General features: G+C 63.3%; 46 protein-coding genes, 2 tRNA genes and 1 pseudogene (1 of these 49 only partly in view). 26 read left to right on the top strand and 23 right to left on the bottom strand.

All coding sequences use genetic code 11. The annotated features are described in order from the left end of the window. Positions 1-1,473 carry the 3' portion of a cobaltochelatase CobT-related protein gene (locus tag ACWGXF_RS16800; RefSeq protein WP_256628463.1) on the top strand. 228 nt of this gene lie to the left of the window's left edge, so the window shows 1,473 of its 1,701 coding nt (coding positions 229-1,701); the start codon falls outside the window, past its left edge; its stop codon occupies positions 1,471-1,473. Between the two features lie 147 nt (positions 1,474-1,620). Here the strand turns inward: ACWGXF_RS16800 and ACWGXF_RS16795 are convergent, their stop codons facing one another. The 4 genes from ACWGXF_RS16795 to ACWGXF_RS16780 form a co-directional block, all read right to left on the bottom strand. Then, complete coding sequence (locus ACWGXF_RS16795; RefSeq protein ID WP_256628462.1) at positions 1,621-2,502, bottom strand: ABC transporter permease subunit; 882 nt, start codon at positions 2,500-2,502, stop codon at positions 1,621-1,623. Further along, on the bottom strand, positions 2,495-3,283 hold the full coding sequence (locus ACWGXF_RS16790; protein WP_034355629.1) for a taurine ABC transporter ATP-binding protein: 789 nt from the start codon (positions 3,281-3,283) through the stop codon (positions 2,495-2,497). Before ACWGXF_RS16790 ends, ACWGXF_RS16795 begins: the two co-directional genes overlap by 8 nt. 66 nt (positions 3,284-3,349) lie before the next feature. After that, positions 3,350-4,357 carry a taurine ABC transporter substrate-binding protein gene (gene tauA, locus ACWGXF_RS16785; protein ID WP_039049715.1) on the bottom strand — a complete coding sequence of 336 codons (1,008 nt, stop codon included), beginning with the start codon at positions 4,355-4,357 and terminating at the stop codon, positions 3,350-3,352. A gap of 565 nt (positions 4,358-4,922) precedes the next feature. After that, a complete protein-coding gene (locus tag ACWGXF_RS16780; protein ID WP_452102142.1) occupies positions 4,923-6,344 on the bottom strand; it encodes an NAD(P)/FAD-dependent oxidoreductase in 1,422 nt (473 codons plus the stop codon). A gap of 755 nt (positions 6,345-7,099) precedes the next feature. Between ACWGXF_RS16780 and ACWGXF_RS16775 the strand changes: the two genes are divergently transcribed. Beyond that, the gene (locus tag ACWGXF_RS16775; protein WP_012839588.1) at positions 7,100-7,498 is read left to right on the top strand and encodes a nuclear transport factor 2 family protein; all 399 of its coding nucleotides are present in this window, start codon (positions 7,100-7,102) and stop codon (positions 7,496-7,498) included. Positions 7,499-7,687: 189 nt separating this feature from the next. Beyond that, a complete protein-coding gene (locus ACWGXF_RS16770) occupies positions 7,688-9,124 on the top strand; it encodes an amino acid permease (protein WP_452102141.1) in 1,437 nt (478 codons plus the stop codon). Between the two features lie 55 nt (positions 9,125-9,179). Here the strand turns inward: ACWGXF_RS16770 and pdxR are convergent, their stop codons facing one another. Beyond that, positions 9,180-10,703 carry a MocR-like pyridoxine biosynthesis transcription factor PdxR gene (gene pdxR / locus ACWGXF_RS16765; protein ID WP_012839586.1) on the bottom strand — a complete coding sequence of 508 codons (1,524 nt, stop codon included), beginning with the start codon at positions 10,701-10,703 and terminating at the stop codon, positions 9,180-9,182. A gap of 277 nt (positions 10,704-10,980) precedes the next feature. Here pdxR and ACWGXF_RS16760 point away from each other — a divergent pair. The 3 genes from ACWGXF_RS16760 to greB all read left to right on the top strand — a co-directional run bounded on the left by ACWGXF_RS16760 (position 10,981) and on the right by greB (position 11,949). Then, positions 10,981-11,057: transfer RNA gene (locus ACWGXF_RS16760), tRNA-Arg, on the top strand. A gap of 147 nt (positions 11,058-11,204) precedes the next feature. Beyond that, positions 11,205-11,281 (top strand) — tRNA-Arg (locus tag ACWGXF_RS16755). Between the two features lie 101 nt (positions 11,282-11,382). Next, positions 11,383-11,949: a transcription elongation factor GreB gene (gene greB / locus ACWGXF_RS16750; protein WP_041744644.1), complete on the top strand. Its 567-nt coding sequence runs from the start codon at positions 11,383-11,385 to the stop codon at positions 11,947-11,949. A 131-nt stretch (positions 11,950-12,080) separates the two neighbouring features. On the opposite strand, the gene ACWGXF_RS16745 is transcribed toward greB, so the two are convergent. From ACWGXF_RS16745 to ACWGXF_RS16725, 5 genes are all read right to left on the bottom strand, one after another. Next, the gene (locus tag ACWGXF_RS16745; protein WP_452102140.1) at positions 12,081-13,415 is read right to left on the bottom strand and encodes a lytic murein transglycosylase; all 1,335 of its coding nucleotides are present in this window, start codon (positions 13,413-13,415) and stop codon (positions 12,081-12,083) included. Between the two features lie 120 nt (positions 13,416-13,535). After that, the gene (locus tag ACWGXF_RS16740; RefSeq protein ID WP_034377764.1) at positions 13,536-15,791 is read right to left on the bottom strand and encodes a RelA/SpoT family protein; all 2,256 of its coding nucleotides are present in this window, start codon (positions 15,789-15,791) and stop codon (positions 13,536-13,538) included. Between the two features lie 104 nt (positions 15,792-15,895). Next, the gene (rpoZ, locus tag ACWGXF_RS16735) at positions 15,896-16,099 is read right to left on the bottom strand and encodes a DNA-directed RNA polymerase subunit omega (protein WP_003052081.1); all 204 of its coding nucleotides are present in this window, start codon (positions 16,097-16,099) and stop codon (positions 15,896-15,898) included. 18 nt (positions 16,100-16,117) lie between these two features. Further along, positions 16,118-16,747 carry a guanylate kinase gene (gene gmk, locus ACWGXF_RS16730; RefSeq protein WP_003062692.1) on the bottom strand — a complete coding sequence of 210 codons (630 nt, stop codon included), beginning with the start codon at positions 16,745-16,747 and terminating at the stop codon, positions 16,118-16,120. Positions 16,748-16,808: 61 nt separating this feature from the next. Continuing rightward, complete coding sequence (locus ACWGXF_RS16725; RefSeq protein WP_087866216.1) at positions 16,809-17,702, bottom strand: YicC/YloC family endoribonuclease; 894 nt, start codon at positions 17,700-17,702, stop codon at positions 16,809-16,811. 89 nt (positions 17,703-17,791) lie between these two features. Between ACWGXF_RS16725 and ACWGXF_RS16720 the strand changes: the two genes are divergently transcribed. From ACWGXF_RS16720 to hemW, 4 genes are all read left to right on the top strand, one after another. Beyond that, positions 17,792-18,823, top strand: coding sequence for a serine/threonine protein kinase (locus ACWGXF_RS16720; RefSeq protein WP_034358139.1), 1,032 nt, complete (start codon positions 17,792-17,794; stop codon positions 18,821-18,823). Then, positions 18,820-19,725 carry a PP2C family protein-serine/threonine phosphatase gene (locus ACWGXF_RS16715; protein WP_012839581.1) on the top strand — a complete coding sequence of 302 codons (906 nt, stop codon included), beginning with the start codon at positions 18,820-18,822 and terminating at the stop codon, positions 19,723-19,725. The genes ACWGXF_RS16720 and ACWGXF_RS16715 overlap by 4 nt, the downstream gene beginning before the upstream one ends. 93 nt (positions 19,726-19,818) lie before the next feature. Continuing rightward, positions 19,819-20,418, top strand: a complete 600-nt coding sequence (locus tag ACWGXF_RS16710; protein ID WP_039049721.1) for a non-canonical purine NTP pyrophosphatase — start codon at positions 19,819-19,821, stop codon at positions 20,416-20,418. Positions 20,419-20,608: 190 nt separating this feature from the next. Then, positions 20,609-21,838: a radical SAM family heme chaperone HemW gene (gene hemW / locus ACWGXF_RS16705; RefSeq protein ID WP_012839580.1), complete on the top strand. Its 1,230-nt coding sequence runs from the start codon at positions 20,609-20,611 to the stop codon at positions 21,836-21,838. Between the two features lie 14 nt (positions 21,839-21,852). Here hemW and ACWGXF_RS16700 read toward each other — a convergent pair whose 3' ends face one another. From ACWGXF_RS16700 to ACWGXF_RS16680, 5 genes are all read right to left on the bottom strand, one after another. Beyond that, positions 21,853-22,200 (bottom strand): I78 family peptidase inhibitor, encoded by a 348-nt coding sequence (locus ACWGXF_RS16700; RefSeq protein ID WP_224648727.1) that lies wholly within the window; start codon positions 22,198-22,200, stop codon positions 21,853-21,855. Between the two features lie 156 nt (positions 22,201-22,356). Beyond that, positions 22,357-23,640 (bottom strand): SPOR domain-containing protein, encoded by a 1,284-nt coding sequence (locus ACWGXF_RS16695; protein WP_452102139.1) that lies wholly within the window; start codon positions 23,638-23,640, stop codon positions 22,357-22,359. A 98-nt stretch (positions 23,641-23,738) separates the two neighbouring features. Beyond that, positions 23,739-25,052, bottom strand: a complete 1,314-nt coding sequence (gene fahA, locus ACWGXF_RS16690; protein WP_003062676.1) for a fumarylacetoacetase — start codon at positions 25,050-25,052, stop codon at positions 23,739-23,741. A 118-nt stretch (positions 25,053-25,170) separates the two neighbouring features. Continuing rightward, on the bottom strand, positions 25,171-25,992 hold the full coding sequence (locus tag ACWGXF_RS16685; RefSeq protein ID WP_452102138.1) for a 3-hydroxybutyrate dehydrogenase: 822 nt from the start codon (positions 25,990-25,992) through the stop codon (positions 25,171-25,173). Then, a complete protein-coding gene (locus ACWGXF_RS16680) occupies positions 25,989-26,723 on the bottom strand; it encodes a GntR family transcriptional regulator (RefSeq protein ID WP_003062672.1) in 735 nt (244 codons plus the stop codon). The genes ACWGXF_RS16685 and ACWGXF_RS16680 overlap by 4 nt, the downstream gene beginning before the upstream one ends. 267 nt (positions 26,724-26,990) lie before the next feature. Between ACWGXF_RS16680 and ACWGXF_RS16675 the strand changes: the two genes are divergently transcribed. Both ACWGXF_RS16675 and ACWGXF_RS16670 read left to right on the top strand, forming a co-directional pair. Beyond that, positions 26,991-29,201: a hypothetical protein gene (locus ACWGXF_RS16675; RefSeq protein ID WP_452102137.1), complete on the top strand. Its 2,211-nt coding sequence runs from the start codon at positions 26,991-26,993 to the stop codon at positions 29,199-29,201. 199 nt (positions 29,202-29,400) lie between these two features. Then, on the top strand, positions 29,401-29,700 hold the full coding sequence (locus tag ACWGXF_RS16670; protein WP_003062668.1) for a hypothetical protein: 300 nt from the start codon (positions 29,401-29,403) through the stop codon (positions 29,698-29,700). Between the two features lie 125 nt (positions 29,701-29,825). On the opposite strand, the gene ACWGXF_RS16665 is transcribed toward ACWGXF_RS16670, so the two are convergent. Both ACWGXF_RS16665 and ACWGXF_RS16660 read right to left on the bottom strand, forming a co-directional pair. Next, positions 29,826-30,863 carry a DNA/RNA non-specific endonuclease gene (locus tag ACWGXF_RS16665; RefSeq protein ID WP_452102136.1) on the bottom strand — a complete coding sequence of 346 codons (1,038 nt, stop codon included), beginning with the start codon at positions 30,861-30,863 and terminating at the stop codon, positions 29,826-29,828. 118 nt (positions 30,864-30,981) lie between these two features. Further along, complete coding sequence (locus tag ACWGXF_RS16660) at positions 30,982-31,782, bottom strand: AraC family transcriptional regulator (protein ID WP_063665032.1); 801 nt, start codon at positions 31,780-31,782, stop codon at positions 30,982-30,984. A gap of 57 nt (positions 31,783-31,839) precedes the next feature. On the opposite strand from ACWGXF_RS16660, the gene ACWGXF_RS16655 reads away from it, so the two are divergent. Further along, positions 31,840-32,568 carry an aspartate/glutamate racemase family protein gene (locus tag ACWGXF_RS16655; RefSeq protein WP_039049751.1) on the top strand — a complete coding sequence of 243 codons (729 nt, stop codon included), beginning with the start codon at positions 31,840-31,842 and terminating at the stop codon, positions 32,566-32,568. An 11-nt stretch (positions 32,569-32,579) separates the two neighbouring features. On the opposite strand, the gene ACWGXF_RS16650 is transcribed toward ACWGXF_RS16655, so the two are convergent. The 4 genes from ACWGXF_RS16650 to ACWGXF_RS16635 form a co-directional block, all read right to left on the bottom strand. Next, the gene (locus ACWGXF_RS16650; protein WP_256628456.1) at positions 32,580-33,653 is read right to left on the bottom strand and encodes an XdhC family protein; all 1,074 of its coding nucleotides are present in this window, start codon (positions 33,651-33,653) and stop codon (positions 32,580-32,582) included. A 168-nt stretch (positions 33,654-33,821) separates the two neighbouring features. After that, positions 33,822-35,117, bottom strand: a complete 1,296-nt coding sequence (locus ACWGXF_RS16645) for a c-type cytochrome (protein WP_452102135.1) — start codon at positions 35,115-35,117, stop codon at positions 33,822-33,824. Between the two features lie 23 nt (positions 35,118-35,140). Beyond that, entirely contained in the window at positions 35,141-37,435 is a 2,295-nt protein-coding gene (locus ACWGXF_RS16640; RefSeq protein WP_256628454.1) for a xanthine dehydrogenase family protein molybdopterin-binding subunit, read from the bottom strand. 2 nt (positions 37,436-37,437) lie between these two features. After that, positions 37,438-38,046: a (2Fe-2S)-binding protein gene (locus tag ACWGXF_RS16635; RefSeq protein ID WP_054075551.1), complete on the bottom strand. Its 609-nt coding sequence runs from the start codon at positions 38,044-38,046 to the stop codon at positions 37,438-37,440. Between the two features lie 463 nt (positions 38,047-38,509). On the opposite strand from ACWGXF_RS16635, the gene ACWGXF_RS16630 reads away from it, so the two are divergent. Next, positions 38,510-38,989 (top strand): VOC family protein, encoded by a 480-nt coding sequence (locus ACWGXF_RS16630; RefSeq protein ID WP_003062636.1) that lies wholly within the window; start codon positions 38,510-38,512, stop codon positions 38,987-38,989. A 317-nt stretch (positions 38,990-39,306) separates the two neighbouring features. Then, the gene (locus ACWGXF_RS16625; RefSeq protein ID WP_034356064.1) at positions 39,307-40,365 is read left to right on the top strand and encodes a BKACE family enzyme; all 1,059 of its coding nucleotides are present in this window, start codon (positions 39,307-39,309) and stop codon (positions 40,363-40,365) included. Between the two features lie 706 nt (positions 40,366-41,071). Here the strand turns inward: ACWGXF_RS16625 and ACWGXF_RS16620 are convergent. Then, positions 41,072-41,914 (bottom strand): TauD/TfdA dioxygenase family protein, encoded by an 843-nt coding sequence (locus tag ACWGXF_RS16620; protein ID WP_003062631.1) that lies wholly within the window; start codon positions 41,912-41,914, stop codon positions 41,072-41,074. Positions 41,915-42,263: 349 nt separating this feature from the next. Between ACWGXF_RS16620 and ACWGXF_RS16615 the strand changes: the two genes are divergently transcribed. Continuing rightward, positions 42,264-43,280, top strand: a complete 1,017-nt coding sequence (locus ACWGXF_RS16615; protein ID WP_039049733.1) for an AraC family transcriptional regulator — start codon at positions 42,264-42,266, stop codon at positions 43,278-43,280. A gap of 54 nt (positions 43,281-43,334) precedes the next feature. Here ACWGXF_RS16615 and ACWGXF_RS16610 read toward each other — a convergent pair whose 3' ends face one another. Further along, positions 43,335-44,252: a LysR family transcriptional regulator gene (locus ACWGXF_RS16610; protein ID WP_041744300.1), complete on the bottom strand. Its 918-nt coding sequence runs from the start codon at positions 44,250-44,252 to the stop codon at positions 43,335-43,337. 112 nt (positions 44,253-44,364) lie between these two features. On the opposite strand from ACWGXF_RS16610, the gene ACWGXF_RS16605 reads away from it, so the two are divergent. The 10 genes and pseudogenes from ACWGXF_RS16605 to ACWGXF_RS16560 all read left to right on the top strand — a co-directional run. Next, entirely contained in the window at positions 44,365-46,482 is a 2,118-nt protein-coding gene (locus ACWGXF_RS16605) for a 3-hydroxyacyl-CoA dehydrogenase NAD-binding domain-containing protein (protein ID WP_452102134.1), read from the top strand. 260 nt (positions 46,483-46,742) lie between these two features. Beyond that, positions 46,743-47,939, top strand: coding sequence for an acetyl-CoA C-acyltransferase (locus ACWGXF_RS16600; protein ID WP_256631204.1), 1,197 nt, complete (start codon positions 46,743-46,745; stop codon positions 47,937-47,939). Positions 47,940-48,097: 158 nt separating this feature from the next. Further along, positions 48,098-49,297, top strand: coding sequence for an acyl-CoA dehydrogenase family protein (locus ACWGXF_RS16595; RefSeq protein ID WP_256631203.1), 1,200 nt, complete (start codon positions 48,098-48,100; stop codon positions 49,295-49,297). A gap of 138 nt (positions 49,298-49,435) precedes the next feature. Further along, on the top strand, positions 49,436-50,563 hold the full coding sequence (locus ACWGXF_RS16590) for an acyl-CoA dehydrogenase family protein (protein ID WP_256631202.1): 1,128 nt from the start codon (positions 49,436-49,438) through the stop codon (positions 50,561-50,563). Between the two features lie 164 nt (positions 50,564-50,727). After that, positions 50,728-51,519 (top strand): oxepin-CoA hydrolase, alternative type, encoded by a 792-nt coding sequence (locus tag ACWGXF_RS16585; RefSeq protein ID WP_003062619.1) that lies wholly within the window; start codon positions 50,728-50,730, stop codon positions 51,517-51,519. A 39-nt stretch (positions 51,520-51,558) separates the two neighbouring features. After that, the gene (locus ACWGXF_RS16580; protein WP_256631201.1) at positions 51,559-52,809 is read left to right on the top strand and encodes a CaiB/BaiF CoA transferase family protein; all 1,251 of its coding nucleotides are present in this window, start codon (positions 51,559-51,561) and stop codon (positions 52,807-52,809) included. 202 nt (positions 52,810-53,011) lie between these two features. Continuing rightward, complete coding sequence (locus tag ACWGXF_RS16575; RefSeq protein WP_256631200.1) at positions 53,012-54,028, top strand: Bug family tripartite tricarboxylate transporter substrate binding protein; 1,017 nt, start codon at positions 53,012-53,014, stop codon at positions 54,026-54,028. A gap of 269 nt (positions 54,029-54,297) precedes the next feature. After that, the gene (locus ACWGXF_RS16570) at positions 54,298-55,311 is read left to right on the top strand and encodes a Bug family tripartite tricarboxylate transporter substrate binding protein (RefSeq protein WP_256631199.1); all 1,014 of its coding nucleotides are present in this window, start codon (positions 54,298-54,300) and stop codon (positions 55,309-55,311) included. Positions 55,312-55,318: 7 nt separating this feature from the next. Then, positions 55,319-56,293, top strand: coding sequence for an NAD(P)H-dependent flavin oxidoreductase (locus ACWGXF_RS16565; protein ID WP_034405007.1), 975 nt, complete (start codon positions 55,319-55,321; stop codon positions 56,291-56,293). A gap of 36 nt (positions 56,294-56,329) precedes the next feature. Further along, a pseudogene (locus tag ACWGXF_RS16560) lies at positions 56,330-56,436 on the top strand (electron transfer flavoprotein subunit beta/FixA family protein); the annotation flags it as partial.

The following is a 56,436-nucleotide window of genomic DNA, read 5'->3' as shown; positions in this document are numbered from 1 at the left end:
GACCAGGCACTGTTCCAGGCCCACCTGCCCCAGGACCCGGTGGAGCGCATGGTGTTCGAGCTGCTGGAGCAGTTGCGCGTGGAGAGCCTGGTTCCCGAGGCCTGGCCCGGAGCGCGCAAGAACATGCGCCAGCGCTTTGTGAACTGGTGCCAGGCCTTCATGGATTCCGGCCTGACGGAGAGCAGTCTGGGAATTTTGCTGTTTACGGTGGCCATCACGGCCTGGAGCCGGTTGACCGGGCATGAGATACCGGAACGCATGGCCGATCTGGTGGAGTCCACGCGGATGTCCATGGCTTCTCCGCTGGGCCGGCACTGGGATCGGCTGCGGCGCTTCAGAGACCGGCAGCTGGAGTTTATCGAGCCTGCCCTGGCCGTCAGCCGCTGGGTCGGCATGGCGGTGCGTGCGGCGCAGGAGGATGCGCCGCGCGGTGCCGGCGGCCCCAGGCGGCGCAGCAGTTTTGCCCTGCCTCTGCACTTTGAATCCCAGAGTCAGGACGGCATGCCCGTGGCGCAAAGCGGCGATAGCCGGGCCTGGGCCGGCACCGCGCAAAGCTACCGGGTTTTCACGCGTGAGTTCGATAGGGAGGTGCAGGCCGCTGAGCTGATCCGTGCGTTGCAGCTGGCCCAGTTCCGGGAGCAGATGGATGAGGAGTTGGCGCGTTCGGGATTGCTGCAGGCCGGGCGGCTGGCACGTTATCTGCAGCAGTGCTTGGCCAGCACGCAGCGCAATGGCTGGAGCTTCGGGCTGGAGGAAGGCCATCTGGACGGCAGCCGCCTGTCCCAGCTGGTAACGGACCCGCAGCAGCGCGCGATCTTCAAGGACGAGATGCAGCGTCCCGTCAACGAGACCGCTGTCACCATTCTCATGGACTGCTCGGGTTCGATGAAAACCTTTGCCAGGCCCCTGTCGCTATTGCTCGACGTGCTGGGGCGGGCGCTGGAGATGGCTGGAGCGAGCGTGGAGATACTGGGCTTTTCCACGCAGGCCTGGAATGGCGGCAGAGCACGCCGCCGCTGGCAGCGCGCCGGCCAGCCGCAGTTTCCGGGGCGTCTCAACGAGCGCCTGCACATTGTCTTCAAGGACGGGGCCAAGCCCTGGCGTCATGCCCGGCGCGGCATTGCGGCACTGCGCAAGCCCGACATCTTTCGTGAAGGCATTGACGGCGAGGCCGTGGAATGGGCGTGCCAGAGGCTGCGTGCAAAGACCGCGCAGCGTCGCATCCTGCTGGTCATCTCCGATGGCTGTCCCATGGATACGGCCACCCATCAGGCCAATGACGAGCATTATCTGGATCAGCATTTGAGGCAGGTTCTTGCCGCCCAGGAACGCATGGGAGGCGTGAAGGTCTGCGCCCTGGGCGTCGGGCTGGACCTGGGGGTCTTCTACCGTCAAAGGCTTGCCGTCGATCTGCAGCAAGATCTCGACGAGGCCTTGCTGTTTTCGGTGGCCGAGATGCTGTGCAAACGATGACGGGAATGGCGCGTGCGACAGGTATCGCACAAGGCCGGGCAAGCTCAGGCGACCAGCCGAAACAACGGAACACAGAAAAGCGGGAAGGCGCAATGCCTGCCCGCTGTCTGCTTGCCGGAGCCATCCCCGCGGGGGAATCGGCAGCACTTACATGCGTCCCTTCCAGGGAACCAGGCGCTTTTCGACCCAGCGCATGAACAGGTCGAAGACATAGGCGATCACACCGATGACGATGATGCCCATGATCACGATGTCCGTGCGCAGGAAGTTCGAGGCGTTGAGCACCATCTGACCCAGACCCACGTTCGCCGCCACCATTTCGGCGGCAACCAGAGTCGTCCAGCCAAAGCCGATGGCAATGCGCATGCCCACCAGAATGTCGGGCAGGGCCGCCGGCAAGATCACATGGCGAATCACCTGGAAGTAGCTCGCTCCCATCGAATAGGCGGCGTTGATCTGCTCCTGTGCTGCGCTGCGCATGCCCGAGCGGGCTGCCAGAGCCAGGGGCGCAAAACAGCTCAGGAAGATCAGCAGGATCTTCGGCGTTTCATCGATGCCGAACCAGATGATGATCAGCGGCAGGTAGGCCAGCGGCGGCAGGGGACGGTAGAACTCGATGGGGGGGTCGAAGATGCCGCGTGCAACGCGTGACATTCCCATCGCGATGCCCAGCGGAACGGCAATCATGAAGGCCAGCCAGAACGCCACGGTCACGCGCAGCAGACTTGCCGAGAAATGCTGCCACAGCGGTTTGTCGTTGGCCTGCCCGGTCAGGTATTCATAGAACTGCTGGAACACCGCTTGCGGGCTGGGCAGGAACAAGGGCTTGATCCAGCCGAGATTGGTGGCGGCGAACCACAGTGCCAGCAGCAAGGCCACGGTGACGATGCTGATGCCGAGGCTGGAGCCTTCGCCGGGGGTCTTGAAGCGACTGGTCTTCACCGGTCCCGACGCCTGCGGGACAGTGGTCTTGGGCTGCACGCGCGCTGTCGTGGCGGGCAGATGGTTGATTTGGACTGCTTCAGACATTGGCAGGCTCCCGGTGGTGAATCAGACTCAGAACTTCTTCGCGCATCCTGATGAAGTCGGGGCGCGACTTGACGGCACGCGCATCGCCGGTGCGCAGAAACTCATGGCAGAACGGCATGTCGTCGTAGACATGGGAGATGCGGCCCGGGCTGGGGCTCATGACGATCAGCCGGCTGGCGAGAAACAGCGCCTCCTCCACCGAATGGGTGATGAAGAACACCATCTTGTGGGTGGCATGCCAGACACGCAGCAGGATTTCCTGAACCTGCTCGCGCGTGAAGGCGTCCAGCGCACCCATGGGTTCATCCATCAGCAGCAGTGCAGGATCGTTGGCCAGTGCACGGGCAATGCCGACACGCTGCTGCATGCCACCCGAGAGTTCATAGACGGCACGCCTGGCGTAGTTCTGCAAGCCCACGAGGCCCAGTTTTTCTTCCGCGATCTGTGTGCGCTGCTTCAGATCCATGCCGCGCATGCGCAGTCCCAGCGCGACGTTGTCGATCACATTGAGCCAAGGCATCAGCGCATGCTTTTGAAACACCACCCCTTGGTTGGCTCCGGGGCCCTGAATGGGTTTGCCGTCCAGCAGGATCTGGCCGCTGGAAGGCGCCAGAAAGCCAGCCATGCAGTTGAGCAGTGTTGTCTTGCCGCAGCCCGATGCACCCAGAGCGACCACGAAGTCGCCTTCGTTCATGGTCAGGTTGACGGGCGCCAGGGCTTGCAAGTGTCCGCCCTTGACCTCGTAATTGACGGTCAGGTCACGTATATCCAGAGTCGGCATGACATTGCCCTCCTATGTGAAACAAAGCTGGGAGCCACGACGGGGCTGGCCGTCGTGGGCGGGCAGTCAGCGGCCGAGAGCCTGCTTGACATAGCTGCTGGTCACGTACGCGGCGTAGTCGGGCCTGACCTCCTGGATTCGTCCCTGGGACTTCAGAAACGTTGCGGTATTGGTCATTGCCTTGGCCGCACCGCCTTCCAGCCACTGCACGCCGAGCTGCTCTTCGGCACTGGGGAAGCGGTAAAGCGCCATGGCTGCGGGCACGTCCTTGGGGTCGGCCTTGCTCCATTTGGCAATCGCCTTGATCTCGGGCGAGTCGGGAGTCCACCTGGCCAGGTTGTCGCGCACCTGGGCGCTGGCCCGATTCAGGGCCTTGATGAACGCCACCATGAACTGGGGATTTTCCTGGGCGAACTTGCTGCTCACGGCAATGCCCTCGAAGGTGGGATAGCCCATCTGCGCAATGGAGCCGGAGGTGGCAATCACCTTGCCCTTTTGTTTGACCTTGGCCAGTACCGGATCCCAGACAAAGGTGGCATCGATATCGCCGCGCTCCCATGCCGCAGCAATCTCTGGCGGGCGCATGTTCATGATGTTGACCTTGCGCGCGTCGACGCCTTCCTTGCCCAGGGCAGCGACCAGCTGGTAGTGCGCGGTGGAGACGAACGGCACGCCTATGCGCTTGCCTTCCATGCTCTTGAAATTGCTGATGCCGCCGCCATCGCGTGCCACCAGGGCTTCGGCACCGGCGATATCCGCGGAGATCCAGAGCAGCTTGATGTCCTGCCCCTGGCTGGCCGCAGCGGTCAGCGGGCTGGATCCCACCTCTCCCATCTGCACGTCGCCCGAGGCCATGGCCCGTATCACGTCGCCGCCGCCCGAGAACATGCGCCAGTTGATCTTGTAGCCCGTCTCCTTTTCTACTTCGCCCGACTCCATGACCAGGCGCAGAGGCACCAGCATGTCCTGGTTGGCGAAGGTCACGGTTTTCTGCTGCGCCAGCGCGAAGCCGGTCATGGCCAGTGCTGCTGTTGCGGCACCCGCTTTCAGCACCCATCGTTTTTGCATTTTCATTGCCAATTTCTCCATGGTTAGAGCGATATCGGTTGAAGACTTAGACCAGAGAACCCTTGCTGTGCTCACTCTTGCTGACTTGCTTTCCCATTCCCGCTTCTGGCTGAACCGGTTGAAAGCCGCATCGCGAGGCTCAAAGAGCTTTCTGAGCGGATCGTAGTGAGCAACCTTGCGCAGCCAGTAGGGCCAGTTGATGTGAATCGTTAGGTCCAGTCGCACACGGTCCCGGATGGTGCGCGCAGCATGGGTTGGCGTGCACCGCGACCGTGCATTGCAAAGCCTTGCAGGGCGCGGCTTGCGCGGTATATCTCGGTCCTGGTGAAGGGCGTTTTTGCGGCATCTGCTTGGGCTTAGGTGGTTTCACTGATCGCAGACAGATGAGGGAGGATTGGGCTGTCCGAGAGGCATGAATGCTTGCGCAATATGCGTGCCAGAGAGGCGGTTTTTCCTGTGGCCGGGGCGCCGGGATGTGCGCCGCACCGCATCCGTAGATAGCATGAAAAAAAGCACCTTCCTGGCGGAAGGTGCTCTTCGTTGCGTGAAGCCCGAACGGCTGCTGGCAGGGTCAGTTCTTCTCGTCGTTCATGTGATACCAGTGGTAGAGAAAGCGCTGCCCCATGCGGCGAAATGGTGCAAATGCCTCCGAGCGCACCATATTGAACACATTCGGATATTCGAGCGATGAGTTGTAGATTGGCAACTCGAAGGCCTTGAGGTTCTGGCCTACGATGCGCTGGGCCATGCGCCGGCCCGCATGCGCAGAGAACGACACGCCGTTGCCGCCATAGCCGACCGCATAGAAGACGCTTTCCCTTGGATCGGGCTGGGTGATACGCGGCATCATGTCGTGGCTCACATCGACCCAGCCCCACCAGGAGTAGTCCACCTGGATTCCCTTGAGGGCCGGGAACTTGTGGTGCAGGCCCTCGACCAGCTTGGCCATATGGACCGGATTGGGCGCATCGGCGCCGGTGACGGCGCTGCGGCTGCCGATCTGCACGCGGTTGTCGGGCAGCTTGCGGTAGTAAAAGCGCAGCGTGCGCGTGTCGGTGATGACTTGCGTGGTCTTGAAATTGGTGGCGGCCAGCTCTTCTTCCGTCAAGGGTCTGGTGACCAGCGAGTTCGAGAGAATCGGCATGATCTTGGAGCGCAGACTGCGGTGAAGGCCGTTGCTGGTATAGCCGCCGGTGGCAAAGCCGACGGCGCGTGCCTTGACCGTGCCGCCCGGTGTCTGGAGGTAATGCACGCCGTTGCGTGTCTCCATGCCCAGCACGGGACTGGCGGGATGCACCTTCACTCCCAGCTCGCGGGCCTTGCGCAGATAGCCGAATGCCAGCTTGAGCGGATGCACGCCAATGCCGTCGGGCTCATGCATTGCGCCACGGCAGTCGGCGTCATCGACATAGTCGCGGCGCACCGCATCGACGCTGAGTATGCGGGCGTCGTAGCCGAAGACTTCGCGCATGACGCGGGTCTCGTTGCGCAGAAAATCCATTTTTCTGTCGCGGTGGGCAATATACAAATGCCCTCCCGGTTGCGGCTCGCATTCTGGAAACTCCGCAACCAGTTTCTTGAACGTGTCGAATCCTTCGCGGATCTCCGCATCCAGCTTCAGGGCTGTGTCCTTGCCCCAGCGCTCTATCCACTGCGAGCGATAGAGGCGGCCGCTGGCATTCTGGCCCTGGCCGCCGTTGCGGCTGGTGCAGCCCCAGGCGCTCTGGTTGGCCTCGAGAACCACGGCGCGAATGCCGTGTTCGCGGGCCAGAAACAGCGCAGTGGACAGGCCCGTGAAGCCCGAGCCCACGATGACCACATCGGCTTCCATGTCGCCGCAGACCGGACCATCGTCCTCGGGGGGGCGGCCTGCCGTTCCTACCCAGTAGGTCGGAGCGTAGCCGGCGCCATGTCCGGGGTTTCTTGCCACCAGGGGGTCGTACTGCGGGTCGTATGGATTCAGATGGCTGGGGCGGATGTCCTCGGCTTTCATGGCGGTCGTCTCCTGGTGTGGCTGCGTTTGAAGCGGCGCTCTATTGCTATGGAATTGATGGACGCAAAGTCAATGCAGATGCACTGCTTGCGATGTCCAGAGCAGCATAGCCAGCCCCTTGTGCAGCTGGTTAGGGCCACGGCACAGGTTTTGATGGAGCCAGCGCGCAAGCCTGGCCATCCGAATCTCGGGATTGCCGCAGACGGGCGGCAGCGAGTCTCCTGCAAACCGGGCGACCCACCGAGTCGCGCTCGCCGGGCGGGGCTGCGCGCCGGCCTGCTTCAGATCGGCATGACACAGGCTGTGTCAGCCGCAACCTCAGGGGGATGCATTGGAGTCCACTGCCACCTGTGCAGACAGCGGGCGTGGCCGTGAACTGCCCCTGCGCCTGTGGCGGCGATGACCGCATTGAGCGTGTTGATGTTCTCCTATCGTTTTCACCTAAATGAAGCGGCAGAAGAGGCATTTGCCGGCGGGCTTCGGTCTGCATCCGCAAGAGCCGGGGCAGAGCGTCGCGCTCAGAGGAGAAGCGGACTTTCTCAAGGCATCTTTCGGTGCGCGCCGCCGTCATCTCGCGAGGGATCACTGTCTTGCGCGGCAAGGCCTTGGACTTAACGATTGCCGGCAACTGGCCCTACGAAATAGAGCCAGTGCTACCTACCATGAGCCATCGGAATTTCAGGCATTTTTCGATAGAAAGGGGGGCGCTTTTGCAATGGTCGCCCCCCATGACATGACAGCAATCTGGAGAGCATATGAGCAAGCAAGAATCCCAACCCGATGTCCAGTTTCTGGCGCGTTTCTCCGACGCGTGGAATCGCCATGACATTGACGCATTGATGGACTTCATGGCCGACGAGTGCGAGTTTCATGCCGTTGCCGGCCCTGATCTGATGGGACGCAGCTTCGTGGGGCGTGAAGCCGTGCGTGAGGGCTTTCAGCTGGCCTGGCAGGCATTCCCCGATGCGGCCTGGGTGGATGGAGAGCATTTTGTGCAAGGCACGCGCGGTGTTTCGGAGAGCACCTTCAAGGGCACCAAGGCCGACGGCCTGCGTGTAGAGGCACGCATGGTCGATGTGTTCACCTTCCGCGACGGCAAGATCGCCGTCAAGAACGCCTACCGCAAGGATCGCCCGCCTGTGGCGATTTCCTGACACGAGCCTGGTTTGCGTGCGCGCATTCTTGTCTCGCGGCAAGGGGCGCTGCACGCATGGCTTCGCGCAACAATTTTCAAGCAGATAACTGAACGACCACGGCAACGGCCTGCATGGGCAGCAAGGCACAGCCAGATACATAAAGCCGTGGCGACCGGCATTTCCAGGCCGGCAAGACAGGAGACAAAAATGATTGGAAATCCGCATTCGTCGCCGGACGGGCTGTCGCACAGTCTCAAGCAGCGGCACATGACCATGATTGCCCTGGGCGGCGTCATCGGTGCCGGGCTCTTCGTCGGCAGTGGCGTGGTCATCAAGTCGGCCGGGCCGGCGGCCGTCATCTCTTTTCTGATCACCGGCCTGCTGGTGGTGCTGGTCATGCGCATGCTGGGCGAGATGGCCTGCTCCATGACGGGAGGCTCGTTTTACGAGTACGCCCGGGAAGCCTGGCGCGACCGGCCCGCCGTGGGCCAGCTGGCGGGATTTCTCACGGGCTGGATGTACTGGTATTTCTGGGTCATCGTCGTGGCGATCGAAGCGGTGGCGGGGGCCGAGCTGGTGCGCTACTGGCTGCCCGACGTGCCGGCCTGGAGCATCAGCCTGGTCCTGCTGATCATGATGACGCTGACCAATCTGGTCTCGGTCAAATCCTTTGGCGAGTGCGAGTTCTGGCTGGCATCCGTGAAGGTGGCCGCCATCGTGGTGTTTCTGTTCATCGCCGGCGTCTATGTGCTGGGCCTGACACCAGGCGGCAGCGGAATGCATGTCGCCAATCTGAGCCAGAACGGCGGCTTCATGCCCAACGGCATTGTTCCGGTGCTCACGGGCGCCGTGGCTGCAACCGGCTTCTATTTCGGCGCGGAGATCGTGACGATTGCGGCCGCCGAAACCGCCGAGCCCCAGAAGGCCGTGGCCAAGGCCACGAATTCGGTCATCCTGCGCGTGCTGGTGTTCTATGTGGGATCGGTGCTGCTGGTGGCATGCCTGGTGCCATGGAACTCCACCGGCATGTCCACGCCCTATGTCAGTGCTCTCGATGCCATGGGCGTGCCGGCCGCTGCCCAGATCATGAATGCCGTGGTGCTGACCGCCGTGCTGTCGGCGCTCAACTCCGGGCTTTATGCCTCTTCGCGCATGCTGTTTGCGCTGACGCGACGCGGCGATGCACCCAAGGTGCTGGCCCAGGTCAGCCGCAACGGCGTGCCCGTGTACGCGATTCTGGTGGCCACCTTGTTCGGCTACGGTGCCATCGTCATGTCCTATCTGTCTCCCGACAAGGTGTTCGCCTTTCTCGTGAACTCCTATGGCACCGTGGCCATCTTCGTCTACATCCTGATTGCGATATCCCAGCTGCGCCTGCGCTATCGATTGGAGAACGAGGCTCCGCATCTGCTCAAGGTGCGCATGTGGTTCTTTCCTTATCTGACTTGGCTGGCGATTGCGGGCATGCTGTCCATCGTGGTGGCCATGGGCTTCATTCCCGAACAGCGCACTCCGCTGGCCCTGGGTGTGGCCAGCCTGTGCATCTTGCTGATTGCCTATCGCGTGCGTCAGACGTTGCGGCGCGGAATCAGTCCCGAGGGGCTGCTCGACGAGCTGGCTCCACCCAAGCTGCGCAAGAATTGATGAGAACGACAAAAAAGCCCCGGACCCTGAGTCCGGGGCTTTTTGTTTTGCGCCTTTACATGCAGTGCATGGCTTCTGCCAGGGCCTTGATGCCGTGGGCGATTTGTCCCGCGGGAATGGACTGATAGCCCAGGCGTATGAAGTTGCCCGTGTTGCGAGGGGAGGTGAAGAACACATCGCCGGGCTCGATCAGCACTCCATGCTCGGCGGCCTGGCGTGCCAGTGCCTGCGCGGGCACATGGTCGGGCAGTTGCACCCAGCACGAGCCGCCGCCGCGTACCGGCGTGATGCGGCATTGGGGCAGGTAGCGAGCCATGGCTGCCGTCAGCTCGGCATGACGCTCTTTCTGGGCCTGGCCGAGGCGGCGCAGCTGGGCCTCGTAGTGGCCCAGCGAGATGAACATGGCCAATGTGCGCTGGATGAAGGTGGAAGGATGGCGGATCATCAGACGGCGCAGCGCGCGCAGCTCCTTGATCAGCTCGGGCGGAGCCACGATATAGCCCACGCGAAGGCCGGGTGCCAGGCTCTTGGAGAGGCTGCCGATATAGATCACGCGGTTGTTGCGGTCCAGGCTTTTGAGTGCCGGGATGGGCTGTTCGTCGAAGCTGCTTTCGCTTTCGTAGTCGTCCTCGATGATGATGAGGTCGTGCTTCTGTGCGGCCTCGAGCAAGGCTTCGCGCCGCTCCAGCGGCATGGTGACGCCCGTGGGGCACTGATGGCTGGGCGTGACGTAGAGGTACTCGAGCTTGCGCATGGCATTGACGATAGGCAGTCCATCGCCATCCACGCCAATGGGGATGACCTGCGAGGTGCGGCTGCTGAAGATATTGCGCGCATCGGGGTAGCAGGGGTTTTCGATGCCGATGGAGGTGCCCTCGCGCATCAGCAAATCGGCCACCATGTACAGCGCATGCTGGGCGCCGACCGTGATGATGATTTCGTCGGGTGACGCCCAGACGCCGCGGCGCGGCAGGATCTTGGTCTGCACCTGCTGGATGAGGCTGTCGTCGTCGCGGGTGATGTGATCGGGCGCCCACATGCGGATGTCCACCACGCCCAGGGACTTGAGGCAGCATTCGCGCCAGGCGGCCGTGGGAAACAGCTCCTTGTCGAACTGGCCGTAGAGAAACGGATAGGGGAACCGCTGCCAGTCGTCTTCCTTCACGATGCTGCGCTGCAGGCTGGGGCGCAGCCACAGGCGGCGCGACCAGTCCGTGTGCGCCTCGGCGTCCGTGCTCCTGCCGCTGCCCGGCGTGCGCTCGGCCGTGCGGCCCTGCAGCACATCGGGGTGTATGAAATGGCCTTTTCTCTCGCGGCTCAGCAAGAAGGCCTCTTCGGTCAGCTGCTGGTAGGCCATGACCACGGTGATGCGACCCACGCCGAGCAGCTTGGCCAGTTCCCGGCTCGAGGGGATAGCGTCGCCGGGCGCGAGAATGCCGCTGAGGATGGCATCGACCAGCATTTCGCGAATCTGACCCTGAAGGCTTAGAGAGGGCCTGGCGCTGCGGCGAAACAGCTGCTCCCACATGGCCACGGATGGAGGAATCGAAGGCGAGGCCTGTTGTCTGTCTGTCGTCATTGATGGTTCTGAATGCACTGCCGCAGCGTGCGGCGGCCTGGAGCGACCGGCTGCCCTGACGCGCGGGGGCCTGGCTCTTTGGGGTCCATGAACGCGGCATTGCAGAGGCCGCCAGCAGCTTGCTGGCGGACCGGTTTCAACGCTCAAGATTAGCGCATATGCATGTGCTTGGAATCAGGCTTTTCATGTGGTCGCAAGCCTGAAGCAGCGCGCGGGATCTGAAATTCCTGGAGACCTTTTCTGCAGGCTCCAAAAACTGTATATAATTTGAGGCTTAGCGGCTGTAGCTCAGCTGGATAGAGTACTTGGCTACGAACCAAGGGGTCGTGGGTTCGATTCCTGCCAGCCGCACCAAACGACAAGCCTCAGAACTGAAAAGTTCTGAGGCTTTTTCGTTTCTGCCTTGCCTGTGGCGGCAGGACTGCCGGTGCTGGATGTCTTTGAAGAAAAATCCGGGTTTTCACCGAGCGGCTCCAAAATCTGTATATAATTCGAGGCTTAGCGGCTGTAGCTCAGCTGGATAGAGTACTTGGCTACGAACCAAGGGGTCGTGGGTTCGATTCCTGCCAGCCGCACCAAACGACAAGCCTCAGAACTGCAAGGTTCTGAGGTTTTTTCGTTTCCGGGCTTTGACGAGCCATGCTCTGATCAGGCCCGGATCTGTGTGAAGATCGGCCTCATGAGCAAGGCTTTCACCAAAGAATCGGATGGCGACGACGATGACGACGTCGGCGCTCTGCCGCCACTGCCCGTCGGCGGCAAGAACTACATCACGCCCCAGGGCTACCAGCGCATCAAGGACGAGCTGCTGGATCTGATCGACAACGAGCGCCCCAAGATCGTGGAGATCGTGCACTGGGCGGCCAGCAACGGCGACCGTTCCGAGAACGGCGACTATCTCTACGGCAAAAAGCGTCTGCGCGAGATCGACCGCCGCATCCGCTTTCTCACCAAGAGACTGGAGATTGCCGAGGTGGTCGACCCTGCCGTGCATGCGGGCAGCGACCAGGTCTTCTTTGGCGCCACGGTCAGCTATGTCGATGACGAGGGCGTGGAGCGCACCATCACCATCATGGGCATTGACGAGGCGGACAGCGCGCAGAATCAGGTCAGCTGGATTGCCCCGGTTTCGCGTGCGCTGCTCAAGGCGCGCGTGGGCGACGAGGTGGCCTTGCCCACGCCGGCCGGTGTGCGCATGCTGGAGATTCTGGACGTCAGCTATCCTCAGCCCACAACTCGATCCTGATTTCAGGGGCAACAAAAAAGCGCGGCTTCCGTGTGGAAGCCGCGCTTTTATTTTGTGAGCTTCACTCGCTTGATGTTCAATGATTTCAGATAATTTTGGTATTGAAATCGTTGATCAACAAGCGCTAAAAGCTATTGTTTTTGAGATGGGTTGCCAGCCTGCAGGCGTTGCAGCAGCTCCAGCGTGGGGTAGCCGTCTGCCACCAGGCCCTCGCTTTGCTGGTATTGGCGCAGCCCGGCCCGGGTGGCCGGACCCATCACGCCGTCGGCCGCTCCGGTGGCAAAGCCGCGCTGGCTGAGTGCGGTCTGCAGCGCCCGTGTCTGCTCACGTGTGAGTGCGCTGAGATCGCGCGGCCATTCGGCGCTGACACCGCCATTGCCTGCCAGCTGCGATGCGAGCAGGCTCACGGCCAGTGCATAGTTGGTGGAGTTGTTGTAGCGCAGGATGGCGCGGAAGTTGCTGCCCACCATGAAGGCCGGACCACGGGCACCGGCCGGTGCAATGATGCTGGCTCCGGCTATCGCAGGCAAGGCCTGAGCGTTCATGCTTTGCACGCCTTCTGCAGCCCAGGCATTGCTGTTCTGGCGCGTGGAAAGCTCGGTGCGCGCGTAATCGAAATTGGCTGGCAGGCGCACTTCAGCGCCCCAGGGCTCGCCGGGGTTCCAGCCCGAGCTTGCAAGATAGTTGGCCGTGGAAGCGGCCACATCGGCCATGGAGCCCCAGATGTCGCGGCGGCCGTCTCCATCGGCATCCACTGCATATTGCAGGAAGACCGAGGGCAGAAACTGGGTGTTGCCCATGGCACCGGCCCACGAGCTGATCATATGGGCGGCGTCGATGTCGCCGTTGTCGATGATGCGCAGCGCGGCAATCAGCTCCTTCTGCGCCCATTCGGCACGGCGGCCGTCGAAGGCCAGAGTGGCTAGAGCATCCACGGCCGAGAAGCTGCCGAAGTTGCTGCCGTAATTGCTCTCCATGCCCCAGATGGCTGCAATCACGGGCGCCGGCACGCCATATCGCTGGCTGGCCGCTTGCAGACTGGCTGCGTATTCCTGCATCTTGAGCTTGCCGGTCCTGATGCGTTGTGCGGAGACGGCGCTGTCCAGATACTGCCAGGGCGTGCGCGTGAACTCGGGCTGGGAGCGGTCGAGCTTGACGATGCTGGGCTGGAGTCTGGCGCCGGCCAATGCGCTGCGCAGTGTGCGCTCCGAAATGCCTGCTGCGCGTGCGCGTGGGGCGAATTCCTGCTTCCAGTGTGCGAAGTTGCTGGCCTGTATAGGACTTTCCATCGCTGCTTCGTCAGTGCCTTGCTCTGTTTTGGCAGGCTGTGCCGGTTCGGGCACCGCCGCCGCAGGAGGCTCGGACCGGGTGGCGCAGCCTGCGAGCAGGGCTGCTGCGATGGCGGTGATCAGCAACGGCTGACGGACATTCAGAAGCGAAGGTGCGGTTTGGAGCATGAATGCCATTGTCGCTTGCTGCCGTGGCCTGGGGACTGTTGCATGGCGGGATAGCTCTCGCAGAATGCAACAAAATCTTTCGCCCATGAAAAAGGCCGCCCGAGGCGGCCTTGTGGAGCATGGAAGAGGTCAGGCCATGACGCGGCTGGCGCGAATGACCGAGTGCAGGCGGCGCAGATTGCGCAGCGCATTCTCCAGCTGAACGCTGTTCTGCACGGAGATGACAAAGCGCAGGTCGGTGGTGCCGATCGCGGCTTCATCGGTCATCTCGACGCGCACGATATCGGCTTCGGCATTCGATAGCTCGGCCGCCACACGGGCCAGCACGCCCTTGTTGTTTTGCACGGTGACCACGATGCCTGCCTCGAACAGGCGCGTGATGTCGTCGGACCAGTCCACGGTGATGAAACGGTCGGCATCCTTTTCACGCAGCTTGATGGCATTGTTGCAATGGGCGTGGTGCACGACCAGGCCCTGACCGCCCAGGTAACCCAGAATCGGGTCGCCAGGCACGGGGCGGCAGCAGTGCGAGTAATAGACCGAGCTGCTCTCGTCGCCGTTGAGCGTGACCGCACCCTGGAAGGGGCGGTTGTGCGTATTGAAGCGCTCCTGCGTGATGAGCAGGGCATCCGGGCGCACCCCCTGCTTGGTCATGAAGGCGGTCATGCGCGCCGCCACCAGCGAGGCGATGCGGCGGCCCATGCCGATATCGACCATGAGGTCTGCGGGCGTGCGGTTGCCCGTGATGCGCAAGATTTCGTCCCAGACGTTCTTGTTGGCATCGTCCTGAGACGGTACGCTGTCAATGCCTTCGGCACGCAGAGCCTGGGCCAGCAGCGTTTCTCCGAGCTGACCGGCTTCGGTCTGGGCCGCATTCTTGAGGTAGGAGCGAATCTTGGAGCGCGCGCGACCGGTTTTCACAAAACTCAGCCAGGCCGGATTGGGCGTGGAGGTTTCGGAGGTGATGATCTGCACCACATCGCCGCTCTTGAGTTCGGTGCGCAGCGGCACTTCCTCGTCATTGATCTTGGCCGCCGTGGTGCGATGCCCGATCTTGCTGTGGATGGCGTAGGCAAAGTCCACTACCGTGGCACCGCGCGGCATGGCCATGATCTCGCTCTTGGGCGTGAACACGTACACGGCATCGGGGAAGAGATCGACCTTGACGTGATCCCAGAACTCCGCCGCGTCGCGGGTCTCGTTCTGGATGTCGAGCAGGGACTGCAGCCACTGGGTGGACAGATGCTCGGAGTCATGACCTTGCTGCGCCTTGTACAGCCAGTGGGCCGCGACGCCGGCCTCGGCCACGATGTTCATCTCTTCCGTTCTAATCTGGAATTCGATGCTGACGCTGGAGGGACCGACCAGCGTGGTGTGCAGCGACTGGTAGCCATTGCTCTTGGCAATGGCGATGTAGTCCTTGAAGCGGCCCGGCATGGGCTTGTACTTCTGGTGCAGCACGCCCAGGGCGGTGTAGCAGTCCAGCGTCTTGGGGACGATGATGCGAAAGCCGTAGATGTCGGTGACCTTGGCAAAGCTCAGCTGGTTCTTCTGCATGCGCTGGTACAGCGAATACAGCGTGCTCTCGCGGCCCAGCAGGCGAACCGACAGGCTGTGCGTGGCAAAAGCGGTGCTGACTTCATCCTGCACGCGATGGACCAGGTCACGGCGGCGTGTACGCGAGCGACCGATGGCTTTTTCCAGCGTGGCATAGCGCCAGGGGTGCAGATGCTTGAACGACAGGTCCTGCAGCTCGCGATAGGTCTGGTTCAGACCCAGGCGGTGAGCGATGGGGGCGTAGATCTCCAGCGTTTCGGACGAGATGCGGCCCCACTTGCTGCGCGGCATGTCGCTCATGGTGCGCATATTGTGGGTGCGGTCGGCCAGCTTGATCAGGATGACGCGCACATCGCGCGCCATGGCCAGCAGCATCTTGCGAAAGGACTCGGCCTGGTTTTCCTCGCGGGTATTGAACTGCAGCTTGTCCAGCTTGGTCAGCCCGTCCACCAGTTCGGCCACATCCTCGCCAAAGCGTTCCTTCAGGTCCAGCTTGGTGATGCCGCAATCCTCCATGGAGTCATGCAGCAGGGCCGCCATCAGGGCAGGGGCATCGAGCTTCCAGTTGGCGCAGATTCCCGTGACCGCGATGGGGTGGGTGATATAGGGGTCTCCACTGCTGCGCCACTGATCGGTATGTGCTTGATCTGCGTAGATATACGCTTGGCGCACGCGCTCGGCGCTGTCGGCATCCAGATAGCCGAGATGCTCCATCAAGCCCTCAAAAGCAGCAGCCGACACACGTGCAGCCTGATCAGCGGGCATGCGCTGAGGCTTGGCCGGTGCCGTAGAGGAAGGAGCAATCGTCGAGTTCTGGGCCGCTGTCATATTCCTTAAATGTAGCCTGCAAGTATGGAGTGCAAGCTGCTAGGCACAAAAAAGCACCGACGAGCGGTGCTTAATTGTCTATTTTGGTGCTGCGATGCAACAGCTCAACCCGGCACCTTCTTCAGCATTTCCAGGCCTACCTTGCCGTCTGCGATTTCACGCAGGGCTGTGACGCTGGCCTTATTCTTGGTTTCAATCTTGGGGGTATGGCCTTGATTGAGCATGCGGGCGCGATAAGTCGCGGCCAAAACGAGCTGGAAGCGGTTGGGGATCTGCTCCAGGCTATCTTCAACAGTAATGCGTGCCATCAGGAACTCCGGGAACGGTCAGTTGGATTCAGGGATATTGAGCGACTCGAAGGTGTCGGCGCGAAGGCGCCGCTGGGCCGCATATTTGAGGCGTTGCGCGTGAATGATCGCCTTGAGATCAAAGAGCGCACTCTCAAACAGTTCGTTGATTATAACGAAGTCGAATTTTGCGACCTGCGCCATTTCCTCTTCGGCGTTCTTCAGGCGCAACTCGATGACTTCGGGAGCGTCCTCGCCACGGTTTTCCAGGCGGGCCCGCAACTCGTCCCAGCTGGGCGGCAGGATGAAGATCAGCACGGCATTGGGAAATGCCCGTTTGACCTGCAATGCGCCCTGGTAGTCGATTTCGAGGAGCACATCGGTGCCGCTCTGGATGCGCTCTTCCAGAGACCTCTTGGCCGTGCCGTAGCGGCGGCTGTGCACATTGGCCCATTCCACAAAGCCGTTGTTGGCGACCATTGCGTCGAATTCGGCGTCCGAGACGAAGTAATACTCACGGCCATGTTTTTCCTGGCCGCGCGGCGCGCGCGTGGTGTGAGAGACGGAGGGGTAGACGCGTGCGTCGAATTCACGCAGGGCGCGTACCAGAGAGGATTTGCCGGCACCGCTGGGTGCCGACACGACAAATAGATTTCCGGGATGGTCCATGACTTTGGGCATGACTTTGGGCATGAATCGAGCGTACGGGGTAGGTACGCCCAGGGCTTGCTTACTCGATGTTCTGCACTTGTTCGCGCATTTGCTCGATCAGCACCTTCATGTCGACGCTGATGCGGGTCAGCTCCAGCGTGGCTGATTTGGAGCCGAGGGTGTTGGCTTCACGGTGCAATTCCTGGATCAGGAAGTCCAGACGCTTGCCGATGTCGCCACCCTTTTTGAGCAGGCGCTCGATTTCGTCGAGGTGAGAGCCCAGGCGCGTGACTTCTTCAGCCACGTCGATGCGGATGGCAAAGGCCGTGGCTTCGGCCAGGGCGCGGTCCTGGGCGGCTTCGGGTGCAACCGAGCCTTCGCCGAGGGCCATGGCCTCCTTCCAGCGCTCCAGGAACTTCTGGCGCTGCTGCTCCACCAACTGCGGCACCAGCGGCGTGGCGGTCTTGGCCAGTTCGCGCAGTTGCTTGATGCGGTCGAGCAGCATGTCGGCCAGGCGCTCGCCCTCACGGGCGCGAGCCGCGAGCAGCTCGGTGACGGCCTGTTCGGCCAGGGCCGGAGCGATTTCGCTCCAGTCCGTGGTGGCGGTGGCGGTGCCGCTGCACAGGCGCAGCACATCGGCCATGGAAAGGTCGCGTGCCTTGGGCAGCCAGGCCTGAACCGAGTCCTGCAGGGTCACCAGGCGTTGCAGCTGGGTGGCTGAGGGAATGGGCAGGGATTGGTTGCTGGAGACGTCGATGGCGGCTCGTACTTCCACCTTGCCGCGCTTGAGGCGCGCGGTGAGCAAGGTGCGCAGGGCCGGTTCAAGGGCGCGCAGTTCGTCGGGAAGGCGGAAGGACAAATCCAGAAAGCGGCTATTGACCGCGCGGATCTCAAGGCCCAGACGGCTGTTGGACTGGGACTCTTGACCACCCTCAACGGATGCGCTGTGCTGGGCACTGGCGTATCCGGTCATGCTGTAAACTGGCATTGGACTTTTGATGGATGCTTGCAATTTCCCGATTATCCGGGTTTCGTATCATCCTTGAGGTTTACCGGTAAAAAATGTCTACAAAAACCAAGCCAGCCCCCCTACCGTCGGGCAGCACAATAGGCGGATACCGGGTGGTGCGCAGGATTTCCTCGGGGGGGTTCGGGATTGTCTACCTGGCTCTGGACGCCGATGGCCAGCAGGTAGCGATCAAGGAGTACCTGCCGGCTTCGCTTGCCACTCGGGCGCCTGCCGAACTGCAGCCCATGGTGGCGCCAGAAAAACTGTCCCTCTATCGCCTCGGGCTCAAGAGCTTTTTCGAGGAAGGGCGCTCGCTGGCGCAGATTTCCCACGCCTCCGTGGTAAGCGTGCTGAATTTCTTTCGCGAAAACGAAACCGTCTACATGGTGATGAACTACCTGGAAGGGGCGACCCTGCAGGAGTTCATCGTCACGGCGCGCGAGCTCAAGGCCGACAAGGTGTTCAGGGAGTCGACCATCCGCTCTCTGTTTGACGAGGTGCTGCGCGGCCTGCGCATCGTGCATCAGCACAAGATGCTGCATCTGGACATCAAGCCCGCCAATATCTTCATCACCAATGACGACAAGGCCGTGTTGATCGATTTCGGCGCCGCGCGCGAAGTGCTGTCCAAGGAGGGCAACTTCATTCGTCCCATGTACACGCCGGGCTTTGCTGCCCCTGAGATGTACCGGCGCGATTCCCAGCTGGGTCCTTGGACCGATATTTACGCCATTGGCGCCTGCATCTATGCCTGCATGCAGGGCATACCGCCCAATGAAGCTCCGCAGCGTCAGGACAAGGACCGACTGGCCCTTGCCTTGAACAAGCTGCGCGGCGTGTATTCGGACAATCTGATCGAGGTGGTGGAGTGGTGCATGGCCATGGATCCGCTCTCGCGCCCGCAGTCGGTGTTTGCCCTGCAAAAAGAGCTGAGCCGCGAAGGCGAGCGTCGCTATACCAAGCTCAGCATGCAGGAGCGCATGCGCATGCAGTTTGACAACATGGTGCATGACGCCAGGAAGAATCTTCAGAAACTCGGCGGCTCCGAACGTGGAGCGGTGACCGACAGCAATCGCAAACCATGAAATTTTCCGTCTTCCAGCTCAGCCGCCGTGGAGGCCGTGCCCTCAACGAAGACCGCATGGGCTACTGCTACACGCGAGAGGCGGCATTGTTCGTGCTGGCGGACGGCATGGGTGGGCATCCGGACGGCGAAGTGGCCGCACAGATAGCATTGCAGGTGGTTTCCACGCTTTTTCAGCAAAAGGCCAAGCCCATGCTGGAAGAGCCTGCCCTGTTTCTGGAAGAGGCGTTGCTGCAGGCCCATCGCCAGATACTGCGTTATGCCAGCACCAAGGGCATGATGGACACGCCGCGCACCACGCTGGTGGCGGCCGTGCTGCAGGACGGCAAGGTGACCTGGATACACTGCGGCGACTCGCGTCTGTACTGGGTGCGCGACGGGCAGCTCGTGGAGCGAACACGTGATCATTCGTACAGCGAGATGCGCAAGGTCTCCGGTGCGCTGGCGCCGGCCAACCGCAATGTGCTGTTCACCTGCCTGGGCTCGCCTTCCAAGCCCATCTTCGATGTGAGCGAGACAAGGCGGCTTGAGGAGGGCGATCAGCTGATGCTGTGCTCCGATGGCCTCTGGGGGGCGGTGCCGACGCCGGAAATTCTCCAGATCATGAACGGCAAGGCCGTGGCCCACTTTGTGCCCATGCTGGTCGATACGGCGCTCAAGCGAGCCGGGGACGGCAGCGACAATGTCACCGTGCTGGCACTGGTATGGGAAACACCGAATAATTTCGAGCCGTCTTCCATTTCCACACAGGAAATCGAGGATCAGGGCTTCGAGTCCACGATACAGGTGGGGCCGATCGAAGACTGCGAGGATGAGCTCGACGACGAGGCCATCGAGCGATCGATTGCCGAAATCAACGAGGCCATACGCCGTTCGGCACAGCGCCAGAAAGCCAAGACCTGAACACGGTTGCACGCTGCAATAGGCGCTGGCTTGAAACTACTGAATCAATAGCTGATTGCGTAAGCGCCATAAGCGCTTCCATGGATTTTTATTATGAAAATTGTGCTGGCATCCAACAACCGCGGAAAGCTCGCCGAGTTGCAAGCCATGTTTGCCCCGCTGGGCGTGGAGCTGATTCGTCAGGGCGAGCTGTTCGAGGGAGAAGCTCCCGAGCCCTATGGCACCTTTGTAGAGAATGCGCTGTCCAAGGCGCGCTTTGCGGCCGAGAAGACCGGCTTGCCCGCCATTGCCGATGATGCCGGCATGTGTGTGGATCATTTTGGCGGTCTGCCCGGTGTGGACACGGCCTACTATTGCACTCAGTTCGGCTACGAGAAAAGCGACGACAACAATGTGCGCGCGCTGCTCGAGCAGATGCAGGGTGTGACCAACCGCCGTGCCGCCATGGTCAGCACCCTGGTGGGCGTGCGCTCGCCCAAGGACCCCGAGCCGCTGATTGCCGTAGGACGCGTGCAGGCTCTGCTCACGACCGAGCGCCGTGGCAGCAATGGCTTTGGCTTTGACCCGGTACTGCTTATTCCCGAGCTGGGCCTGACCTTTGCCGAGATGGAGCCCGAGCTCAAGCATGCGCACAGCCATCGTGGACTTTCTTCGCGCACCATGATCGAGATGGTGAAAGAGCGCTGGTTATAACCAGCGGTTCCCCCTGAGGCGCTTTGCCTAGGCGGCCCCGCGCCTTCCCCCTCTCTCGCTTCGCGGGATGGGGACGACGGCCTTGCTGCGGGGCGGCGGGGCCGCCTGGGCCCTTGCTTGCTGTCCCATGGTTGGGGTGTGCTAGTTTTAGTGGCGTCGGTTTTGTTTGCGCTAGAAAAGCATATTTCCCATGATTCCCATTCAGCATCAAACAGAGACCGCCGAAGCGGCGGTGCAGCGCGATATTCAGCATTACATGCGGCCCGGTACGCTGCAGCTGGGTAGCCTGCCGCCGCTGTCTCTGTATGTGCACCTGCCCTGGTGTCTCAAGAAATGCCCGTATTGCGACTTCAACTCGCATGCCTGGGCCAAGGGAGATGCGCTGCCCGAGGATCGCTACATCGATGCTTTGATGGCCGATCTGGAGTCTGCGCTGCCGCTGATCTGGGGGCGCACGGTGCACAGCGTCTTCATGGGCGGGGGCACGCCCAGCCTGTTTTCTCCCGAATCCATGGACAAGCTGATTGCCGGTCTGCGCGCGCGTCTGCGTATGGAGCCCGATTGCGAGATCACCATGGAAGCCAACCCTGGCACCTTCGAGAAGGACCGTTTCAAGGCCTTCCGTGCGGCTGGCGTGAACCGCCTGTCAATCGGGGTGCAGAGCTTTGACGACCGCTATCTGCAGGCTGTCGGCCGTGTGCATGATGCGGCGCAGGCCCAGGCTGCGGTGCGCGAGGCGGCGGACAATTTCGAGACCTTCAATATCGATCTCATGTATGCGTTGCCCGGCCAGAGCATGGTCGATCTGCAGCGCGATGTGGACACGGCACTGTCGTTTGCACCGCCACATCTGTCGATTTATCACCTGACCATCGAGCCCAACACTTATTTCGCCAAATATCCGCCCGTGGTGCCGGAGGACGATACGGCCTATGAGATGCTGGACCTGATCACGGCCAGCACCAGGGCCGCGGGCATGCAGCGCTATGAGGTCTCGGCCTATGCCAAGGACGGCCATCAGTGCTTTCACAACAGCAACTACTGGCAGTTCGGCGACTATCTGGGCATTGGCGCCGGTGCGCACAGCAAGCTGAGCTTTGCCCATCGCATCGTGCGTCAGGTGCGTTTCCGCGATCCGGCCCGCTATATGGACATGGCACTGGCCGGCACGCCGCTGGCACAGGACAATGAGGTCAAGCGCGCCGATCTGCCGTTCGAATACATGCTCAACGCGCTGCGCCTGCGCGGCGGCTTTGCCTTGCAGGAGTTCATGGAGCGCACGGGCCTGCCCATGTCGGCCATTGCCAAGGGGCTCGATCAGGCCCAGGCCAAGGGCCTGATCAGCCGCGATCTGGGCCGCGTGGTGCCCACCGAACGCGGCTTTGACTTTCTGAGCGACCTGCAGGAAATGTTCCTGTAAGTCCTGGCGGGTGCTCAGCCGCAGCGCAGCGCCGTGATCTTGCCTGCGTCATTGGTGATGACGTTCAGGCGCTCCTGGTTGTATTCCATGGTCGCGGGCTGACCCTCGCGCAGCACGCGCAGCAGGTACGAGCCGGATTTCTGGCGGATGGTTTCCAGCGTCGATGCCACGGTGTTGTGGCCGATGTAGATCTGTACCGGCTCCGCGTGGCATACCTGCAGCTGACGCGCAGGCGGGGCGGTCTTGCCGCCTGCGACCATGCCGTTGCTGGCGCAGCCTGCCATCAGCAGAGCCATGCTGGCAGCAGCCATGCCGAGCAAAGGGCGGGTGGAAATATGCAGAGTGGGTGTTCGATGCTTCATGCCCCACACCATAGCGCCCCCAGGTGCTCGCGCATGCCAGACCAAGCCTTGATGTGCAAGCGGGTGCAACAAAGCAATGCGAAAATTTGATAGCTTCATGCGCAATTCCATCAAGGGAATGATCGCATTTTGACTGTGAATTTTCAGCGCCAGAGTCTATGGCTTGTGGGCTCCTTCTGCACTTTGAAAGATGCCGGCATCGATATTCGCGGCCTGCAGCTTGCGTGCAGCCTTTTCAGCGCGCTTTCGGCTCTCGAAGGGGCCGCTGCGTACTCGGGTGACTTCCCCCTTGTTGCTGGCCATCTTCTGCGTCAGCGCGGGCAGTCTGGACTTTTGCAGCTGCGCCAGCACCTTGTCGGCATTGCCGGCCTCGGAATAGACGCCCAGATTCAGATAGAACTTGCCAGGAACCAGGTCCGAGCCGGCATGGGGTGTCGAGGGGGCAGCTTGTTCCTTTGTATCTGTCGCGGGCCTGGCTGTCGGCTTTTCGCTCAGCTCGGCCTTGACCGCCGCTTTGCTTGGCACTGAGGCAGCTGCGTCGGGCGCAGCCTGCTCTGCGCGTGTGTCTGTCTCGGTGGCGGTCGTAGGCGCTGGCTCTGCCGGGCGGTTTTCTGGCTGGGCGGCAGCAGAGGTCGCCTCGGGGGCGGGCTTTGCCAGGTCCGGGCTGGCAGTTGGACGATTGGCCACGGCGGTGGCTGCAGGCGTTGCGCTCTTGGTCGGTGCCGGGCCATCGGCGGGCAGCAAGGCCAGGCCCGCGCCTGCGGCCGCTGCCACAGGCAGGGCCACCACCAGCATGGCTGCGGTTCTGTTGCGAGGAGAGCCGACCTGCGCCTGCAAGGCAGCATGGGCGGCGGCCATATTGGGTGCGTCCGTAATCGCCTGCAGCGTCTGGGCCCTGATCTTGCGCCAGTACCAGCCATTGCCCAGCAGGCCGGGCACGGCCACAGCCACCAGCCAAAGTGCAATGCCCAGGCCCAGAGCCATGGCCTCGGGCAGAGCCGGGCGCAGGCCAAACCACCAGATCAGCGCGGTTGCCGTGACGGCTGCGAGGTATTTGCCAGCCTCGCGCCATAGACCGTGCAGGCTGCACCAGGCCAGGGTCAGGAAGGCTGCCGCCATATTCCAGCTGGGCAGGCTGCGGTCCAGGGCATCGAAGCGCTTGAACTGGGCCAGGTAAAAGTCGCGTGAACGTGGGCTCAGGCGGCTGGCATAGAGCTGGGGCAGCAGGCCGCTGTCCTCCTCTTCGGGTGCAGTGCTCTGCTCAGCCTCGTGTTGCAGGCTGTGCTGCATGGAATAGGCCGCGGCTGCAAAGGCTCCTGCAATGGAGGCAGGCAAGGGGCTGGCATCCGAGCGCGCAGGCTGGTTCAGTACGGGCTCCTGGCGCTGGTTTCGGCCAGCAGGGGCGAGCGCAGGGGTGGGGGTGTCCGAAGCGGAAGGCATGGCTGCAATTGTGTCATGGCGTTACGAGCAGGCCGAAGGCAGATTCCCAACAAAAAACCGGCGCCAGGCCGGTTTTTTGCGGGATGGCCGAGGCCCGCTCAGGCCTGGTGCGCGGGCAGAACGGTGGCACGGCATTCGCCAAAGCCGATGCGCGCGGCACCGGGCTTTTCGCACCAGCCGGCAAAGACCACGGCGTCTCCGTCGAGCAGGAAGGTGCGGGTTTCGCCGTTGCTCAGGCTCAGGGGCTTTTTGCCGCCTTCGGTGATTTCCAGCAGGGCGCCGGCTTCGGCCATGGTGGGGCCGGACAGCGTGCCTGTGCCCAGCAGGTCACCGGGTTGCAGATCGCAGCCGTTGACGGTGTGGTGGGCAATCAGCTGGGCCATGGTCCAGTAGGCGTGGCGGTAGCTGGTCCGGGTGATCTGCTCGGCGGCCTTGCCTTCGGCGCGCATCTTCTCGGTCTGGATGGCAACCGTGAGTTGCACGTCGAGCGCACCGCGCTGCGAGTTGGCTTCGGAGCTGAGGTAGGGCAGGGGCTGTGGGTCCTCGGACGGGCGGACAAAGGCCGTGCGATAGGGCTCCAGTGCTTCCAGCGTCACAATCCAGGGCGAGATGCTGGTGGCGAAGTTCTTGGACAGGAAGGGGCCCAGTGGCTGGTATTCCCAGGCCTGAACGTCGCGTGCCGACCAGTCGTTGAGCAGGCACAGACCGAAGATATGGTTTTCGGCGTCCTCGATGCCGATGGCCTCGCCCCAGGCATTGGCCGAGCCGGCATAGATGCCCATCTCCAGCTCATAGTCGAGGCGGTTGCAGGGCTTGAGCACGGGGTCGGCATCGGGAGCCTTGAGCTGGCCGTTGGGGCGCTTGAAGTCCACGCCCGAGATGCGGATGCTGGAGGCACGACCGTGGTAGCCGATGGGCACCCACTTGTAGTTTTCCATCAGCGGGTTGGTGGGGCGGAAAAGCTTGCCCACATTGGTGGCGTGGTGCACGGAGGTGTAGAAGTCCGTGTAGTCGCCCACCTGTGCGGGTACGCCGTATTCCACATCGGCCTGGGGCACGAGGCAGGCCTTGAGGGCGGCTTCCTGGGCAGCGCCGGCACGCAGGGCGCGCGACAGGGCCAGGCGCAGGGCCGACCAAGACGCCGGGCCCATGGCCATCAAGCTGTTGAGCTGAGCTTGCGCCGCTGCGTCGACCTGGGCCTGCACATCGCCGCCCAGTGCCTTGGCATCGCGAACAGCCGCCATGTCCAGCACCTGGTCGCCAATCGCCACGCCGCCGCGAAAGGCCTCGCTGCTGCTCTTGCGACGAAAGACTGCAAACGGCAGGTTCTGGATGGGGAAGTCGCTGCTGCCCGTGTTGGCGCTGGCGACCCAGCTTTGCAGGCCGGCGTCGTGGGTTTCGTTCAATGCCATGTTCGTCTCCTTAAACGATTTGAATAAAAACAGGCTGCAGCGCTGATCTGCTGTGCGCTGTCAGCCATCGATCTATGACTGATCTATGGGATCTGGCTTGTGCTGGCTTGTGGATCTTTCATGCTGCGGTAAAGCCTCCATCCATATTCCACTGTGCACCACGCACCTGGGCGGCGTTGTCGCTGGCCAGAAAGCCGACCAGTGCCGCGACCTGTTCCACCGTCACAAAAGCCTGCGAGGGCTGCTTGGCGCCCAGCAGCCTGGCGCGGGCTGCCGCCTCGTCCAGCTGCTCGCGCTGCGCCAGGGCATCGATCTGGGCCTGCACCAGCGGCGTGAGCACCCAGCCGGGGCAAATGGCGTTGCAGGTCACGGGCGTGGTGGCCAGCTCCAGCGCCACGGATTTGGTCAGGCCCAGCAGGCCGTGCTTGCTGGCCACATAGGCGGGCTTGTGGGCCACGCCGACCAGGCCGCTGACGGATGCCATATTGATGATGCGCCCCCAGCCGTGCTCCAGCATGGCCGGCGTGCAGGCCTGTATGGTGTGAAACGGTGCGCTCAGGTTGACGGCCAGCATGGTGTTCCATCGGTCTGGCGGAAAGCTGAGCACGGATTCCACATGCTGCATGCCCGCGTTGTTGACCAGAATGTCCACGGCGCCGAGCTCGGCGGCGATGCGCCGGGCCAGCGGGACAATGGCCAGGCCGTCGCTCAGATCCAGTGGGTAATAGCGGGCGGCCACACCCAGTGCGTGCAGCTCGGCGAGCTGCGCATCGGTGCAGGCAGACGCCTGGGCGCTGCCATGCAGGGCAATGGCGGCGCCTTCGCCGGCCAGTTGCCTGGCAATGGCCCAGCCGATGCCGCTGGTGGAGCCGGTGATCCAGGCCACACGGCCGCTATGGGGCCTGGAGAGCTGCCGGACTTGGGGCAGGACGATGGTCATTTGAGCAGGTCCATTTCGATATGCACGTATTCGCTGATAAAGCGTACCTTGGCCCAGTAGACGATCAAGCCCTGTGGATTGCAGGCCCAGCGCAGCGCCTGCATCAACGGCGTGCCCAGCGGCACGCCCAGATGCTCGGCAATCAGCTCGTCGGCCGGGGCTACGCTCAGGTACTGGCGGGCCGTGGCGATCTGCGCTGGATCATTTCCCAGCGCCTGAGCCAGCGTGGTGCGCTCCAGCTGTTCCTGCAGCCTGGGGTAGAGGTTTTGTTCCAGGTACAGCTCGGACAGGCAAAAGCGTGCATCGCCGTGCTTGTGTACGCGCAAAAAATAGGTATAGGCAGAGGCCAGTTCGCCAGGGGAAGGGAAGCCGGCCGGAATGGGCGGCACGCAGTCATTCGCTTGCTGCAGCGTGGTCTGCTGAATCTGCTCACCAAAGGCCACCAGCTCCTGCCAGGTCGTTGGCAGCAAAAAGGATGGGGGCTTGTAGGGCTGGCCTACGACCTTGGTGCCGCCGCGCTTGCGGGTCTGCAGCAGGCCTTCATCGACCAGCGCATGTACGGCCATGCGCACCGTGGTGCGCGAGACGCTGTGCAGGGCCTCGAGCTCCTCGACGGTGGGGATGCTTTGTCCGACCGTCCACTCGCCCGTCGCTATCTTGTTGCGAAACAGTCGGGCCAGCTGCAGGTGCAGCTTGTCGCGGGATTGGGAGGCGGTGGACGCAGCAGTCATAAGCACGGTTTTGCGGGGCAGTGTAGCAAATAAAGTATCTAAAAAAGTACTTTATTGAAAAAGATCAGCAGACACCCAAGATGGCGCAATAAGACAGCGGACGGGAGTGCAAACCAGCCTCAAGGAGCGCAAGAGTTCACAAATGTCACCATTCATGGGGTGCAAATGACTTTTAAACTCCTCGCTTTTGATAGCGGATAGTGCAGGCAGCCATTGGTTGCAATGTGCTTTGACAAGGGCAATCCTTGCCTGGGAGTTGGTAGTTTCATGCAGAAGCAGTACGAGTGGCAGTTTTTCCGCGCCGGCGAGGTGGACCAGGTGGTGATTCGAACGGGCCAGGACATTGCCCATATTGGTGAGCTGGATCAGAAGCTGTGGGTGGCTCTGGCCTGTCCCACGCGAGGTATCGAGTTCGACAGCGCAACGCTGGATTTGATTGACGAGAGCAAGGACGGCCGTATTCGCCCCCCGGAGCTGGTGGCCGCCTGTGAATGGGCCGTGGCAAGAGTGCGTGATCCGCAGGTTCTGGCCGATGGCGGCGATGTGCTGCAACTGAACAGCATCAACGATGCGACGGAGGAAGGCGCGCTGTTGCTGGCAGAGGCCAGACGCGTGCTGGAGCTCGCGGGCCTGCCCGATGTCCAGGCCATCACGCTGGCCCAGGTGCAGGAGCGCATGGCTTCGCTGCAGGCCCTGCGTTTCAATGGCGACGGCGTCGTCAGTGCAGCCACGGCCGAAGGCGATGAGGCCCTGGCTGGTCTGATTGCCCGCATTCAGGAGCTTTACGGCGCGGTGGACGGCAGCGATGGCGTTCCAGGCATCGATCGCAGCAAGGCCGAGGCCTTCTGGGAGGACGTGCAAGCCCTGCAGACCTGGTTTGCCCAGGCGGCAGAGCTGGGTTGCAATCTGCAGCCGCGTGCACTGGCGTTGGCAGCTGCGGAGGCCGTGAACGCAGTGCAGGCCAAAGTCGATGACTTTTTTGCCCGCACGCGCCTGGTGGAGTTCGATGCCAATGCACGTGCACCGCTCAACCCAACGGAAGAAGGCTATGCCGCTTTGGGCGCGCAGGTGCTCAGCAATGCCTCGGAGTCTCTGGCGGCGCTGCCGCTGGCCGCCGTCACCGGCGAGCGCAGCCTGCCGCTGGTGCATGGCGTCAACCCCGCCTGGGCGGCAGCCCTGCAGACCCTGCGCGAGCAGGCCGTGCAGCCCGTGTTCGGCGAAGCGTTGACGGCGCTGACCGAAGACCAGTGGGAGCAGCTCAAGACCATGCTGGCCCATTGCCAGCAATGGCTGGCCGAGTGCCCGGCAACGCCGCTGGGCTCGATCGCCGAGGCCGAGGTGCAGCAGTTGCTGGCCAGCGGCCTGAAGGACGCGCTGATGCAGCTGCTGGACCATGACGATGCCGAAAAAGAGCATGCCGTCCAGGCCATGGCTCTGGAAAAGCTGATCCGTCTGCAACGCGATCTGCTGGAGCTGCTCAACAACTTTGTCTCCTTCTCCCGCTTCTATCGCCGCGAAGGCGCGGCCTTCCAGGCCGGTACCTTGTTCCTGGACGGCCGCAGCTGCGATCTGACCGTGGAGGTTGCCGATGCGGCAGCCCACTCCACGCTGGCCGCCATGGCCAAAACCTATCTGGCCTACTGCGAATGCAAGCGCGAGGGGCAGAAAAAGACGATCGTCGCGGCCTTCACGGCAGGCGATGTGGACTTTCTGTTCGTGGGGCGCAACGGCGTCTTCTACGACCGTGCGGGCAATGACTGGGATGCCACCATCGTCAAGCTCATCGACAACCCGACCAGCATCGGCCAGGCCTTTTTTTCGCCCTACAAGAAGTTCCTGCGCATGATCGAGGAGCAGGTCGCCAAGCATGCCGCAGCCAAGAACGATGTGGTCAATACCAGCCTCAGCGACAACGCGACCAAGCTGGTGACGGCGCCCAAGGACCTGGCCCAGGCACCTGTTCCAGCGCGCAAAACCGATGTGGGGACGGTGGCTGCCATCGGCGTGGCGCTGGGCTCGCTGAGCGCCGTGATCGTTGGCATCTTCGGCAAGTTCATCGAACTGGGGCCGTGGATTCCGGTGGCCATACTGGGCCTTATCCTGGCCATCTCCGGTCCCAGCATGCTGATTGCCTGGCTCAAGCTGCGTCAGCGCAGCCTGGGACCGATTCTCGATGCCAGCGGCTGGGCCATCAATGGCCGCATGAATATCAATCTGGGCCTGGGCCGCAGCCTGTCGCAGACGGCTAAGGTACCGGTCAACGCCAAGCGCAATATTGCCGACCCTTATGCGGACAGTCACGGCCTGCGCAACAGCCTGTGTGTGCTGGCTCTGATGGCAGCCGCCGCGCTGCTGGCCTGGCGCATGCACTGGCTGGATGCTGTTCTGCCCGTCAGTTGGCAGCACGGCCCGGCGGCGGCCAGCGCGCCAGCGGTCACCGCACCGGCAGCGGCCGCAGCAGAGTCCGCTGTCAGGTAAGCCAGAGGCGCGCGCCGTCTGCAGAGGCTGGCGGAAGGCCCATCGCTTCGCTGCACCACCCAATACCGCTTGCATGGGTGCGGTATTGGGGGCTGGAGCCGGAATCTGTCCTAGAGTGCTGTTCTGTACTCACCGAAGCATCTTGGATGTGCATGCATTCAAGGTGCTTTTTCATTGCATTTGATGACAGGAGCAAGCCATGGGACGTGCCATCCATTCCGCGCATGAACTTCTCGCCACCAATGAGCGTGAGCTCTACGATCTTTCCCAGTCCGATACGGCCCTGGTCAGGCTGAGCCCGGCCCAGCGCCGCCTGCAGCTGCAGCGCGCCCGCGCCATGCGCGATCGGGCACGTGCGCTGTACCGCCGGCAAGTCGGCCATACGTTGCACCACACGGCCACCAAGCGTGGCTTCACGGGCATGGCCAATGAGCGCACCCGCCAGAAGGCCCAGGTGCTGTCCGAGGTGGTGCGCCGGCTGGCGGGCGAGCCGGCCTGAGCTCCCTGCAATCTCTGTGGAGTTTTGTGGCTATTGAAAAGTGAGCTTGTTGCGCTCGTCATTCATGGATTTCAATATCAAATGCTATTGAAATCATTGAATGACTTACGTAGTAAGCTCATTTTTTATGCTTGAGGCAGATGTACGGCCGACAGCAGCGGCATGCCGGTGCGGCGCGTGAACTCCTCGTAGCTGATGGGCGGGCCCATGCGGGTGTCGGCACTATTGGCCTGCCAGTACACCCAGCTTTTGCCGGTGCTGGCGTCATAGACCAGCTTGAAGAGGTAGTCGGGCACCGCCACCTTGCTCTCACCGATGGTGGAGGCGTTCTTGTTGAATACAGGGCCGGTGAAGACAAAGACATCGCCCCGGGCGCGCAGCGCATATTTGCGCGTGGCCTGTTCCACCTGGCTCCAGGCGCCCGCGTTGTGCACCTGGTTCTGCGGCACCATGTTCGCGAGGCTGAAGCTTTGGGCCATGGCCTCGGGCGTGCTCATGTCGGCCGCCGGCGCCATATGGCCGCGTGAGAACCCGGAGCGCTTGTAGTCGTCAAGCTCGGAGCGCTCGGCGCGCGGCAGGCGGGCGTCGGCATAGAACTTGTCGCTGCGCTGCAAGCCCTGGGCCTGCTGCAGCATCTGGCGATTCAGGCGCTCGGCCACAAACACCGGGGTCTTGGTGCTGCCGTTGTGCAGCACGGCAAAACCCGAAAAGCACAGCTCGCGCTCACGGGGTTGAAGCTGCAGGGCCGGAGCCTTGCCGCCGGGAAAGAACTGGGGGCAGCGGGCAAAGTGCGTGGGCAGGGCTGTGGCCGTGACATCGGCCTTGTCCACCTTGCCGCCCACGCTGGGCGTGTGGGCGCCGGAACCGGAACCGGAACCGGAACGCAGATCATCCAGATCCGGCCAGCCGTTCTTGCGAAAGGCCTGCAGGGTCTGGCCGAGCGCATCGAGTGCGGGAATATGCAGGGCTGCCAGCGCCTGGCCCAGCAGTCTCTCGGCGGAGACGCTGGGATTGAAGCTGCAACTGGCGATCTGGAAGCTGGCCAGTGCCGCAGCGCCCGCAGACAGGGCAAAGCGCCTGATGCGGGAGAGGCTGTTGCCAGCAGTCCTGGAAGCTTTGCCGCGCTTGCGCGCAGGCGTTTTCTTTTTCTTGGCGGTCGTCATTGAGGCGGCAATGGTACGCCGCTTGAATGCTGCTTGAAGCGAGGTGCGGGCCGCAGGCCGCACTTTGTGTGTCCGGCAATGAAACCGTATGTGAACCATAGGCCCAGAGGCCTGCGACTCAGGGGCAGTCTGCGTGCTTCAGACCGTGATGTTGCCGGTACTGGCCTGGCGTCAGGCCCAGGTGTTTGCGAAACACATGGCCCATATGCGACTGGTGGTTGAAGCCGCAGTCCAGTGCAATTTGCGGAAGGGGCTGATCAGAGCCTTGAATCATGGTGCGGGCCGCCTGCAGCCGGGTCTCCATGATCCAGGCATGCGGCGTCATGCCCGTGAGCCGTGTGAACTCACGCAGAAAGCGCAAGGGGCTGGTGCCCACCATGGCGGACAGATCGGCAATGCTCAGCGACCGCTCGAACTCGGCGGCAATGCGGTCCAGCACGCGCGCATAGCCGGCGCCGGGGCGTGCGTCGGCCCCGCAGGCGCTGCCCTCCTGACAGGCCATGAAGCGCAGCGCAGCCTGCTCGATGGCCAGAGCGTCCGGCCGGGGGCTGAGCAGCAGCAGGCGCAGATGCTGCGCTATCTGCAAGGCAGCGCGCTGACCGTGTCGTGTGACGCGCTGCGATGGCCTGGGGGCGTCAGTCTCATGGACCGAATGGCGCAGCACCAGATATTCACCGCCGGCGGCTGACTCGGAAAATACCTCGACGCCCGGCGGCGTATAGCTCAGGGTGCCGGGCCAGGTGTCGAAGTCCACGCGCCTGTCGGAGGCAATGGCGTGAACGCCTTGCTGTCTTTGCAGCGCAATGCCCAGTGCATGCATGCGCACCGGGTCGCGGCTGCTGTAGGGCGCGCGGCCTAGCAAATGGATCTGCACCGCTGGCGTATCGGTTGCAGAAGGCTGAATCAAATGGGTCTTCATGGCTTGCTGAAATTTCATGATAGACGATGGTGGCCGGCCGGCATCACACTGCCGCTCATGAATCAAAACCTGCAAGCAAGCGCCGAGTTGCATGGCGTCATAGGCCTGATCGGCGGCATGAGCTGGGAGTCCAGCGCCGAGTACTATCGCCTGATCAACCAGGGTGTCCGGGAGCGTCTGGGCGCATTGCGCTCGGCCAGGCTGCTGATGTACAGCGTGGACTTCGGCCCTGTCGAGCAGGCCCAGCATGAAGGACGCTGGGACGATGCGGCAGCGCTGCTGGCCGATGCCGCCCGGCGTCTGCAAGCCGGAGGCGCCGACTGTGTGCTGCTTTGCACCAACACCATGCACAAGGTGGCGGATCAGGTGGCAGCAGCCGTATCGATCCCGTTTGTGCACATAGCCGACCCGGTCGGTGCGGCCGCGCGCGCAGCCGGTGTCCAGGTGCTGGGGCTGCTGGGTACGCGCTTCACCATGGAGCAGCCGTTCATGCGCGAGAGGCTGGAGCAGCAGTTCGGCCTGAAGGTGCTGGTGCCAGGCGAAGCCGAGCGCGCGCAGGTGCATCGCATCATCTATGAGGAGCTTTGCGCGGGGCAGATCAGCGATGTGTCGCGCAAGCTCTATCAGCGTGCCATCGAGTCATTGGCGGCCCGTGGCGCGCAGGCCGTGGTGCTGGGATGCACGGAAATCGGCTTGCTCATCAAGAGCGAAGACAGCGTGTTGCCGGTGCTGGACACCACGGCCTTGCACGCCGCAGCGGCCGTGGATTTTGCGCTACGGGCCTGAACCGCCGGATATCAGCGCGCCGAGCCCGGCTGGAGGATTTCCGGAATGGCGCAATGCGTGCTGGCCTCGTTCATGGCGATGTCATGCTCGTGCTTGGCTACTTCCACCGACATGGCCTGCGGCAGCGGCACGGCGTTTTTCACGGCCAGAATCTCGGCCATTACGCTCACCGCGATCTCTGCCGGAGTCTTGCTGCCGATATAGAGACCGATGGGACCGCGCAGCCTGGCTAGCGAGGCTTCGGTCTCGCCAAAGTGTTCCATCATGCGCTCGCGCCTGGAGTGGTTGTTGCGGCGCGAGCCGATGGCGCCCACATAGAAGGCCGGGCTGTGCAGGGCTTCGAGCAGGGCCAGGTCGTCGAGCTTGGGGTCATGGGTGAGGGCGACGATGCAGCTGCGCGCATCGGGCTTGAAGGCTGTGACCGCATCGTCCGGCATGTCGGTGACGGTGTTGACCTGGGCCACCGACCAGCTGCCCATATATTCCTCGCGCGGGTCGCAGACGGTGACCGAGAAGCCGTTGAACAAGGCCATGGTGGCCAGGTATTCGGCCAGGGCGCCTGCGCCTATCAGCAGCATGCGGTAGCCGGGGCCGAGGTGATTGACGAGTTGCTGGCCGTCAAACTCCAGCGCGTCGGGGTGCTCGGCCGTCTGCAGGCGGACTTCGCCGCTGCTGCAGTCGACGCTGCGTTTCACCAGTGATCCTGCTTCAAGTTCGGCCACCAGTTGCTGCAGGCTGGCCGCATCGGGGTTGAATTCCAGCAGCAGCTCCAGCGTGCCGCCGCAGGGCAGGCCGAAGCGGTGGGCCTCGTCGGCGCTCACGCCGTAACGCACCAGTTGCGGCGGGCCGTCGGGAATTCCCAGGTTCTGGTTCAGGGCCTTGGTGTGGCGAGCTATCAAATCGTCTTCGATGCAGCCGCCCGATACCGAGCCAATGGCGCGACCGTCCTCGCGCAAGGCCATCATGGAGCCCACGGGGCGCGGGGACGAGCCCCAGGTGCGCACCACGGTGGCCAGCAAGGCGTGCTGGCCGGCCGAGCGCCAGTCACGCAGTGCCTTGAGTACCAAGACGTCGATATTGTCCATTGCTTGCTTTCTCTGTTTCTCTCGCTCGCTGCAATTTTGAAGCATCAGGCGGGCACCGGGTAGCGGCGCTACCCGTAAATGATCACGCGCAAAAAGGCCTTCCGAGGCCTGAAGGACAGGGAAGGCCGGCTTGTGCGGAGCTGTGCAGCGCTTTGGCAGCGCCTGCTGTCAATGCGCCTGGGTCTGCTTGCGCAACTGGCCTACCTTGGCGGGCAGGTCCTTCCACTCGTCCACGCCGTACTGGGCACGCATGGTGTTGAGCAGGGTGGCGATCTGTGCATCGCTGAGCGCATGGCGGAAGGCCGGCATGGTGCCCAGGTCGGCATGGGCCGGATGCTGCACGCCTTCGAGCACGGCCATGATGGCGTTGTCGGGCGATGCGGAGTGCAGGCTGGTGCTCAGGGCCAGCTGGGGACGCACGCCGAAGCTGCTGCCCGAAGGGTCTGCCTTGTGGCAGGCCATGCAGGCGCCCTGGTACAGGCGATAGCCTTCGGCATCGAGTGCCAGCTTGGGCTTGGCGGTCTTCTCTTCGATGAGTGTCTTGGCATCGCCGGGGGCGGCGTCGGCCTTGCGGTAGCTCATCAGATAGGTAGCAATGGCGTCGATGTCGGCATCGCTTTGCTGCGACAGGCCGTGGGCCACGGGAGCCATGGGGCCGGCTGCCACACTGTGACGGGCCGAGAAGCCGGTCTTCATATAGTCGACCAGATCCTGCTTGGTCCAGGGCAGGGGCGAGGCCGTCTTGTCCGTCAGAGCGGGGGCATCCCAGCCTTCGGCGATGCCGCCGCTCAGGTGGAATTCACCGGTTTTCTCGGCTGCCAGGCCGTTGCGCGGTGTGTGGCAGGCGCTGCAGTGACCCAGGCCTTCGACCAGATAGGCGCCGCGATTCCACTCGGGAGCCTGCTTTTCATCGTCCTTGACGACGCCGGGCTTGAGGTAGAGCCAGTTCCAGGCCGCAATGCCGCGGCGCACGTTGTAGGGGAAGTTCAGCGCGGTCTTGGGCGCCTCGTTCTCCACGGCGGGCTCGCTCATCAGAAAGGCGTACAAGGCCTTCATGTCCTCATCCGTCACGCGGCTGAAGGCCGTGTAGGGGAAGGCGGGGTAGAGGTACTGGCCTTCGCGGTCCACGCCATGGCGCATGGCGCGCTCGAAGGCTTCATAGCTCCAGCTGCCGATGCCGGTCTGCAGATCGGGCGTGATGTTGCTGGTGTAGATGGTGCCGAAGGGGCTGGGCATGGCCAGACCGCCTGCGTTGGTCTTGCCGTTGGGAGCAGTGTGGCAGACGGCGCAGTCGCCCATGGCGGCCAGCAGCTTGCCCTTGGCAATCTGCTGGGGCGTGAAGTCGGCAGCGGGAATGGCTGATTGGGGCGCAATCTCGCCCTGGTGGGTGAGCGCCAGGCCGGCGGCAGCCAGCACGACCACTACAGCCGCACCGCCCGCCAGAATCTTTTGGAACGTTCGCATATCTATGTTCTTTATCGGTGGAGTCACTTGGACGAGGCGGCGCCGCTCTTGGCGGCCTTGAGCGCGGCCAGCACGCGGCTGGGCGTGAACGGCACTTCCAGCAGGCGCACGCCGGTGGCGTCAAAGATGGCGTTGGCCACGGCGGCGGCGCTGGGCACGGAAGCCGACTCGCCGGCGCCCATGGGCGCTTCGTTGGGGCGCTCGACCAGCAGCGAGTCGATCTCGGGCAGTTCGTCAAAGCGCAGGATGGGGTAGCCGCCCCATTCCACGGAGGTGACGCCGCTCTTGTCGAAGGTGACGAACTCCTTGAGCACGCGGCTGGTGGACTGCACCACGTTGCCGTGCACCTGATGGCGCACGCCAGCGGGGTTGACCATGGCACCGGTGTCCTGGGCGACAAAGACCTTGTCGACCTTGACTTCGCCGGTTTCGCGGTCCACGGTCACGTCGACCACCCAGGTCGCCCAGGCCGCACCGTAGCCGGGGAACTTGCTGTGGAAGTAGCGGGCATAGGCAAAGCCGCGACCCTTGACCAGGCGCTGATCGTCAGCTGCCGCATTGCGGCGTGCCGGGCCTTCCTGCCAGTTGCACTGCTTCTTGGCCTCGGCAATCAGCGCCACGGCACGCGGGTCCTTGAGATAGCGCAGACGGTACTCGATGGGGTCGGCCTTGGCCAGGTAGGCGCATTCGTCGATCCAGGACTCATGGGCGAACACATTGGGCAGGGCGGAGACGCCGCGCATCCACGAGGCGCGCACGATGGGCACGGCGTCCTGGGAGATCACGCGCATCTTGGGATACTCGTACTGCGGGATGGCCGTGCGGTCGCCCATTTGCTGGGCCTCGATCTTGGCGGACACCTTGCCCGTCAGAATCAATGCCAGCGCCGAGGCGTTGTTCGAGGGGTAGCAGGTGCGCAGCTCGTAGGCGGCCACATTGTTTTGCTCATCCAGGCCGCCGCGCACGCGAATCAGCTGGCCCGTGCCCTTGGGCTCCCAGCCGGCTTCCTGCTCGCGCATCAGCTGCACGCGCACGGGCTTGCCCACGGCGGCCGACATCAGCACGGCGTCCGAGCAGACATCGTCGGCGCAGTTGCGGCCGTAGCAGCCAGAGGCTTCGAGGCGGGTGACGTTGATGTTGTCGGCATTCACGTCCATGAGCTTGGCAATGTCCTTGCACACGTCGTGAGGGTTTTGCGAGCCGGTCCAGACCTGGATCTGGCCGTTGCCCACTTCGGCAATCGCACAGGACGGGCCGATGGAGCCATGAGCGTGATAGGGCCAGACATAGTCGCGGGTCAGCGCAGTCTTGACCTGCTCGATGGCCTGCAGCGCGCCTTCGTCTTCCTGCAGCACGCGGTCGGTCTTGGCGTGGTCCACCAGGGTCTGGTGCAGGCCGCTCAGCGACATATCGGGCAGGCCGTTCCATTCCTTCCAGGTGACCTTGAGCTGGCGCATGGCAGCGATGGCCTGCTCTTCACGCTCGGCCACCACACCCACGAAGTCGCCCTTGACCACGACCTTGACGATGCCGGGCAGATGGGCGATGGATTTCTCGTCCACCGACACCAGGCTGGAGCCCAGGGGCGCCGTGGCATCGGCGCCGGTGTAGGGAGGACGGATCACGCGGCCGTGCAGCATGCCGGGCACGCGCAGGTCATGGATATAGGTCAGCGCGCCCAGCACCTTGTTGGGGATGTCCACGCGCTGCACCGATTTGCCGATGTATTCGAAGCCGGACTTGCGCAGCTCGATCTTGTCGTCGACCTCGATCTGCAGATCCTGGCCCTGAACCAGCTCGCCATAGCCGTAGCGCTTGCCGCCGGCGATGACAAAGCCTTTCTGGGTGGTGATGCGGTCAGCGGGAACACCGGATTTCTCGCTGGCCAGCTTGATTAGCAGCTGGCGCACCTGCGCTGCGGCATGGCGCATGGGCAGGGACGACACCTGGATGGTGTTGCTGGCAATGGTGGGGCCCAGATCCGGGGTGCGGGCGGTGTGGCCCAGCACCATGGTCACGGCGGCAAAGTCCACATACAACTCGTCGGCCACCAGTTGGCCCAGAGCCGTGCGCACGCCCGTGCCCAGGTCCACGTGTCCGTTGTAGGCCGTGACGGAGCCGTCGGCGCCAATCGCGATGAAGCTGTCCACCAGCTTGGCCGAGGGAATGGGGAAAGCGCCCTTGGCAGCCGCTTCGGGGGCGGTCTGGGCCATCAGCAGATGGCCGCCTGCCACGGAGCCGACCATCAGCATGCCGCCGGCCTTGAGCAGCTGGCGACGAGTCAGTTGAGCGTGATTGTCTTTGGTGAAGAATTTCATGATCAGGCAGCCTTTGCGGTTGTGGATGCGCCGGCGGCGGGGAGGGCCGGGCTGTGGCCCTTGGCAATCAGCTCACGGGCGCGCGCGGCGGCCTGCATGATTTCCACATGGGTGCCGCAGCGGCACAGATGGCCGGACAGGGCGTGCCTGATTTCTTCGTCGCTGGCCTTGGGCTGCTGGTTGAACAGGGCAACCAGCGCCATGATCATTCCGTTGGTGCAATAGCCGCACTGCGCAGCCTGTGCATCGACAAAGGCTTGCTGCACCACATGCAGGGTGTAGGTGCGTGCGGTGGCAGGCGCCTTTGTCTCGGCGGCGCTGACATCGAGCACGGCGCGGTCCTGCAGAGCCTGCGCGCTGGCGGCCTTGCTGGCGTCAGGCGACAGGCCTTCCAGCGTGGTGACCTTCTTGCCGTCGACCGCCTTCAGGGGCACGGAGCAGGAGCGCGCCACCTTGCCGTCGATCAGCACGGCGCAGGCACCGCATTCGCCCAGGCCGCAGCCGAACTTGGGGCCGTTGAGCTGCATGTCATTGCGCAGCACATACAAAAGAGGTGTGTCGGCAGTGGCGCTTTGCGCGTCCACTTCCTGGCCGTTCAGAGTGAATTTCATGACGTCAACAAATCGTAGGGTTCAAGGGGTCAGTCTTGTATATGTGTAGTCAATTATATGACTAGACAAAAATAAAATGCATTGGCTTGATCTAAAGCAGATTCGATTGCTCTGGTGTGCGCCAGCGAGGCAAGGCCGGGCCGGTGCCCAGGAGTGGCTTCTGAGCCCGGATCTGCGGCAGCAGGGCGGGACTGGCGTGGTTCCGGAGGCGGCCTTGACCGGACTTGAAACCGGCAGGGCTGATGCAGCCTGATCCATTTCCGGCGTCTTCGTGAGAGCAGAGGTGCCATGGCTATATCGGGGGGATGACCCTGCGCCTCTGATATGGGGATTGAAGCGCTGGGGAAATGCGGCTTCAATGCACAGACGCCGAAAGCCGCCAGTGCATCGGTGTCCCGATAGAGAGGGGTCCGCGGTCTGCGGGTTTGCAGACATTCATCAGTCCCTGTTCAGGAGAGCCAAGATGGTCAGCAAAAACACGATTTGTCTCTGGTACGAAGGCGAGGCCCTGGAGGCAGCCAGGTTCTACGCCCAGACTTTTCCCGATAGCGCCGTGGGCGCGGTCCATCACGCACCGGGCGACTACCCCTCCGGCAAGCAGGGCGATGTGCTGACGGTCGAATTCACGGTCATGGGCATTCCCTGCCTGGGCCTGAACGGCGGCCCTGTCTTCAAGCACAACGAGGCGTTTTCGTTTCAGGTTGCGACGGACGATCAGGAGGAAACGGATCGGCTGTGGAACGCCATCGTCGGCAACGGCGGCCAGGAAAGCCAGTGCGGCTGGTGCAAGGACCGCTGGGGGCTGTCCTGGCAGATCACGCCGCGTGTGCTGACCACGGCCATTGCCGACCCGGATCGCGCGGCGGCCAGACGGGCTTTTGAAGCCATGATGGAGATGAGGAAGATCGATATCGCCGCCATCGAGGCTGCCTGGCGCGGCTAGGCGGGCGGCTGCCGATAGGAGCAGCGACAGGCTGGCAGGCTGCATTCATCGTCGCGGCACAGCTGCGACGGTCCGGTTCGGAGCAAGGGCGCATCGGAGTGCCCGCGTGCTCTGGCGCACTTTGCCAAGCTTTGAGCGTCCTAGGGCAAACGCTTTGCAGACAGCTCTCCTACAGTGAAATTGCTTTCAATTTCGACGATTCGGTGCCTGCCGGCCGGTGTTGCCCATGCCTTTTGAATGCCTGGCGGCATTGCACAGGGCGGGCAAGCCGCGGCCATGGCTGTCCGTCGAAGCCCGCATTCACTTGGAGACATGTCATGAACTTCCTCGACGGCCATCTGTTCCCCGAAAACCAGCAACCCCTGATCATTACTGCGGCGCCCTATGCTCCGGGCTGGCTGCCTTCGGACTTCCCCGAAGACATTCCCGTCACCATGGAGGCGCAGATCCAGAAAGCCGTGGACTGCTACAACGCGGGCGCCACGGTGCTGCACCTGCATGTGCGCGAGCTTGACGGCAAGGGCAGCAAGCGCCTGTCCAAGTTCAACGAGCTGATCTCCGGCGTGCGCAAGGCCGTGCCCGAGATGATCATCCAGGTCGGTGGCTCCATCAGCTTTGCTCCCGAAGACGAAGGCCAGGCGGCCAAATGGCTCTCCGACGACACCCGCCACATGCTGGCCGATCTGGACCCGGTGCCCGATCAGGTGACCGTGACGGTGAACACCTCGCAGATGAACGTGACCGATCAGGCCGAAGACGCGGACTTTGCCGGTACCTCGCGCGCCAATCCCACGCTGTTCAATGCCTACAAGGAAATGACCGTGCCCGCCCAGCCGGGCTGGGTGGAGGAGCATGTGCGCCGCCTGACCAAGGCCGGCATCCAGAGCGCTTTCCAGTGCTACAACCTGAACAGCTTCGAGTCGGTGGAGCGCCTGATGCGCCGCGGCTTCTACATGGGCCCGCTGGTCATGAACTGGGTGGCGATCGCCGGCGGCATGGACACGCCCAGCCTGTACAGCCTGGCCAACTTTGTGCGCGCCGTGCCCGATGGCGCCGTGCTGACCGTGGAAAGCAATGTGCGCAACGTGCTGCCCGTGAACATGTGGGGCATTGCCGCCGGTCTGCATGTGCGCTGCGGCACCGAAGACTGTCTGTGGAACCAGACGCGTACCGAGAAGGCCAGCACCGTCTCGCAGATCGAGCAACTGGTGCGCATCTCGCGCGAATTCGGTCGTCCTGTCGCCACCGCCAAGGAGGCGCGCGAGATCAGCAAGATCGGCGTGTTCTACGACAGCGTGGAGGAAAGCCTGGCCGCCAACGGCTTTGCGCCCAACCGGCCCGGTGCCAACCAGGGTTTCCTCAGGAAGACCTCCTGATCTCCCGGGACAGGCTTGCAGGCAAGGCGATCACGCCCTCGCCTGCAAGCGGTCTCTGCTGAACCGACATGCGCAAAAACGGCCTCCGCGATGGAGGCCTTTTTCATGCCCGGATGATTTTGGGCAGGCCTGGAAAAATGGCTCTGGCAAGGCTGGGGCCGGGCCTGAGACAGGCCTGGTGAAGTCGTCTGGGCCGGCGGCTGCGGATGGATGGTCTTGAGCAGGCCTCTGGCCGGCTCACAGCTGTCAAGGCGCGGGAGGAGCGGGAGGTCCGTGATGCGCACGCCGCGCGCCCCACACCGCACGCTGCAGTGCTCGCCAGAGGCTCGCCGAGCAGAGATGCTGCAGGCGCGGTTGACGAGGATCACCATTGTGGTATTTAGGCTCGTCGGGCTCGCGCGTGCCATGGCTCACAGCAATGGCCGGCTGTATCTCTGTATCTTGCAGTGCTGTCGCCCTCCCGGGCCTGCGCTCTGTCATCGGCCTCAGGGCGCGATTGGCGCAAGGCGGGGCCTGGTCAGGCGCACATTCATGCAGGAGGTGATGACAGAAAAAATAATAGCTGCCTGCGCTTGATTTGCAAGCATTTCAGGCAGCTATGACTTTATCTTCAATGGCAGTCAAGCGATACAAGCTATTGTTTTTGCGCAGCGCCGGTGCGATGCGCCGTGTTCCGGCGCCGGCACGCGGCGCAGGTGGCGCTCGCTCAAAAAGGCTTGTCGCCGATGATGGCAGCGCGCTCCATCTTGCGCGCGGCGGGCCAGTAATCCTGCACGGCGTAATGCTGGGTGCAGCGGTTGTCCCACATGGCGACGCTGCCGGGCTTCCAGCGAAAGCGCACCTGGTACTCGGGGATGGCCGCCTGGCTGATCAGATAGTTCAGCAGCATGCTGGCACCGGGCGTCTTGTCCTGGCCATAGCGCACGTTCTCGGGCGTGTGGTAGTTGGCAAAGTGGGTGGTGAAGCTGCAGACGTAGAGAATCTTCTCGCCGGTTTCGGGGTGGGTGCGCACCACGGGATGTTCGACCGGAGGATGCTGGCGGCCCAGCTCCAGACGCTTTTCTTCGGGCATGACGGCGCCGAAGCCGTGCTCGATGCTGGACTTGGCCTTGAGGCCGTCAATCTTTTTCTTGATGTCCTCGGGCAGATTGCGGTAGGCCTCGGCCATATTGACCCAGATGGTGTCGCCACCGACGGCAGGGCCTTCGATGCAGCGCAGCACGCAGCCCATGGTCGGGTTCTCGCGCCACTGACCGTCGGTGTGATAGGTGTTCTCGTAGTTTTCGCGCTTTTCGCTGCGGTAGATCTGCACCAGACCGGGGTGGTCGGGGTCGCTGCCGGCCACGGGGTGATCCTCCAGATCGCCGAAGTGGCGGGCAAAACCCACATGCTCGGCACGCGTGATGTCCTGATCGCGGAAGAACAGCACTTTGTGCTGCAGCAGCAGGGCGCGAATTTCCTCGGCCAGGCCCTTGTCGCGGGACGCATCGCCGAGGTGGATGTCGGAAACCTCAGCGCCGATGCTGCAGGTCAGTTGTTCGACTTTCATGGTCTTCTCCTAAGTACCCGGCAAGGCCTTGATGCAGGGCGCCGCCGTCTGATGGAAAAATTCTCGGCGCAGCAACAGTCCCGGGGCTTGACCGATCGCGTCAGCTTGTTGCCCTCTTGGGTGGGTGCAAGGAAAACCCTAGGGCCGGGCCTGGGGTGTCTTGAAGTGGACGCATCTGCGCGCCGAACCGTCATATCTGTCGTGATCTACTGGTATCCATTGATTGACTGCTTGTTGTGATATTGATAAACATCAACACCCGAAACGCAGGTTGCCCTTAAGGCCTGTGTCCATCCATGAAATCCGGGCCTGTTGCGCAGTACCCGGGTCAACCGTTTTCCTGGTCACGATGAAGCCCCGTATCCGAAGTGTGAGCCTGTGCAAATACGCCAAGGTGGCGAACGAGCTCGGCCTTGACCCGCTGCGCATGTTCCGCCAGGTGGGGCTGGACCACAGCTGCCTGAATTCTCCCGATCTCATGGTTCCCGAAGCTGCGTTTGCGCAGTTGCTCGAGGCTTCTTCCGCCCAGGCCGGGCATGCCTCGCTGGGCCTGCTCATGGGCTCGCATTGGCGTCTGTCCGACTTCGGGCCGATCAGCCTGCTGCTGCAGCACCAGGCCAGCCTCTCCAGCATGCTCAAGACCTTCAAGGACTATGACCACATGATCAGCACCACCGTGGGCACGGAGGTGGTGACCCAGGGGCGCTATTCCATCATCCAGCTGAACCTGGATACCGAGCGCGAGAACCCGGGGCGCCACCCGGTCGAGCTGGGCATCACGGCGCTGATGAGTCTGTGCCGATATCAGCTGGGCAGGGGCTGGAGCCCGGCCAGCATCCACTTCTCGCACAGCTCGCCAGGCAGCACCATGAGCCATCGCCGCGTGCTGGGCAGCGAGATCGTGTTCGGCTCGGACTTCGATGGCATCGTGGTGAGCAACGAGGATCTGGAGGCCATCGATGCCGATCACGACAGCCTCATGGAGAGCCACGCCCGCAGCCTGATGGAGAGCCATGCGCCGCGGCCCACGACCAGATCGCTGGAGCAGCAGGTGCGCAGCACCTTGCAGTCACTGCTGCCCCATGGGCGCCACAGCATTGCCCATGTGGCCGGCGCGCTTGGCTATACGGCCCGCTCGCTGCAGCGGCACCTCGAAACCCAGAACACCAGCTTTCAGGAAACCCTGGACGCCGTACGCAGCCAGGCCGCGCTGCGTGCGCTGCAGAATCCGCAGCTGTCGGTGAGCGAAGCGGCCGCTCAGGCCGGCTTTGCCGAGAACAGCTCGTTCACGCGCTGGTTCAGCAAGCATTTTCAGCAAAGCCCCAGCAGTTGGCGCCAGCAGAATCTGAACCGCAGCCTGTCCTGAGGCCTCTGTCCGAATGAAAACGCCAGCCTGCTCGCTGGCGTTTTGCGTTGCGGCTCAGGGCTGGGGCATCGCGGCCAGCCGGGTTGCCTCGGGCTGGGCCTTGGCCAGCAGAAAATCGATGCAGGTGCGCACGGCCTTGGTCTGATGCCGGTTGGGCAGGTAGAGCAGATACATATGGGTGCCGAAAATGCTGAGCCGGTACTCGTCCAGCGTGCTCAGCACCTCGCCCGTGGCCAGCTTGTCCTGCACCACATAGTCGGGCACCAGGCCTACCCCCAGGCCGGCCAGGATGCCGTCGCGCAGAAAAGGGAAATGCTCGGAGATCATGGTGGGCTCCAGCATCACTTCGTGGCGTTCGGAGCCCAGATAGGCGGCCAGGCGCAATTGCCGCCCCGTGACTCCGGCGGTGATCAGCGGGCTGGCGCGCAGGGCATGCAGGGTTCTGGGCAGGCCGTGGGTCTGCGCATATTCGCGTGAGGCGCAGGCCAGATAGCGCACCGTGCCCAGGCTGCGCGCCACCAGGGACAGGGGTGGCTCCTGGATCACGCGCACGATGATGTCCACATCGTCGCGCAGATTGTCGGCCCGGTTCTCGAACAGCACATCGAGCACGATGCCCGGGTACAGGCGCTTGAACTCGATCAGCCATTCGCTCATCACGATCTGGCCGTAGCCGCTGGGCACGCTGATGCCCACGCGGCCCTGCAGGCTCTGGCCCAGCGCCGTGATGGCCTCGCGTGCGGCCAGCATTTCGTTGTGGATGTTGCGGCCATGCTCGTACAGGCGCATGCCGATCTCCGTAGGCTCCACGCGGCGCGTGGTGCGCTTGACCAGCTGCACGCCCGCTGCCTTTTCCAGCTGGGTCAGGTGATAGCTCACATTGGCACGCGTCATCTTGAGCTTGCGCGCTGCCTGGCTGAGATTGCCGCTATCAATGATTTCGACCAGCAGGGTCAGCGATTGGGAGTCCATGGCGTATTTGTCTAATTTTCTTTGACAGTCTGTCAATGATTCATGGGATTGTTAGAAAACATTGTCGTCGTAAAAATAAAGCCCATTCCATAAAGAGATTCAGGAGACTCGCATGACCGCCCAAGCCAGCACCTCTGTCGTCGAACTCAGGCAAGACGGTGACGTCCTGCTCGTCAGCGTCAACAACCCGCCCGTCAATGCGCTGGGCGCTGCCGTGCGCCAGGGTCTGATGGCGGCCATGGAACAGGCCGATGCCAGCGCCGCGGTCAAGGCCGTGGTCATCGTGGGTCAGGGCAAGGCTTTCATCGCCGGTGCCGATATCCGCGAATTCGGCAAGCCTCCGGTCCTGCCTTTCCTGCCCGATGTCTGCAACCGTATCGAGGCCTGCAGCAAGCCCGTGGTGGCCGTGATTCATGGCGCGGCACTGGGCGGCGGTCTGGAGATCGCCATGTCGGCGCATTACCGTCTGGCGCTGCCTGGCGCGAAGCTGGGTCTGCCCGAAGTCTCTCTGGGTCTGGTGCCCGGCGCCGGCGGCACCCAGCGTGCACCGCGCCTGATGGGTGTCAAGGCCGCAACCGAGCTGATGCTCAGCGGCCAGCAGATCGGTGCCAAGGCCGGACTGGCAGCCGGTCTGGTGGACAAGCTGGAAGAGGGCTCGGACCCCGTCGCCGCGGGCCTGGCCTATGCGCGTGAACTGCTGACCCAGGGCGCGCCGCTGCGTCCCGTCAGCGCCGCGCCGGGTCGTCTGGCCGACAAGGCAGCCGCCCAGGCGGAACTCGATGTGCTGCGTGCCGACACGGCCAAGAAGTCGCGCGGTTTGTTCTCGCCGCTGAAGATCATCGATTGCGTGCAGGCCGCGCTGGATCTGCCTTTTGCGGAAGGCCTGAAGTTCGAGCGTGCCCAGTTTCTGGCCTGTATCGACAGCCCGCAGCGCGCCGGCCTGATCCACGCCTTCTTTGCCGAGCGCGAGACGGCCAAGATTCCCGAGGCCCGCGCTGCCCAGCCGCGCGCCTTCAGCAAGATCGCCATCATCGGTGGCGGCACCATGGGCGCGGGCATCACCGTCTCGGCGCTGGATGCCGGCCTGGTCGTGACCATGATCGAGCGCGATGCCGAATCCATCGCACGCGGTCAGGCCAATGTGGAGAAGGTCTACAACGGCCTGATTGCCAAGGGCCGCATGAGCGAGGAAGCCAAGGCCGCCATCATGGCGCGCTATACGCCCTCGACCCGCTATGACGACATTGCCGATGTGGATCTGGTGATCGAGGCGGTCTTCGAAGACCTGGAGGTCAAGAAGGCCGTGTTCAAGGAGCTGGATCGCGTCTGCAAGAGCGGCGCCGTGCTGGCCACCAACACCTCGTATCTGGACATCGACGCGATTGCCGCCGTCACCAGCCGCCCGCAGGACGTGATCGGTCTGCACTTCTTCAGCCCGGCCAACATCATGAAGCTGCTGGAGATCGTCGTGCCCGCCAAGGTGGCGCCCGATGTGGTGACCACGGCCTTCGAGCTGGCCAAGAAGATGAAGAAGGTGCCCGTGCGTGCCGGCGTCTGCGACGGCTTTATCGGTAACCGCATTCTGGCCACCTACAAGCAGGCCGCCGACTACCTGATGGAAGACGGTGCCAGTCCCTACGAGATCGACGAAGCCGTGCGCGGTTTCGGCTTTGCCATGGGGCCTTTCCAGGTCACCGACCTGGCCGGTGGCGATATCGGCTGGGCCACGCGCAAGCGCCGCGCCGCCACGCGCGACCCCAATGCCCGTTATGTGCAGATTGCCGACCGCATCTGTGAAAACGGCTGGTTCGGCCAGAAGACGGGACGCGGCTTTTATCTCTATCCGCAAGGTGCGCGCATCGGTCAGCCCGACCCCGAGGTGCTGGCGATTGTCGATGCCGAGCGCGCCAAGAAGGGCGTGACGCCGCGCCCGTTCACGGCCGAGGAAATCATGCGCCGCTACATGGCTGCCATGGTCAACGAAGGCGCCAAGGTGGTGGGCGAGGGCATTGCGCTGCGCCCGCTGGATGTGGACGTGACCTTTATCTCCGGCTACGGTTTTCCGCGCCACCGCGGCGGCCCCATGAAATGGGCCGATATGCAGGGCCTTCCCAAGGTGCTGGCCGATATCGAAGCCTTTGCCAAGGAAGACGCGCTGTTCTGGAAGCCTGCGCCGCTGCTGCAGAAGCTGGTGGCCGAGGGCAAGAACTTCGAAAGCCTGAACAAGTAACACCCCTGAGCCGCTGCGCGGCTTCCCCTCTCTCTTCGGGAGGGGACGACGCCATCGCCTGGGCGGCCCCGCCGCGAGGCGGCTCTTGCTCGGCGTCTCGCGCTTGGAGTGCGCCAGTTTTTATCGCCCGGTTAATTTAAAAAAGTAGCTGCTAGCTCTTGATTTGTATGGTTTTCAGTATGGAAAGTATCTGAAAGCAATGAATGACAAGCGAAGACAGCTATCAAAAATAGTTTTCAACATTCACAGAGACAAGCACCATGCGTGAAGCCGTTATCGTTTCCACCGCCCGCACACCGCTGACCAAGTCGCATCGTGGCGAGTTCAACATCACTCCTGCCGCCCAGCTGGCTGCTTTCTCCGTCAAGGCTGCGGTGGAGCGCTCGGGTGTCGATCCCGAAATGATCGAGGACCTGATTCTGGGTTGCGGCAACCCCGACGGCTTCCAGGGCCGCAATCTGGGTCGCCAGACCGTGTTGCGCGCCGGGCTGCCGCTATCGATCGCCGGCACCACCATCACGCGCTTTTGCGCCTCGGGTCTGCAGTCCATCGCCATCGCGGCGGGGCGTGTCGTGGCCGAGGGCGTGGACGTGATGCTGGCCGGCGGTATCGAAACCATCTCCGGCATCCGGGCCGGCAACAATCTGCCCACCGACATGGACCCCTGGCTGGTGGAGCACAAGCCCGAGCTGTACATGGCCATGATCGACACCGCCGATGTGGTGGCCAAGCGCTATGGCATCACGCGTGAAGACCAGGATGTGTTCTCGCTGCAAAGCCAGCAGCGCACGGCTGCGGCCCAGGCCGCCGATCTGTTCAAGGACGAGATCATTGCCTGCTCTACACGCATGATGGAGAAGAACAAGGAAACCGGCGAAGTCACCTACCGCGACGTGGTGGCCACGCAGGACAACTGCAACCGCGCCAGCACCACGCTGGAGGGACTGGCCAAGCTGGAGCCTGTGAAGGGCCCTGGCAACTTCATCACGGCCGGCAATGCCTCGCAGCTGTCCGACGGCTCCAGCGCCTGCGTGGTGATGGAGGCCAGGCTGGCAGAGCGCCTGGGCCTCAAGCCCCTGGGCGCTTTCCGCGGCTTCGCCGTGGCCGGCTGCGAGCCTGACGAGATGGGCATCGGCCCGGTGTTTGCCGTGCCCAAGCTGCTCAAGCGCCACGGCCTTACGGTGGATGACATCGACCTCTGGGAGCTGAACGAAGCCTTTGCCTCGCAGGCCCTGTATTGCCAGCGTCAACTGGGCATTCCCAACGAGCGTCTGAATGTCAACGGCGGCGCGATTGCCATCGGCCACCCCTTCGGCATGACGGGTGCACGCCTGACCGGCCACATCCTGCTTGAAGGCCAGCGCCGCAAGGCCCGCAATCCCAAGGTCAAGTGGGGCGTGGTGACCATGTGCATCGCCGGCGGCATGGGTGCTGCGGGCCTGTTCGAGATTTTCTAAACACCCCCTGAGCGGCTGGCGCCGCTTCCCCCTCTCTCTTCGGGAGGGGGACGACGCCTTTGCTGCGAGACGGCTCTTGCTCGGCGCCTCTGGTTCAGAGCGTGCCGGTGTCAGAGGCTGCAAAGGCGCGCTGCGCCATGGATTACCAGGAAATAGCAATGGATTTGCAATTCACCCCCCAGGAAGAGGCGTTTCGCGCCGAGGTGCAGAGTTTTCTCAAGGAAAAGCTGCCCAAGCATATTTCGGCCAAGGTCAAGGCCGGCCAGCGCCTGAGCAAGGCCGATCAGGACGAGTGGCATGCCATTCTCAACGAGCGCGGCTGGTATGCGAATCACTGGCCCCAGGAGCATGGCGGTCCGGGCTGGGGGGCGGTCGAGAAGTTCATCTTCGACACCGAGTGCGCCCTGGCGGGCGGCCCGCGCATCGTGCCCTTCGGCGTGAACATGCTGGGGCCGGTGCTGATCAAGTACGGCAACGAGCAGCAAAAAAAGTACTGGCTGCCGCGCATTCTGAGCGGGCAGGACTGGTGGTGCCAGGGCTATTCCGAGCCCGGCGCGGGCTCCGATCTGGCCTCGGTGAAGACCACGGCCGTGCGCGATGGAGACTTCTACATCGTCAACGGCCAGAAGACCTGGACCACCCAGGGCCAGCACGCCAATATGATCTTCTGCCTGGTGCGCACCAACCGTGAAGCCAAGGCCCAGGCCGGCATCAGCTTTTTGCTGGTGGACATGAACAGCCCCGGCGTGGAGCTACGCCCCATCCGCACGCTGGACGGCGACAAGGAAGTCAACGAAGTCTTCTTCACCGATGTGAAGGTGCCGGTCGAGAATCTGGTGGGCGAGGAAAACCGGGGCTGGACCTATGCCAAGTATCTGCTGACCTACGAGCGCACCGGCATTGCGGGCGTGGGCTTCTGCATCTCGGCTCTGGCAAAGCTCAAGGTCATCGCCGCCAAGGTTCACAAGAACGGCCAGCCGCTGAACCAGGACCCGCTGTTCGCCGCCCGCATGGCCCGTGTCGAGATCGACCTGGAGAACATGAAGACCACCAATCTGCGCGTGATCGCGGCCGTGGCCGGTGGCGGCGTGCCCGGTGCGGAGAGCTCCATGCTGAAGATCCGCGGCACCGAGATCCGCCAGGAGATCTTGTCGCTGATCCGCCGCGCCATGGGCGTGTATGCCGTGCCCTATATCGACGAGGCCCAGTACGAAGGCTATGACCAGGCGCCCCTGGGCGGTATCGACGAAGCCGCCACGGCCTCGGCCAACTACTTCAACTACCGCAAGCTGTCGATCTTCGGCGGCTCCAACGAAATCCAGAAGAACATCATCTCCAAGATGATTCTGGGCTTGTGAAATCCCCCTGAGTCGCTGCGCGCCTTCCCCCCGGGGAGACGACGCCCTCGCTGCGGGGCGGCCCTTGCTGGGCGTCCCTGGCGAACCGGGCGGTGGCATGCGACACCGATTCGTTCGATTGGGTAGAGAGAATTTGTCATGAACTTCACACACACCGAAGACCGCCGCATGCTGGCGGACAGCCTGAACCGCTTTGTTTCTGAGCAGTACGGTATCGAACAGCGCAACCATTTGGCCTATGGTGCAGAAGGTCACAGCCCCGCGCTGTATGCGCAATTTGCCGAGCTGGGCGCGATCGGCGCGCTGTTCCCGGAAGAGGAGGGCGGCTTTGGCGGCTCGGGCTTTGACATCAGCGTGGTGTTCGAGTCGCTGGGCCGCGGCCTGGTGGCCGAGCCCTTGCTGGGCGCGCTGGTCGTGGGCCAGGCCCTGATTGCGGCAGGCACCGAAGCGCAAAAGCGCCAACTGGAAGACATCATCGCCGGCAGCGCGATCGCCGCTCTGGCGCACGACGAACCGGGCAGCCACTACGAGCTCAACAAGGTCACGGCCACGGCGGCCAGGACCGCCACGGGCTGGGTGCTCAACGGCGCCAAGAGCGTGGTCGCCTTTGGCGAGAAAGCCGATCTGCTGCTGGTGTCCGCGCGCACCGCAGGCGGCATGTTCGATACTGCCGGCATCAGCCTGTTCCTGGTCGACGGCAATGCCGCCGGCATCGCCAAGCGCGGCTATAGCCGCATGGAAGGCGGCCGCGCCGCCGAGCTGACTTTCGAGAATGTGCAACTGGCCGAGGATGCGCTGCTGGGTGCCGAGGGCCAGGGCCATGGCGTGCTCGAGCATGTTCAGGGCTTTGCCTTGCTGGCGCTGGCTGCCGAGGCGCTGGGCGCCATGGATGTGGCCAAGCAGAACACGCTGGAGTATCTGCAGACGCGCAAGCAGTTCGGAGTGGCCATCGGCAGCTTCCAGGCGCTGCAGCATCGCATGGCCGATCTGTTGCTGGAGGTGGAGCAGGTGCGTTCCACCGTCATCAATGCGGCCGATGCCATCGACAACGCCCAGGGCACGCAGCGCGAGAAGATGCTGTCTGCCGCCAAGTACACCGTGGGCTCGGTGGGGACCCTGGTGGCCGAGGAAAGCATACAGATGCATGGCGGCATCGGCATGACCTGGGAGCTGCCGCTGGCGCATTACGCCAAGCGACTGATCATGATCGACCACCAGTTTGGCGACGAGGACCATCATCTGGCGCGTTTCATGGCCTTGAGCTGAAATGAGCTCCCCCCTGAGTCGCTTTGCGCCTTCCCCCTCTCTCTCTACGCGCTGCGCGCTAGGGGAGGGGGACGACAGCCTCGCTGCGGCGCGGCCGGCGGGCTGTCCCTGGCGGAGTGGGTCGGCTACAGGCGGTAAGTGCTGCCTAAAACTGGAGAACGAAGATGAGTGAAGTCCTGCTGACCCGCCGCGAAGCTGCCGTGCTGGTGCTGAGCAACAACAACCCGGCTGCGCGCAATGCGTTGTCGCCCGCGTTCTACGCGGCCGTCACGACCGCGCTGGCGGAGGCTGCGGCTGACGCCAGTGTGGGCGCGGTCGTGCTCACGGGCGAGGGCGGGCATTTCTGCGCCGGTGGCGATTTGCGCCAACTGGCCAGGCGCCGCGAACTGCCCGTGGAGCAGCGCCGTGAAAAGCTTGAAGGCCTGCACGACCTGATTCGAGCCGTGCGCGACTGTCCCAAGCCTGTCATCGCTGCCGTCGAAGGCGCGGCGGCGGGCGCCGGCCTGTCGCTGGCACTGGCCTGCGATATGCTGGTGGCCGCCCGCGACAGCCTGTTCTCCGTGGCCTATGTGAAAGTGGGTCTGACGCCCGACGGCGGCGCCACAGCCTTTCTGGCCGAGTTCGTCTCGCGGCAGGTCTTGACCGAGCTGTGCCTGACCGGCGAGCGCATCAGCGGCGAACGCATGCACGCTTTGGGCCCCGTCAATCGCCTGGCCGAGCCCGGCCAGGCTCTGGCCGATGCCGTTGCGCTGGCCGCCCAGATCGCGACCGGCCCGGACCAGGCCACGGCTCTGATCAAGGACCTGTGCCGCCAGGCACCGCGCAACACGCTGGAGCAGCAGCTGGAGCTGGAGGCACAGCACATGGTGCGCTCCCAGGGCAGCGAAGAGTCCCGTGAAGGCATTGCTGCCTTTCTCGAAAAGCGCAGCGCCGACTTCAGCAAATTGCGTGCTTGAGCGCTCAACAAACCAAGATTTTCCAAGGAGACAAGGCAGATGGCCGACAGCAATACCGAACAGAACCAGGACATCGACTTCCCGCTGGAGGGAGTGAAGGTACTCGATCTGTCCCGCGTCTTCGCCGGGCCGCTGTGCGGCATGGTACTGGCCGACTTCGGCGCCGAGGTGGTCAAGGTCGAGCACCCGGGCCGCGGCGACGACACGCGCGACTGGGGCATTCGCATCGGCAAGACCGAGACCACCTACTACAACAGCATGAACCGCAACAAGCGGTCCATCACGCTGGATCTGCAAACGCCCGAGGGCGTGAAGATCCTCCATGAACTGCTGCCTCAGTTCGACGTGCTCATCCACAACTTCAAGACCGGCGGCGCCGAGAAGCTGGGTCTGGGCTACGAGCAGCTCAAGGCCATCAAGCCCGACCTGATCTATTGCGCAGTGGCTGGCTATGACAGCAGCGGCCCCGAGGCCAAGCGCCCCGGCTACGATCTGGTGATCCAGGGCGAGGCGGGCCTGATGGCGCTCAACGGCGAGGCAGGGATGCCGCCGCTCAAATTCGGCGTGGCCGTGGTGGATCTGGTAACCGGCATGTATGCAGCCCAGGCCGTGCTGGCCGCCTTGTTCCGCCGCGAGCGCACGGGCAAGGGCCGGCTCATAGAGATGGCGCTGTACGACAGCGGCATCACGGTCACCGGCTACTACGGCCTGGATGCCCTGCAACTGGGGCACGACCCCGAGCGCTACGGCAATGCCCACCCCTCCATCGTGCCTTACGGCATGTACGAGGCCGCCGACGGCCCGCTGATCATTGCCGTGGGCAACAACAGCCAGTTCGACAAGTTCTGCCGTCAAGTCATCATGCGCCCCGACATCGTCGAGGATCAGCGCTTCTCCACCAACGTCAACCGGGCCAGGAACCGGCTGGAGTTGCTGCCCATGCTCAAGGCACTGATTGGCAGCTTCCCGCGCGATCTGCTGCTGGAGCGCCTGACGGCTGCAGGCATTCCCTGCGGCCGTGTGGCCGGCCTGCACGAGGCCCTGACCAGCGAGCGCACGCGCCGCAGCGGGCTGCTGCGCGACATGCCCCATCCCGTGGTCGGCGCCACGCCCGTGTTCGCGCCGCCCTACCGCCTGGACGGCCAGCGTCTGCCCATCCGCCATGCACCGCCCACGCTGGGTGAGGGCACGCGAGAAGTGCTGCAGCGCCTGCTGACGCTCGATGATGCGCAACTGCAGGACCTGCAAGCCAAGGGCGTTCTCACGCTGCCCCAGGAGCCCACCCCCTGAGCCGCTGTGCGGCTTCCCCTCTCTCGCTTCGCGGGAGGGGACGACACCCTCGCTGCGGGGGCGGCCCTTGCTCGGTGTCCCTGTTGGGCCGTGTCAGGCTCACAGGCCGCGGACATCTTCTAGAGCCATAAATAACTCAAAAGCAAGATTAAAGGCCGCGCAAGACGGCAGATAAAGACAGCGACTTCATAGGAGACAAACCATGAGCATCCCAGTCACACGCCGCGATCTTCTGCAAGGGCTGGCCGCCATCGGCGGCGGCAGCCTGCTGGCCACGGGCGCCGGCAGCGCCCTCGCGCAGGCAGGCAAGCCGGCCTGGCCCGCAAAGCCCATCCGCGTGGTCGTGCCCTTCAACGCGGGCGGCGCCACCGACATCATCGCGCGCACCATCGGCGAGGTCCTGGCCAAGCGCCTGGGCCAGCCCGTGGTCATCGACAACCGCGGCGGCGCGGCCGGCATCCTCGGCACCGAGGCCGTGGCCAAGGCCGCGCCCGATGGCCACACGCTGATGGTCTCGCTCAGCACCTCCATGCTGATCAACCAGTTCCTCTACACCAAGCTGCCCTACAACCCGCAAAAAGACATCGCGCTGATCAGCCAGATCGCCGCAGCGCCCGTCACGCTGGTCGTCCATCCTTCGGTGCCGGCCAACAATATGAAGGAGCTGCTGGCCTATGTGAAGGCGCACAAGGGAAAGCTCTCGTACGGGTCCTGGGGCGTGGGCTCGTATGCCCATCTGGCCGGTGCCTATATGAGCAAGACCATGGATGCCGACATGAACCATGCCGCCTACAAGGGCGAGGCACCCATGATCCAGGAGCTGATCGGCGGTCAGCTGCAACTGTGCTTTTCCAGCGCGCTCAACACCAAGCCCTTCATTGAGTCGGGTCGTCTCAAGGCCATTGGCGTGACCGGCAAGGAACGCATGGAAATTCTGCCCAAGCTGCCGACCATCTTCGAGCAGGGCGTGACCGACGACGCCTATTCGATCTACGGCTGGGTGGCAATGGGCGCGCCAGCCGGCACGCCCAAGGAGGTCGTGGACCAGCTCTACGGCCACCTGCGCGAAATCATCAAGGACCCCAAGGTGCTGGAGCGCATTACGGGCGCTGGCTTCATACCCATGATGAACAGCCCCCAGGCCTTCCGCGACAACTACCAGCGCGATATGCCGATCTGGAAGGCGCTGGTCGAGCAGGCTGGCGCCAAGCTTGATTGAACCCCCTGAGTCGCTTCGCCTGGGCGGCCCCGCGCCTTCCCCCGTGTGCACGGCGCCCTCTCTCGCTTTGCGGGAGGGGGGCGACACCCTCGGTGCGGGGCGGCGCGGCCGGCGTAGGCCCTTCCTCGGTGTCCCTTGCCTTGGGACATGCCGGATTCATGGGCAGTGGGTGGCGCGCAGCGCCATGGATCACTGAGTGACTGATTTTTACGGCCTGCGGCAGTGGGCCACCACCGACGACTGCTGAGACAGCTTTGACAGGAGACTACATGCACAAGCGCAATCCCGCACTTAAGGCCTGCACCAGCCGGCGCAGCGTTATGGCCCTGGCCGCAGCGCCGTTGCTGGCCGGCCTGGCCGGCGGCGCACTGGCCGAGACCGACTGGCCAGCCAAGATGCTGCGCCTGGTCGTGCCTTTTCCGGCCGGTGGCCCTACCGATACGGCATCGCGCATCGTGGGCCAGAAGCTGGGCGAGCGTCTCAAGCAGACCGTGGTGGTGGAAAACCGCCCCGGCGCCTCGGGCTCCATCGCGGCCGTGCAGGTCGCCAAGAGTCCGGCCGACGGCTACACGCTGATGATGCTGGCCACGCCCACGCTGCTGGCCCCCCATCTGTACAAGAAGGCCGGCTACGACACTGTCAAGGATTTCGCGCCCGTGGCCACGGTCTATGACCTGCCCATCGTCATCGTGGTCAATCCCACGCTTTTGCCCGATGTCACCGATCTCAAGAGCCTGATCGCCCACGCCAAGGCTCAGAAATCAGCGCTCAACTACACCAGCTCGGGCGCCGGAAGCTTCGGCCACCTGAGCATGGAACTGCTCAAGCAGATGGCCGGCTTCGACATGCAGCATGTGCCCTACAAGGGCGGCGTGCCCGCCATCACCGACACCATCGGCGGCCAGGTGCCCATCATGTATGCCGACCTCGTGGCCGCGCTGCCTCATATTCAGGCAGGCAAGCTGCGAGCCATCGCCGTGGGCTCGCCCCAGCGCGTGAGCATGCTGCCCGACATCAAGACCATTGCCGAGCAGGGCATCAAGGGCTATGACGCCGTTTCCTGGGGCGGTCTGCTCGCCCCCAAGGGCACGCCCAAGGCGGTGGTCGAGCGCATCGCCTCCGAAGTCCAGCAGATACTGGCCGACAAGGATGTCCAGAGCAAGCTGCTCCACGCGGGCGCCATCGCCACTTTCCAGAATCCCGCCCAGCTGGGCCAGCGCATCCAGCAGGACTACACGCGCTGGGGCCAGCTGATCCGCGACAAGGGCATTGCAGTGGAGTGACAAGGACATGAAGACACGCATCACCGAACTCTTTGGCATAGAGCACCCCATCATCCAGGGAGGCATGCACCATGTGGGCCTGGCCGAGCTGGCCGCCGCCGTCTCCAACGCGGGCGGCCTGGGCATCATCACGGGCCTGACCCAGCGCACGCCCGAGTTGCTGGCGCGCGAGATTGCGCGTTGCCGCGAAATGACGGACAAGCCCTTTGGCGTGAACCTGACCTTTCTGCCCTCGGTCAACCCGCCCGACTACCCGGGCTATGTCAAGGCCATCATCGAAGGCGGCGTCAAGGTGGTCGAGACGGCCGGCAACAACCCGCAGAAATGGCTGCCCGCGCTCAAGGAAGCCGGCATCAAGGTCATCCACAAGTGCACTTCGGTGCGCCATGCGCTCAAGGCCGAGGCCATCGGCTGCGATGCCATCAGCGTGGACGGCTTCGAATGCGGCGGCCATCCGGGCGAGGACGACATCCCCAACTTCATCCTGCTGCCGCGCGCTGCCGAGGAACTGAAGATTCCCTTTGTCGCCTCGGGCGGGATGGCCGACGGCCGCTCCCTGGTGGCCGCGCTGGCGCTGGGCGCCGAAGGCATCAACATGGGCACGCGCTTCATCGCCACGAAAGAGGCACCCGTGCACGCCAACGTCAAGCAGGCCATCGTCGCGGCCAGCGAGCTCGACACCCGTCTGGTCATGCGCCCGCTGCGCAACACCGAGCGCGTGCTGACCAACTCCGCCACCGAGCGCCTGCTGCAAAAAGAGCGCGAGCTGGGCGCGGCCATCACCTTTGCCGACATTGCGCCTGAAGTGGCCGGCGTCTATCCGCGCATCATGCACGACGGCGACATGGACGCGGGCGTCTGGTCTTGCGGCATGGTCGCGGGCCTGATCCACGATGTGCCGACGGTTGCGCAGCTGATCACCGGCATCATGGACCAGGCCCATGCACTGATCAACGAGCGGCTCGCGGGCCTGGCCCGCTAAGCCTTTCACTCTTCAAAACCAGGAAAGAGCTTTCTCATGAAAATCCTTGTACCCGTCAAGCGTGTCGTGGACTACAACGTCAAGGTCCGCGTGAAGTCGGACGGCACGGGTGTGGACATCGCCAACGTCAAGATGAGCATGAA

This window comes from Comamonas sp. HJ-2, assembly GCF_053615495.1.
Note: the sequence above shows the minus strand (reverse complement) of the source record. Positions and strands in the feature narration are given on the sequence as shown.

Excerpts from the sequence above, each read along its gene's own strand:
- ACWGXF_RS16795 (WP_256628462.1), bottom strand. The coding sequence starts at position 2,502 with ATGTCTGAAGCAGTCCAAATCAACCATCTGCCCGCCACGACAGCGCGC.
- ACWGXF_RS16790 (WP_034355629.1), bottom strand. The coding sequence starts at position 3,283 with ATGCCGACTCTGGATATACGTGACCTGACCGTCAATTACGAGGTCAAG.
- tauA (WP_039049715.1), bottom strand. The coding sequence starts at position 4,357 with ATGAAAATGCAAAAACGATGGGTGCTGAAAGCGGGTGCCGCAACAGCA.
- ACWGXF_RS16780 (WP_452102142.1), bottom strand. The coding sequence starts at position 6,344 with ATGAAAGCCGAGGACATCCGCCCCAGCCATCTGAATCCATACGACCCG.
- ACWGXF_RS16775 (WP_012839588.1), top strand. The coding sequence starts at position 7,100 with ATGAGCAAGCAAGAATCCCAACCCGATGTCCAGTTTCTGGCGCGTTTC.
- ACWGXF_RS16770 (WP_452102141.1), top strand. The coding sequence starts at position 7,688 with ATGATTGGAAATCCGCATTCGTCGCCGGACGGGCTGTCGCACAGTCTC.
- pdxR (WP_012839586.1), bottom strand. The coding sequence starts at position 10,703 with ATGACGACAGACAGACAACAGGCCTCGCCTTCGATTCCTCCATCCGTG.
- greB (WP_041744644.1), top strand. The coding sequence starts at position 11,383 with ATGAGCAAGGCTTTCACCAAAGAATCGGATGGCGACGACGATGACGAC.
- ACWGXF_RS16745 (WP_452102140.1), bottom strand. The coding sequence starts at position 13,415 with ATGGCATTCATGCTCCAAACCGCACCTTCGCTTCTGAATGTCCGTCAG.
- ACWGXF_RS16740 (WP_034377764.1), bottom strand. The coding sequence starts at position 15,791 with ATGACAGCGGCCCAGAACTCGACGATTGCTCCTTCCTCTACGGCACCG.
- rpoZ (WP_003052081.1), bottom strand. The coding sequence starts at position 16,099 with ATGGCACGCATTACTGTTGAAGATAGCCTGGAGCAGATCCCCAACCGC.
- gmk (WP_003062692.1), bottom strand. The coding sequence starts at position 16,747 with ATGGACCATCCCGGAAATCTATTTGTCGTGTCGGCACCCAGCGGTGCC.
- ACWGXF_RS16725 (WP_087866216.1), bottom strand. The coding sequence starts at position 17,702 with ATGACCGGATACGCCAGTGCCCAGCACAGCGCATCCGTTGAGGGTGGT.
- ACWGXF_RS16720 (WP_034358139.1), top strand. The coding sequence starts at position 17,792 with ATGTCTACAAAAACCAAGCCAGCCCCCCTACCGTCGGGCAGCACAATA.
- ACWGXF_RS16715 (WP_012839581.1), top strand. The coding sequence starts at position 18,820 with ATGAAATTTTCCGTCTTCCAGCTCAGCCGCCGTGGAGGCCGTGCCCTC.
- ACWGXF_RS16710 (WP_039049721.1), top strand. The coding sequence starts at position 19,819 with ATGAAAATTGTGCTGGCATCCAACAACCGCGGAAAGCTCGCCGAGTTG.
- hemW (WP_012839580.1), top strand. The coding sequence starts at position 20,609 with ATGATTCCCATTCAGCATCAAACAGAGACCGCCGAAGCGGCGGTGCAG.
- ACWGXF_RS16700 (WP_224648727.1), bottom strand. The coding sequence starts at position 22,200 with ATGAAGCATCGAACACCCACTCTGCATATTTCCACCCGCCCTTTGCTC.
- ACWGXF_RS16695 (WP_452102139.1), bottom strand. The coding sequence starts at position 23,640 with ATGCCTTCCGCTTCGGACACCCCCACCCCTGCGCTCGCCCCTGCTGGC.
- fahA (WP_003062676.1), bottom strand. The coding sequence starts at position 25,052 with ATGGCATTGAACGAAACCCACGACGCCGGCCTGCAAAGCTGGGTCGCC.
- ACWGXF_RS16685 (WP_452102138.1), bottom strand. The coding sequence starts at position 25,992 with ATGACCATCGTCCTGCCCCAAGTCCGGCAGCTCTCCAGGCCCCATAGC.
- ACWGXF_RS16680 (WP_003062672.1), bottom strand. The coding sequence starts at position 26,723 with ATGACTGCTGCGTCCACCGCCTCCCAATCCCGCGACAAGCTGCACCTG.
- ACWGXF_RS16675 (WP_452102137.1), top strand. The coding sequence starts at position 26,991 with ATGCAGAAGCAGTACGAGTGGCAGTTTTTCCGCGCCGGCGAGGTGGAC.
- ACWGXF_RS16670 (WP_003062668.1), top strand. The coding sequence starts at position 29,401 with ATGGGACGTGCCATCCATTCCGCGCATGAACTTCTCGCCACCAATGAG.
- ACWGXF_RS16665 (WP_452102136.1), bottom strand. The coding sequence starts at position 30,863 with ATGACGACCGCCAAGAAAAAGAAAACGCCTGCGCGCAAGCGCGGCAAA.
- ACWGXF_RS16660 (WP_063665032.1), bottom strand. The coding sequence starts at position 31,782 with ATGAAGACCCATTTGATTCAGCCTTCTGCAACCGATACGCCAGCGGTG.
- ACWGXF_RS16655 (WP_039049751.1), top strand. The coding sequence starts at position 31,840 with ATGAATCAAAACCTGCAAGCAAGCGCCGAGTTGCATGGCGTCATAGGC.
- ACWGXF_RS16650 (WP_256628456.1), bottom strand. The coding sequence starts at position 33,653 with ATGGACAATATCGACGTCTTGGTACTCAAGGCACTGCGTGACTGGCGC.
- ACWGXF_RS16645 (WP_452102135.1), bottom strand. The coding sequence starts at position 35,117 with ATGCGAACGTTCCAAAAGATTCTGGCGGGCGGTGCGGCTGTAGTGGTC.
- ACWGXF_RS16640 (WP_256628454.1), bottom strand. The coding sequence starts at position 37,435 with ATGAAATTCTTCACCAAAGACAATCACGCTCAACTGACTCGTCGCCAG.
- ACWGXF_RS16635 (WP_054075551.1), bottom strand. The coding sequence starts at position 38,046 with ATGAAATTCACTCTGAACGGCCAGGAAGTGGACGCGCAAAGCGCCACT.
- ACWGXF_RS16630 (WP_003062636.1), top strand. The coding sequence starts at position 38,510 with ATGGTCAGCAAAAACACGATTTGTCTCTGGTACGAAGGCGAGGCCCTG.
- ACWGXF_RS16625 (WP_034356064.1), top strand. The coding sequence starts at position 39,307 with ATGAACTTCCTCGACGGCCATCTGTTCCCCGAAAACCAGCAACCCCTG.
- ACWGXF_RS16620 (WP_003062631.1), bottom strand. The coding sequence starts at position 41,914 with ATGAAAGTCGAACAACTGACCTGCAGCATCGGCGCTGAGGTTTCCGAC.
- ACWGXF_RS16615 (WP_039049733.1), top strand. The coding sequence starts at position 42,264 with ATGAAGCCCCGTATCCGAAGTGTGAGCCTGTGCAAATACGCCAAGGTG.
- ACWGXF_RS16610 (WP_041744300.1), bottom strand. The coding sequence starts at position 44,252 with ATGGACTCCCAATCGCTGACCCTGCTGGTCGAAATCATTGATAGCGGC.
- ACWGXF_RS16605 (WP_452102134.1), top strand. The coding sequence starts at position 44,365 with ATGACCGCCCAAGCCAGCACCTCTGTCGTCGAACTCAGGCAAGACGGT.
- ACWGXF_RS16600 (WP_256631204.1), top strand. The coding sequence starts at position 46,743 with ATGCGTGAAGCCGTTATCGTTTCCACCGCCCGCACACCGCTGACCAAG.
- ACWGXF_RS16595 (WP_256631203.1), top strand. The coding sequence starts at position 48,098 with ATGGATTTGCAATTCACCCCCCAGGAAGAGGCGTTTCGCGCCGAGGTG.
- ACWGXF_RS16590 (WP_256631202.1), top strand. The coding sequence starts at position 49,436 with ATGAACTTCACACACACCGAAGACCGCCGCATGCTGGCGGACAGCCTG.
- ACWGXF_RS16585 (WP_003062619.1), top strand. The coding sequence starts at position 50,728 with ATGAGTGAAGTCCTGCTGACCCGCCGCGAAGCTGCCGTGCTGGTGCTG.
- ACWGXF_RS16580 (WP_256631201.1), top strand. The coding sequence starts at position 51,559 with ATGGCCGACAGCAATACCGAACAGAACCAGGACATCGACTTCCCGCTG.
- ACWGXF_RS16575 (WP_256631200.1), top strand. The coding sequence starts at position 53,012 with ATGAGCATCCCAGTCACACGCCGCGATCTTCTGCAAGGGCTGGCCGCC.
- ACWGXF_RS16570 (WP_256631199.1), top strand. The coding sequence starts at position 54,298 with ATGCACAAGCGCAATCCCGCACTTAAGGCCTGCACCAGCCGGCGCAGC.
- ACWGXF_RS16565 (WP_034405007.1), top strand. The coding sequence starts at position 55,319 with ATGAAGACACGCATCACCGAACTCTTTGGCATAGAGCACCCCATCATC.